The organism is Mucilaginibacter sp. P4_E8, assembly GCF_056401495.1.
Window position 1 is genome coordinate 1 of record NZ_JBFUJG010000013.1, and the last position, 57,671, is coordinate 57,671.

Genomic DNA, 57,671 nt, shown 5'->3' on the forward strand with positions numbered 1-57,671 from the left:
GATGGACCGGATGGACCGCGCAGCCGATCAATCAGGGGCCAACCAGCACCGTTTAAACCTGCCTAATGTGTATACACCTATTTGGTGGTACGCCGCTTACCCAAACCATTATGCGGGTGAAGGCGCTAAGGCCACCAACGAATTAGGCAAATTTACAGCAGAGCATGAGATTGAAACATTTGTAAAAGCCTTAAAAGCTATTAAAGCCGATACTTCAACCCTGCAATTGCAAAAAGAATTTTATGACAAGGTTGATAACCTGAATAAATAACATAAAGCCCGGCCTGAAGAGGCCGGGCTTTATGTTATTTCAGTATCACTTTGGTAGCGCCATAGCCAAATTTTTCTTTGCGGGCATCCATAAATGTTTGCACTTTGGGGTGTTTGCTCAATACCTTCTGCAACTCGTGGCGTAACGTTCCGTTGCCTGCACCATGAATAAATACCATATCAGGTAGCTGGTGTACAATACCGGCATCAAGCGTTTTATGAAAATGGGCCAATTGTATACTTAGTATTTCGCTGCTCTGCAAAAACTGATGATCATCACGCAGTTTTTCTATATGCAGGTCAACCTCACTTGTGGGTTTATCCAATACCGTTTTCTCTTCGGGCGATTTAAAAAAGCTTTCCTTTAGTTTTTGGGCATCTATCACCATTTCAGGTTCATCCAGGCGTATCATCCAGCCCGGCTCTTTTAGTAAGGGTATAGGCTTTTTAGCTGTCGAAAAATCTTTTGCCTTAAATTTTTCATTAATAATTAATGGAGCGGGTGGTTCTATATTTTGTTTGGTGTTGTAAATAACATTCAGAATAAACCTGGGCCACAATTGCAGATCGGCCAGTTGGGCCGAATAAATCTTCGCGGTTGACTTAGGGGCTATCACCTCTGCAAACTCGCCTTTAAATATCTGCTGTTTTTCGGTGGTCAACGCAGCAAGCAACTGGAACGATGTATTATTCACCAGATAAAAATGCACTACAGAATTGGCTTTGGCATCGGCAATTACGCCTATATAAATACCTTTTTTTTCAAACTCGCCTATTTGTATTGGTTTATCATCAGCAACAGCGGTTTTTGATCCGGCCGGTTCATAACCATGTACCGTAGTTACCTTACTGGCCAGTACAGGTATTTCAAACTCATCATCGCCGGTAACGCCTATCATTTGGTCGTCAATTATACGGGTCACAAAACCCTCCATCTTTTCATCAACAAACCGTACAAAGTCGCCTAATTTATATTTCATAGCTGTAGTATATCAATTTACAAAGTTAGCTTATATCCGCATATCAGAATGTAAATAAAGCCCCTGCTATTTATATTACATTTAATCAAACATTTAGGCTCTTTATTAGTTGAATTACCGCCATCAATTAACAGCTATTTACATTAAATATCATGGACAACATTACCCCTGCTACCTTAGACCAGCAATTATTAAAACAGGTATTTGTACATAACCTAAACCGCATATATTTTGGCAAATGCTACCTGAACAAGAATCTTGCCCACATTATGCAACTTGCATCATTTACAGCTTTGCAACAAGCCATACAAGAATTTTGGGACGATGTGAAGAAACAAATTGCAAGGATGGAAGAAGTATATAAGCTTATTGACGAAACTCCATCCGACAAAAATTGTAACCCCATCAAATCAATAGTTAAGGATGAGTTTTGCCTTGACGAAGAGCAGCCACTGCCTATATTAAGCGACATGGACGTGATCATGTACCTGCAACTGCTTGAACATATAAACATCACCTCGTGCCGAATGCTTATGATGGTTGCCAAACAGTTAAAATATGCTAATGCGCAGCAATTGCTTACGGAGTGTTTTGACGAATCAATTGATAATGATCAGCTTTTCATACTCATATCCAAAGAATATTTATCTGAAAATCAATAACTTATTTTAATTTTAGTTCAAAAAGAAAGCCATCCGCATTACGCGAATGGCTTAAATATTAGTTATTTAATACCCCTATTAAAATAACTTGAACAAAGTAAAAAAATATATCCCACAGAAGCAAAACATTTGATCCCAAATCAATTATTGTTACAAATTTGTTACGAAATCATAAATAATCACCCCCAATGCATTTATTTAATTGCATGCGTACAAGTGTTAAATTCATGATAATCGCTTATTAATTATCAATTCATTTACATTAATTTGCATTTGTATTAACTAAAAACATGATCAAAACTTTTATTTTAACTGCCTTCGCCTGCTTTGTGCTGGTACAAGCTCAAGCTCAAAACTTGTATATGCCGCGCGATATACAACATGCCTATAAAAACGAAACACGCTCGGCCGATGGTAATCCCGGTAAAAAGTACTGGCAAAACTATGGCCGGTATAACATTACCATAACTGCCCTGCCCCCCGGCCGCAACATTAAAGGTACCGAACAGATCACTTATATTAATAACAGTCCTGATACATTGAAGGGACTTAATATGAAGCTGATATTGAACATCCACAAACCCGGCGCGGCCAGATTTGCAAATGCACGGCCTGATTATTTAACCTCCGGTATACAAATTGATACTTTTTTGATAAACGGGAAGGCTAAAAAAGTTAACAACGATATCGCTTCAACCAACCAAATGATCGGTTTAACAAAACCCTTGTTGCCGCATGATTCTGTAAAGCTTGATATAACCTGGCATTTCCAGATCTCTTTAGAAAGCGGACGCGAGGGGATGATAGATTCAACCACCTTTTACCTGGCCTATTTTTACCCAAGGGTATCTGTTTACGATGATTATAATGGCTGGGACAAACTTCCGTTTTTGGACGCGCAAGAGTTTTACAACGACTTTAATGATTATACCCTACAGGTAAAAGCGCCTAAAAACTATGTTGTTTGGGCAACAGGTACACTGCAAAACCCCGATCAGGTGTTACAACCGGAGTATGCCAAACGCCTGCAAGCATCCATGACCAGCGACTCTACCATACACATTGCCACCGCTGCCGATTTGGCTAATAAAAATATAACCGCTCAAAATGATGTAAATACCTGGATCTGGAAAGCTAACGATATCAGCGATATGGCTGTTGGTATAAGCGATCATTATGTGTGGGATGCAGCAAGCACCGTTGTTGATGATGCTACTCACCGCAGGGCCAGTATGCAGGCCGCTTTTTTAGATAATTCTGAAGATTTTCATCATGCCGTGCAAAATGGCCGTAACTCCTTAAGCTGGCTTTCACACAACTGGCCTGGTATACCTTATCCTTTCCCTAAAATGACCTCGTTCCAGGGTTTTGCCGATATGGAATACCCTATGATGGTAAATGACAGCCATAATGATGATGTACACTTTTCGCAATTTGTACAGGATCATGAAATTGCACACACCTACTTCCCCTTTTACATGGGCATTAACGAAAGCCGGTATGCTTTTATGGACGAAGGTTGGGCAACCACCTTTGAGCTGCTGATAGGTACCGCCGAAGTTGGTAAGGAAAAAGCAGAATATCTTTATAAAGATTTTAGGGTTGAACGATGGATAAATGATGTGGCTACAGCCGAAGACCTGCCCGTTATTACTCCATCGAGTGAACTAAGGGGAGGGTATGGTAATAACTCCTATGGCAAACCATCATTAAGTTATCTTGCTTTAAAGGATATGCTGGGCGATGCGCTGTTTAAAAAAGCCCTGCACGGTTATATGGACCGCTGGCATGGCAAACACCCCATCCCCTGGGATTATTTTAATTCCATGAGCAATGTATCGGGCCGAAACCTGAACTGGTTCTTCAACAACTGGTTCTTCACCAATTATTATATTGACCTGGCGCTGCAAAATGTAAGCAAAGCTAAAGGTGGGTACACCGCAACCATCAAAAACATAGGTGGCTTTGCTGTTCCTTTTGATGTTAAACTAACTTATACCGACGGTACAAGCGAAAGCTTGCATCAAACACCCGGCGTATGGGAGAAAAACCAAAAACAAATAACAGTAAACATTAAAACTGGTAAAACCATACAATCGACTGTATTGGATGGCGGGATATTTATGGATGCCGATCTAAGCAACAATAAGTTTATAATTAAATAATAAAAAATTAGCTTTAAACAGGAAAGCCCGGTAATTACCGGGCTTTCCTGTTTAAAATATAGTACTAAAAATTATGCGCCCTGTACAGAATTGTTCCAGTCGTTCGCAGTGCCTTTCACTTTTGATTTAGCCTCATTTATAGCATCCTCACCTAAATCTTTTGCCCTATCGGCAGCATCTTTAGCTTTTGATTTTGCGGATTCAATAGCTTCGTCACCATGATCATACAGATCATTAACTGTACCGCTAAATTTTGCTTTTGCCTTATCAATAGCATTGCTGCCATATTCTTTTAAATCGCTGGCAGTTGATTGTGCCTTGTTTTTAGCAGTATCAACCAGGTCATTAATATAGTCGGCAATATCGTCTCTTAGTTCACCTCCCTTTTCGGGGGCCAATAATAAACCCAACGCGGCACCGGCCGCTGCGCCTACCAAAAGTGCTGCTATAATTTTCGCTTGATCTTTCATTTTTAGTTTTTTAATGTAGATGATTTAACCTATGGTTATAAGAACAACAACGATGCCAGTTTTGACTTTACCTATTTTACAGGCACAAAAAAAGGCATCCACTAAGTGGATGCCTGGTACGTTTAATGATTAATTTATAATTAAATAACCTTTACATTTACCGCGTTTAAACCTTTTCTTCCGTTTTCTACTTCAAATTCCACTTTATCATTTTCACGGATTTCATCGATCAGGCCTGTTGAATGAACAAAGATGTCTTGACCACCGCTTGTTGGTGTAATAAATCCAAAACCTTTTGTTTCATTGAAAAATTTTACTGTTCCTTCTTTTTGCATTATTTTATTTATTAAAGGCCGCAAGGTACATATTATTTTTCAAACCCAAACTCGCAAGGGCAAATTTACAGGCCAAATTTTTAGCAAGTATCTGAATTACAACACGTAAACAAATGACACAAATTTAATATGAGCGTAAAATTTAGTGATCCCTAAAAAGAATATATCGCGGTCATCAACTTTTAATTTTTTGAAACTGTATGTTTGCCAAAAAACGACTTATATACATGAAGGCCTTTATTTTCGACCTTAACGGAACCATGATCAATGATATGACCTATCATACCAAAGCATGGCAAACCCTTTTAAATGATCAGTTAGGCGGTAATTTTACCTGGAACGAGGTTAAACAACAGATGTATGGCAAAAACCCCGAAGTGCTGGTTAGGATGTTTGGCCCAAACCGTTTCACTTTAGAAGAGATGGACAAGCTATCGTACCAAAAAGAAGAAAAATATCAACAGGAATTTCTACCCTATCTGGCTCTTTTGCCTGGTTTGCTTGAATTTTTAGAGGCCGCTTATAAAAAAGGTATCCCTATGGCTATTGGCTCGGCGGCCATTCCGTTCAATATTGATTTTGTGTTGGATAACCTGAACATCAGGCACTATTTTAAGGCCATAGTAAGCGCGGATGATGTGGTATTAAGCAAACCCCACCCCGAAACATTTTTAAGGGCCGCGGCCCTGCTAAACACAACGCCTACCGATTGTTTGGTATTTGAGGATGTACCCAAAGGCGCCGAAGCAGCTGCCAACGCCGGGATGAAAGCCGTAGTGATAACCACCACACATGAGCCTTATGAATTTGAAAAACTACCCAACGTTTTGCACTTTGCTGCAGATTTTACTGATGGGTATTTTACTGGGTTGTTAGGATAAAAAACTTACTGTTTAAATTATCAGAAGATTAATGTATCATTGATAAAGTACTCCGGTATAATTCCGGGACTAATCCTTATCACCAATGAAACTTAATTTTTGCCTGGCTGCATTACTGTTTGTTTTTAGCCTTAGCTCATGCAGCGATCATATTTACGGCCCCGCTCTTCATCATAGCGATATTGCCTATCTTCCAAAGCCCATGTCATCAGATACCGTAAAGTCGGCTACCTATTTATCAGGCGCATTGGTAGTTGATAATAGTCCCAATTTAGGTGATGTACTTACGAGTGGGCAATTTAATTTGAGCAGGGCAAATACCTATAATCATTTTAACCTCGCTTACGGCGCTTTTGGAGTGCTGGGCAGTTATCAAAACTCGATATTAACTACCAACGACCCATACTACTTTAAGGATAAATTTTTTGGCGCCGTTGGCGGCAGACTATCCGGAAATTATTTTGTAAGTCATGGCCGTACAGATTTCCGCATTATTGGTTTCGAAGCGGCTTATAGCCATGAGTTTGGTGATTATATACGTTTTAGGAGAGAGGTAACCAATAAACCCACTTTTTATACCGACAACCGTACAGACCTGGTTACCCTTGGCCTCACCAGCGAAGTAATTTTTCACAGCCGCAATCCGCACAATCAGTTTGGTTTCCGTATTTTTTCGGGTGGTACGTTTGGCAAAAACAATATCTATACCAACAGCAGCAACCCTTATCAGATAATAAATGGCTTTAACACGCCTATCTTTTTCACTGCCGCGTATTTTATGCAGCTAAGCAGGTTTATTGCGGTTATTGAAACCGGCAGCTTCGTGCAATTAAGAGTTGGCTACCGGCTTTAATAGATACTATTCAGAATATACACTTCCTACCCTATCGCGCAGGTTATAGCCCGATGCCATTACCTCGCCATAGGCACCGGCCGTACGTACTGCTATCAGATCGCCACGAAATGATTCAGGTAGCTCAACATCCTTCTGGAAACAGTCTGTGCTTTCACAAATAGGGCCTACAACGTCATATTTTATTTTATCGGTTGCCGGTTGTGGGTTACCGGTTGCGGGAGTTTTTGGCTCCTGGCTCAAATTCTCAATCTGATGATAAGCCTGATAAAGCATTGGGCGTATCAGTTCGGTCATGCCGGCATCTAATATTAAAAAGTTCTTTTTCAAGCCATTCTTAACATACAACACTCTTGATATCAGCGATGCGCTTTGGGCCACCAGTGCACGACCAAGTTCAAAGTGCACCTCCTGCCCCGGTTTAACGTTCAGGAAGTTTTTAAATACCTGGAAATAATTTTCAAAATCGGCAATGTTACCGTCGGGATTATAGTAATCAACCCCTAAACCACCGCCTGTATTTAATACCTTAACCTGAAAGCCATGATCCTCAAACCAGTCCTGCATTTCGTTTATACGGGTGCAAAGACTTTTATATACTTCAAGGTCGGTAATTTGTGAGCCTATATGGAAATGGATGCCTAAAAACTGCAGGTTACTGCATTTACGTAAAGCAGCGGCTACATCGGGCAATTGCCAAATGTTTATGCCAAACTTGTTCTCGTCAAGTCCGGTGGTAATAAAATGATGTGTGTGTGCATCAACATTAGGATTAATGCGGATAGCTACATTTGCTTTTTTGTTTTTAGCCCCGGCCAGCTCATCAATAATATTCAACTCCTGAACCGACTCCACATTAAAGCAAAAAATATCGGCATCAAGGGCCAGGTTTATTTCCTTGTCTGATTTGCCTACACCTGCAAAAACAACTTTACCTTTATCAAAACCATGGTCAATGGCCGCTTTCACTTCGTTACCACTTACGCAATCGGCACCAAACCCAAATGATTGGATCATATCAATCACCCTGGGGTTAAAGTTGGCCTTCATGGCATAATGCACATGAAAACCATGCTTTGCCGAAGCATCACGACAGGTATCAAGCGTTTGGCGCAATACCTCCATGTCGTAATAATAGAATGGGGTCTCTAACTGTTGAAATTTATTTATATTAGCTTTACTAAACATAGTAATGATGAATAATCTGTCTATTATATTATGTGTATCCGTTTCTGTATTTGCGGGTATTTTATCGAGCTATAAATTATATCATGATAGAAAGCTTACCTTAAACCGCTTAATTTTAAATACCTCTATCTCTACTGCATTTGCCGCTCTTGGTATTTATTTTATATTAAGATAAAAACTCAGCCCCGCCGATCAATTAAAAAAATCCGAAATCGAAATTCCGAAATCCGAAATCTCTTAAAACAACCTGTTATGCAGGCTCCTTAAAATTTCTACCTTATCCTCGGTTTTTATCAGTAACGACAGGTTATGATCGCTGCCACCGTATGATATCATCCTTAACGGAATATGTTTTACGGCCTCCAGCACACGCGCTGCATAACCATGCTTCTCGGCACCAAAATCACCTACCACGCAAATAATGGTGTGGTTAACATCAAGGTCAACCGAGCCAAAAGCAGTAAGCTCATTGGTGATCTCGCCCAGGTAGGTGGTATCGTCAATGGTTAATGACACTGCAACCTCTGATGTGGTGATCATATCGATAGATGTTTTATAACGTTCAAACACCTCAAACACTTTGCGTAAAAAACCGTGGGCCAATAGCATACGGCTTGATTGTATCTTGATAGCCGTAATACCATCTTTTGCAGCTATTGATTTGATCTTGTCCTTCTCGCTGGTATTGGTGATCAGTGTACCTGCGGCCTGCGGATCCATGGTGTTTAACAGGCGCACCGGGATCTTATATTTTTGAGCCGGGAACACACTTTGTGGGTGCAGGATTTTTGCACCGAAATAGGCAAGCTCGGCAGCCTCATCAAATGATAGCTGGGCAATAGGCTGTGTGCCTTTAACAATGCGCGGGTCATTATTATGCATGCCGTCAATATCGGTCCATATTTGTACCTCTTCGCTACGGATACCTGCACCTATAAGTGATGCGGTATAATCACTGCCGCCTCGGCGCAGGTTATCAATTTCGCCAAAGGCGTTGCGGCAAATAAATCCCTGGGTAATAAACAAGTTTACTTCGGGGTGTTTATCCAGTAAAGGGGTAATTTTTTCGGTGATATGATCAACAATAGGCTCATTATCCTCATCAATCTTCATAAAATCAAGTGCCGGCAATAAAACCGATGGTACGCCAATTTCTTTCAGGTAAACGTGGTATAGTGTGGTCGACAGTAGCTCGCCCTGCGCCAGTATGATCTTTTCTTCGATAATGGAGAATTGGTCATTGGCCAGATTGCTGAGCACTGTAAAATGATAATCAATTACCTCTTTGCCATATTTTAAAAACTCAGCGTCAGTAAATAGCTCCTTTATAAACAGTTCGTACTTATCCTTCAGGATGTTGATCAATGTAATAGCCTTCTTCTTATCACCGGTAAGATAAGCTTGTCCAATTTCAACCAGGCTATTTGTAGTTCCTGATACTGCCGAAAGCACAATGATCTGCCTTTCGGAGGGATTAATAATGTCGAGCAGGTTTTTCATACGGGCGGGGCTACCCACTGATGTTCCGCCAAATTTTAAAACTTTCATTTTTAGTTGCTGTTTACCACAATAAAGTTGATAACTGTGTATCAATATTTGAGGCGCTAAAAATAAGATTTTAAAACGCTTATAGCTTAACAAGAGCAAAATTAAATTTGGAGTTGCCCATGCCCTATATTATAACCAAAAGCTGCCTATAAATTATGGATATATGACAACATTAAACCTACTGAAAAATTTGAGGCCTTGGTGTTTATTGGATCTCCAGCCAAAGTATTGTTCTCATTCGGGTTATCGAAATTAACATACTGCATGTACTTGCTGGTTGTACCATATGATAGTAACAACCCGGTACGGAAATTGAATTTCCGTTTCTTGATGTTGGCACCTATCTGGCAATGGTAAATATTGTAATAGGCTGTATTAGCGGCATAGCCGTCATCATCTTTATACAAACCATTATCGGCATAATTAAAGTCGGTATGTAACGATAAAAAGCCGGTTACGTCAGGCTGCAGCAAATAGCTTGCCCCTATCCCAAAATTGAACACTGATTTCCTTACATCCTTAAACTTAAGCGACGATGAAGCAAAAAGATCTACGGGCACATCTCCCTTTACAAAGTTTCCGTCATGAGGGGTTATCAGGTTATATTCATTCACTTTGTTAAAATACTCGGCAGCAAAATAAATTTGTCCGTTTTTAACGTCATAGGCATAGCCAAAACCTATGCTCAGGGGCATTTTGTAGATAGCTTTAAGCTTTTGCTGCCTGGAGTTAGCTAAAAAGTTAAGCGTATCGCCGGCAAATCTTATATTATTGAGCTCATTATCGCTCAATATGTTTGCGCTGCCCGCTAAGTGCAACAGGGGCGATGATATAGTGAGCCCAAGGTGGCTCCTGTCGGCATCATATGATAAACCCGCCTTAAACTTTATACCCGCATGAAAATAAGATGCCAGGTATGACTCCTCTGCATTGGCAATTGGTGGCAAACTTAAACCGCCACTGTTGATATTATACAATGCCCTTGAGCTGAAATCGGAATTGAAACTTTGTTTGCGCAGCTGCCCCTCGGCCGATATTCCCACTGCAAAATGATCAGATGCTTTAAAACCTCCGCTTATGATGCCCGAAGTTTCATTGATACTATTCAGTCTTTTGAATTGCCCAAGAAAAGATTCATTGCCAGGACTATACGAATCATCGAGCACATTAAACCGGGCATCCCGTTGCTGTGTAACCTGGTAGCTCATGACCGGGTTATGGGTGAGCGCATAGCCAACTGTAAAGGGATGTTTGCCTTTTAAAGATATAGTTGCGGATATCATTTGCGGAATAATGCTGGCATTTGTTGATTTAAGATCAAGCCCGGTACCGGCGCCATTCTTTATTTTGATATTGCCATACTGGTAAATTGACCCGCTGATAGATGCCGAGCTTTTATTACTGTAAGCCAGCAAAGCCGGGTTCAAAAACATGACCCCGCTGTCGCGGTTAAAAGCGATCACCGCCCCGGGGGTTAAGAAACCGGCAGGGTTATAACTCGACGACCAATAGTTTGCATCTTGTGCTTTTACGCCCTGCAGGAACAGCACAAGACATAAAAAAGTGATAAAGATTTTTGACATAGGCTTATTTTTTTACATAAAAATATTATAAATTCACAATAAAGAAAAAATATTGCTTGCATATTTTTTTAATACACAAGCATTTAGATAAATTATTGTTGATTTTAATTCCTTATCATGAAATTTTTAACTATCACCACAATAATTATTTGCTTTTTACTTATATCGAATATTAACCACCTGAGTGCCCAAAGCCTGAGCTTTAGCCAGCCCATTAACTTTTTGCCTGCGGCCCGTACAGACAAGGCTATTGATATTACCAATTTTAAAGGCAGCTATTTTGTTACCTGGAAAGATGCCGGCCCCACCGGGAATATTCATGTATGTTATTTGGGTAAACAGTACGATACCCGGTTTTCGCAAAATGAAGTAACAGTAGGCACAGAACAAAGTGCCTTTGCACCAGTTTTAAGAGTAGTTAATAACCGGATATATACTTTATGGCTGGGTACCGACGGTTCTTTAAAGTACGTCATTAACAACAGCGACACCACCTTTAATACGCAAACTATACATACGGTAAGCTTTGAAAATTCGCCCAAACTAAAATCTGGCATTACGGCAACGGTGGTTAATGGCCGCATGATGATAGCCTCACATGCCGATAATAAAAATGAGATGGTGGTAGCCATTATTGATGCTGATGATAACGGTATACTTAAACCCGCTGTTTTACAAACCATACCCGATAAAAAAAGCGATGAGTATCCTTTTATAGTTACCCTTTCCAATAACATTGCCCGCATCTGCTATAAAGATTATAACGATCAGGGCATTTACTATACCGATTATAACACCGATACCAAAACATGCACCGACCGGATAGCTGTTGGCAAATCAAAATCCAAAGTACCGCCGGCGGTATATCATGCGTTTAATACTACCCGCCTGTTTTACGTATGGAAAGGTAATAAGAAGGATAACCGCATTTATTATGCTACCGAAAACGAGCAAACTCAACCCCGTGATGAACATACTTTGCCCGACTATTTTAAAACACCCTACCCCGTATCTATATGTAATGTAGATACCAAAAAATTCATTATGGCCTTTATTGGCGAAGATCAGAAGCTTTACCTGAGTTATTTTGCCAATTACAACCCCGCCCGGTGGATGGAAGATACGCTGTTCCCAGCCAAAGGAAACCTTACACTGAAAGACATCGTGATCCCAGGTTCGCACGATGCGGGCATGTCGGCATTAAATGGTACCGGTGGTACGCAAAGCAGCTCCATTAACCCCTGCAACACCCTCACTCAAAAACAAAACATAGGCAGGCAACTCAATGCCGGTATCAGGATGTTTGATCTTCGGGTCGGTTCGTTTAAAAACAGCATTTACACCAAGCACAGCTCGTCCGACTGTATGGCCGATGCCGTGGGCGGCGGTTATGGTGAGCGTTTTAAGGATATACTTGATTCGGTTAAAACTTTCCTTGATCGTAATAAAAAAGAGTTCATCATTTTAACATTCAGCCATTTTTGCGCTACAGAAGCCCCTACCCATAAAGTGGCCGATTCCATTATAAGGGCGCTTGGCAAAGAGCATATTTACAACAATCAATCAAAAGATATTAGTCAAATTAAACTGAACGATCTGGCAGGCAAAGTGATTGTAACTTTTGAGGGCTATGCCAGCGCCGATAAACTTATCGACTCCAACTCCATGGCCGATAAGGGAAAAACCTTCCTTAACTTTCGCAGGGCTTATGCTGCCACCAACCAGATCAACAGGCTGCTGGCCCGGGAAGAACTGTTTTTTACATCGATGAAAAACGGCGTAAATAAAAACGACCTTATTCGTTTGGACTGGCAGCTTACTCAAAGCAGCGATGAAGCCGCCCTGATATGCAACGATTTTCAGGATGAAAAGGTAAACCCCGTAATTAACGGAATGATGCTGTTGACCAATGTGATCAAAAAAAACCAAAGCATAACAGACCTGGCCATATTCGGCAACAAGTACCTGCCTGCAAAAGTTAATGAGTGGATAAGTACAGGCACCATCAACAAAAACAATAAACCCAATATTTTATATATTGATGCAGCCGGCGCCTGGATAACCGATTATTGCATTGAACTAAACGGGATGCACATTTATAATTAAATACGCTTCTTTCAACAAGATTTTGTAGAGACACGTCACATATGTCTCTACACTAAATTTATTCAGTGTTGGAAAAATAAAAAGAAAGCCAGGGGCAGTGCGATTCCTTCCCCTGGGAAGGGGGAGGAAGGGGTTTATTGAGTATTACAGGTTTAATCGCGCGTAGAAACCCCTCCCTGCCATTGCACAATCCAGCACACCCCTCCCGTGGGGAGGGAATGTATACTGTTCTCCCTCCGCTTTTAATTCATAAAAACCGATCCTATGGGCACTACATCGGCATGTGAAAACGAGCGAAGAAAACCCGACTTATAATAATCAAGTTTTTCTTTACGGTTTTGTGCTTTAAGACTTTGGTATAAGCCCAGCAATGACCATCCGTTGCCTGGATTATGTACCAGATCTTCCTTGTAAACTTGCTCAGCTAAAGTGATATCACCATTTTTTAAAAGGTATGCGCCTAAAAATTGCCGGGCAGGAATGGGCCATTCGGCAGGCTCGGCATAAATCATATCATCTTCAACCTTTACCGCCTTTTTTAGGCACGCGATGCCGTCATCATATTTATTCCGATCTAATAAAATTGCACCATCCAATATATTTTCTGCTATGGTGGCGCCCTCAAAAGAGGTATTAAAGGGAATGCGCCTGATCTTTAAAACCGGGTCGTTAATTTTATCACGTAGCAACTGGAGCTGCCTGCTGGCAGAATCCCGTTTACCGGTATAAATAAAGGCCAATCCTTTTGCGAAACTATTCAGCACCTGCGCGTAGGTCCAACCGGGATCCGGCGCGTTATTATCCTTCAATATTTCATGCCATTTACCAAGGCGTACCATGGTAAGTACGGGCATCATGTACAAATATTGACTATAATTATCGTCCGAAGAAGGCGAAACACTATTCCTGCAACGTAAAGCAGCATCCATACCCTCTTCATACATTCCCCCACTTAAGGCACAATAAGTTTCAACAGCAAACAGGTGGGGTATAGACTTGGCAAGAGGAACATTTTTTGCAATTGAATAATATAAAAGAACACTTTTGTTAGCCTTGGTATTGGCATCAACACCTTGAAAATATAATCCGTTTCTTTGGTAAACATGGCTCGCCATATGAACCATGTGTCCTACGCCGGGAAAATTCCTTTTTAAACCTTCGGCATTCGCCAAAGCCACTTCTGGATTACGGGATGCCTCTGTTAAGTGAATATAATAATGCAAAGCACCAGGATGATCAGGATCTGTTTTCAAAACACCTTTACAGAGGTCAACCAGTTCCGGTGTCCATTCTTTTGCCAATTCATCAGTAGTCCAAAAATCCCATGCATGTATCAGCATCATGGCATCTATGTATAGTGTTTTAATATCCTGGTCTTTAGGGTATGCTGATATCAGCGCCTTCATTCCCTTCGCGTAACCCATATTATCATTTGTTGTTTGTTCATTTACCAAAGGATACCGGAGGTTCATTACCCTGATGAGCTCTTTTTCCTTTTCGGTTGCACGATTAGCAGTGGTATTCAATTGTTTTAAAACCGCGGGTAATCCTTTTGGCACAACGTACAGGTTAGCGGCATTATAGTAAGGGCCCATGCTTAATGCCTGCCCCCAGTAAGTCATAGGTGAAGAAGGATCAAATCGTGCGGCTTCTTTAAACGAAGCAAATGCCTCTTTCAAATGATAACTATAATACATAGTTAAGCCCTGGTCAAAATAAAATTGCGCGCTATCATTACGCGTTGAAATATGGTAACTATAATGCCCCCAACCGGGTAACCTGATGATGAATTTTCCATTTGCAGTGGTGATCCCATCATCAACAGCCGCAAACGAACTGCAAATAACAGCATTTGTTTTTTTGATCACATTTCCGCCTGGTAATTTTTTGGTTTGAAATGCAAACAAATATGTTCCGAGCAAAAGAACAGGAAGTGCCAAAAACAACGATACCTTTTTCATTTTTAGTTTTTTTTAACAGAAGTTATTGATAAACAGGCTACTGGTAATACTATAATTGGAGAAAAGGAAAAGAATAAGCTAATATAACATGCTGCGGTTAAAAAGCCAAAGCATATTTAAGATGATTTAGTGATTTGAAAACTGAATAGTAATGTTAAAGGAGTGGCAGGCTGCCCCCTTCAATTTAAAACCCCTAAAAAGGAGCCTTTGAAAAAAAGAGTAACATTTTGTAAGCTATTTCCTGATGATACGACTAATGATGCAAAAGGTAAATAATTAATCATCAAAATAAACTGCAAAATGAAACTATTAAAATTGGCCAAATGGCTCGATGAAAAAAATGTAGCCTTCATCGTATCAAGCTTCGGTATTGCTATAATTCTATTATGGATCGGGGCATTTAAATTTACACCTACCGAAAGCAATGACATCGCTGGATTGATAAAAAATAGTCCGCTCATGAGCTGGATGTACCATATTTTCAGTATTACAACAACATCGGCAATTATTGGCGTATTGGAGATTACTGCCGCGTTAGCTATACTGGCAGGTAATTTTTCGCCAAGGGTAGGTTTTTGGGGCAGTATATTGTGTGTGGTCATTTTCTTTGTAACAAGCACATTTTTCCTTACCACACCAGATACAGTTGCCAGGGTTGATGGCGTTTGGGCACCATCGGGAACCGGCTCATTTCTTATAAAAGATATAAGCATTCTGGGAGCATCGTTATTCCTGTTGAGCCATTTCGGCAAAAAAACTTTCGCAAACGGCAACTAAACTTATCTTTTCTTTTAGCTTAAATCGGGCGGATGAATTATCCGCCCGATTTGTATGAAGTAATGGCAGATTATTTTACGGGATCAATTTTTCTTAGATTGCGGCATGAAAAATATCCTCCTGCTTGTTGTATTATTACTTGATGTTACCCTAAAGGGTGAAGCGCAAGAACATCAGCAACTTGCCGCTCAAATCATCGCCGATAAAAGCCTGGATACGGTTTATGCAAAAGCTACCACTCTTTTAAGCAAGGGTTTTAACGCCGGCGATGGTTATCCGCAAGTATGGATCCGCGATTTTAACACATTTATTGAAACTTCATGCAAGGTTTACAGCCGTGACAGTATCCGCGAAAACCTGCTCAACTTTTTAAGACTGCAGCAATCTAACGGCGAGATAGTAGATGGCTATGTGTTAAAGGGTCATGTAACCTGGGGCGACCCCAATATGTACACCTCGCCCAATGACCCTGCTCACGTAGGTTTTAAAAACACGGTGGAAACAGATCAGGAAACTTCGCTGATACAGGCTATCGCCAAATACATCCGTATAACCGGCGACGAGTCAATCCTGCAGGAAACCATTGCGGGCAAAACCGCGCTAACCCGGCTTGAACTTTCTATTGCCTACCTGTTAAAGAACCGGTATTCTGCAAAATACCAGCTAATAACCGGCGCCACTACGCAGGATTGGGGCGATGTGCAAATAGAAGGCGGTGCAGTGGTTGATATTGATAAAAACACCCATTGGGCTGTTGACATATATGATAATGCTATGCTGGTGATAGCGCTGAATGATATGGCCGGTTTTTATAAAACAGGGAAATATCAACAAAAGTGGCAGCAGCTAAAAGCTACTACAGTTAACTCCATCCGAAAATATCTGTGGGATGCTAAAAAGCACAAGTTCATTCCGCATCTATATTTGGATAAATCACCTTTTCCACCAGATTTTAATGAAAACAAGATCTACTTTCATGGCGGAACAGCTATAGCCATTGAAGCCGGAATTTTGTCAATGGCCGAGATCAGGCTGGTTAATAACGACATGCTCCGCAATGTGAAGTTATCGGGTGCGCCCTCTATTGGCTTAACCCTTTACCCGCCCTACCCTGATGGCATCTATAAAAACTCTACTGCTTCCAAACCCTACATTTATCAAAATGGCGGTGATTGGGATTGGTTTGGCGGCCGCATGATTCAGCAACTGATCAGCTATGGTTTTATTAAGGAAGCCTATCAGGAACTGCAACCCATGATCAGCAGAACTATTAGAGACAATGGCTTTTATGAATGGTATAGTGTTGACGGAAAACCAAATGGCTCTGCCGCATTTAAAGGCTCAGCAGGTGTATTAGCAAAAGCCATAGAGCAATTAAAAACGTGGGCAAAGCAAAATCAATAGAGCTATTAATGCTCTTTATCCGCCCGTAGTAATTAATAATTTTAATTAATTGTATTTTTCACTTAAGCAAACATGATTCCTTTACGATTCATAATCATGGGGTGTTTGTTACCGAAGAGCTTTTAGCTGCAGAATCTTTATTAAAGAGCGCCACACCAATGCCAATCCCCAACCAGGGGCGATCCTGATGTTTCCATTGCCTGCCTAACTCTCCTGAAATATGGTCAATGCCAACGAATAATCCAACTTGAAAACTCGAGTATTGGTACACTAATCCGGCTCCAACAGAAACAGCCTTTGTACTTGTAATTTTTGAACTGTAAAATTTCGGATCTTTAATAGCAACGCTGTCCAAATTCACACTTGTGGCCCCAATTAGCCCTAACAAATTTATTGATTGAGGTTTAGTGCTTGGGATTGTATATTTTAAACCAAATGTTAATCCGAAGTTTAAATTCTCTTCATAGGCAGAATAAATGCTTCCGCCATTACCAAATCTTATTTTCAACGGCAATGTTAAAGCACCGTAGGTAAAGTCGACATCACCTGTATAGTAAATAACAGATTTTTCACTCAAATCTTTTGCAGAAATAGAGAATATTTTAAAGTTTGCCCATTTTTGAATAAATGCCGAATCTCTGGGATAGCGCGTTAAATTAGAACTTCTGACAGTATCAAAATTAAAATCTCTCAGACTATGGGGTCTACCTGCTTTAGAAGATACAGAACCACCGGTTGGGGAACCTTTGCTTCCATAGTAACCAAAAAGAATGCGATAATCATTATTCGAAATATCTATGACGGTAAATTTAGTCCCTGGCCTAACTCTATAGACTACAGCACTATCCTTATTATTATTATTTAAAGGAGTTGACTTAACAGTCAAATCAACGGTGGTAATATACCATTTATTTAATGCCTGTGTTTGAGCCATTAAACGGGTTGGAATTATAAATAAAATAACAATAGCCAACCGTAAAAATAAGGGGTAAATATTTTTCATAGTGATAGGTAATTAGTTTATGCTTTAATATATAATTGAATCTAAATATTATTATCATGCTTTTTTTATGGATATGAATTATGTATAATAATATGTAAATAAATGACATAAACATGTGATAATTAGCAAGATAACAAATAAACATCTATCAATACCAATAAGATTATTTACTTAGTTCAGGTCTAACAATGGAGTTCCTGAGGTGCCGGGAGCGGTGTATTTTAAAAGAGCTTAGGGAAATGTTAGTTATCCCGAATTTATTTCAGGAGCCTACATACGGAGTTAACAATTTACTATCGTACGGTTTTCAATGGGGAACCAGGATTTTTAGGATTAAAGGATTATTTTGATTATCCAACAAACATGTTGTAATTTTAGGTATTGTTTATTAATACTAAAATAAACACATGAAACCAGTTATCACCCGCATTTGGCACGGCACAACCAGGGTAGAACATGCCGACATTTATCTGGACTATCTTAAAAAAAGTGGCATCCCGGATTACAAGAATATTGATGGGAATTTATCAGTAGAGGTGTGGCGAAAAACGGAGGGCGATATTTGCCATTTCTGGACCGTTACCAAATGGAGCTCCTTCGATAGCATTAAAAATTTTGCCGGCAAACAATACGAAAAAGCCCGCTACTACCCCGATGACAAAGACTATTTACTGGACTTTGAAGAACATGTGGAGCATTATGAAACGTTTGAGTATTGATTTTGTCTGAACCGGATTAGGGATTTGTCTTTCCCTATATTTGAAAGCGCATTATTCTAAGACAATACCTACGCAGATATTACTTAATCGAACCATGGGTAACTTGCCATTAATTGAGATTGTTAAAAACACTTTGCAGCAGTACTCAGGGATAAGACTTGAGCTAAATGAATTCAATAAATATTTTGAAAACACAGAAGAAGATCACGAAAAAATACTGGATATAATTTATTTAAGCCTAACTGGTATGGCAAGATTGAAGGAATTTTCAAAAAATGGCCATAATTTCAAGTGGACATTGCAAGTAAAACATAAAAATCAGGAATGGCAAAACTATGGTACGTCGGTTGTTTTCAACATCAATTTCTGGACAAAATCTCAAATTAAGTATCTACAAAACGATCCTTTAATAATCGAGAAGATATTCATATAATATACTTCTTCTCCCCTACTGCCCATCCTCCGTCGTCTCCTTCAGTTCATCTTCTTTCTTCGCTTTGCCCATCTTTATTTTGGGGTTTTCCTGGGTGCCGGTAATGGTCATAGGGATGCCGAAGATGCCAAATGGTGGTAGCCCGAGCCTGAATTGCAGGTTTAGTTTTCCATCCAGGCTTACCTGGCCTTCAAACCTCGGTCTGAAACCAGCCATGCGCATTTTGGTACGTTCAATGGTCATGATGTTATTGGCAATGGTGCTCTTGATATCTACCTTGCTCACATCGCCTTTGGCCAGGCTGTCGTGCCCGGTTTGTTTACCCACCGCGCTGAACAGTTTAAAACCATATAATTTAACTTTCTTTACCGAAAGCACTCCCCCGCCTTTTATGGATGGATATATGGGTTTCATATCGCCGTTGAGTTTACCGTTCAGCTTATAATCTAACGATACAATACCCTGCACATGCGCGGCCGATGATGCCATATCATGAAACATTTTCACCTCCTTATAGGCCCGCTGTATATCAAACTCTTTGGCATTAATATGATAATCAAAATACGCTTTCTGCGGAGTAGTGCTGCCATAGGTAGCATCCATAACCACCGGCGCACCTATCAGGGTAAAGCCGGTTTGTTTAAGCAGGATCTGCCCGTTATTGATAGTCATTTGTCCTTTAGCATCACTGATATCCAGGCCCATGTATTTTACTTTTTTTACATCGGCTGTAAAATTAAGATCGAGGTTGGAGGGCACCAAAATTACACCATTTGACTTGGTTGGCTTGGCAGATGCAGGCGTACCGGCAAAGGCCATAAAATCATCGGCTATGATCAAACCACTATTCAGGTTAAATTCTCCTTTAAGCGGCGAATTTGGTTTAAGTGCATAATCTATTACGTTTGACAGCGCGCCATTCAGCACAATTACCGACTTGCCGTAATTGGCTGTGAACTGATCAAACTTCATCTTATCCTGATTAAAACTAAATACTCCGGTTTTGATCAGAAACGGTTTGGGGAACAGTTCTGATGTTAGGGTGATATTCTTCACTTTCATGGTGCCCGAGTTGGCCAGCTGGTCATAACGGCCCGCGGTAGCATCACTTTGTTTAMCTTTTAATGAAAAATTAGTACTGATAAAGCCTTTTACATCATAACCTTTCAGGGCAAACACTTTATAAATAGCACCAATATCCAGCCGGCCGCGCGAGGCAATACGATAATCCAGATCGTCAAAATTTCGAAGGTCGGCCTTAAGCAGAAAGGGTTGCCCTTCAAACTTAAACGATACCGGTTTGATGTTAACCTTGAGGCCTTTTAAGGAGCCTGTATTGTTACGGATATCAGCGCTCACCTGTATATTTTGCAGTGGATGCGGGTAATATTTGGTTTGGATATACCCATCTTTAAGCTCTACCTGCGCGTTGGTAACCGGGAAGATCCTGCGGGCGGGAATGTATCTGCCCTTGGTTTGCACATCGGCTGTCAAATCACCGCGAATATCCATGGCGCTATCGGCCGGTAAAAATTGTTTAAGGTCGGCCATGTGAAATTTAGCCTTAATGCCCGCGTCAATCAGCGCCCCGGCGGTATTACTTAGTTTAAAATAGCCTTTTAAATAGTTATTCAGGGCAATCACGTTCAGGTTGCTAACCTGCATGGTGGCATGGGCAATATCATGGTCAGGACAATCGGCGTTCAGGTCAAAGCTTATGCTCTTAATAGCCTCGGGCAGGCTGGCATATTTAAAATACCCATCCCTGAATGACGATCGGAGCATAAATTTCGGAATGCTGGTGATCACCGTGTCAACCTTAGGCCTTAAACCTCCGGTCCTTTTTACGCCTTTGGCGTACTTACCTTCGGCCAGCATATGTAAAGAATAGCGGCCTTTAAGGTCGACGGCTTTAACACCAAAAGCCCTGTTCCATTTTTGCAGATCTATCTCGGTGTTGATCTTGGCGAAGATCTGCGGCTCTTTGATCCCCTGTACCTTTATTACCGAACCAAAGTAGTCTTTACCTATGTTAAAATATATAGAATCGATATTCAGCTTCAAGCTATCCGGATTAAGGCCGGGCAGTTTAGCGTCCATATTGATGTACAGGTTTTTTACCGGTTCGGGTGTTTTTTTGTTAGCTACATACCCATCGCGCACCTTCATGCTGAAATTAAGATCTGGCATGATGTTTTTTGAGGCGATGTATTTGCCGGTAAGTGCTACCTGTATATTACCCGCCCCGTTTATTTCGGTATCATCCACATATTTAGCATACTCGGCAGGTAGCGCGGTAAAAATATCGCTCAGGTCGTTTTGGTCAGATGTGACACGGAAATCCATATCATAACCATCTTTCAGGAACTCAAACCGGCCCTTGAATTTAACCGGTAATTGATTAATAAGCAGATCGTTCTTTTGAAAAGCAAAAGCCAGTGATTTGGTATTGATGCTGGTCACCAGATCGGCATTTACCTTTTTATGGAGCACATAGGCTTTATTTCCGTAATAAAAATCGACCGAGGCAGCTTGCACGTGGCTGTACAGGTCAAAAATATCCTTACTCAGGTCGCCGCTGCCCTTGTAATTAAAATCGCGGGCGTTTATCAGCATGGGCATCGAGCGGTCGTTATAAACCAGACGGCTATTTTCAACCAATATCTGTTCAATACCTAATGACGCGCTGCTGGTATCCGCCGCGTTTGCTGGCTTAGTATCTTTTGATTGATATACATTGTAATTGGCTTTACCGCCGCTATCTACCTGAATATTGATCACAGCCTGGCTCAGGTAAATCTTGTTGATATTGATCTTACTTTTAAACACCGACGAAAGGTCAATAGCCAGCGAAACCTCTTTGGCCGCCACCAGCGTATCGTTTTGAAAAGGCACACTGCCATGCAGCGAAAAATCATTCAATGTAAGGGTAAGCGCAGGGAACCTTTTAAAGAAGGATAACCGGGTACTGGTAAAATTAAGCTTGCCATTAATGCTGCCGCCTGCCCATTGTTTTATCTTATTGGTAACCGTTTCAGGAAAAAGATACGGCAACAAAAACATCAATAACAATAAACTCACAATGGTAATAGCGCTTATTTTAAGCGTTTTAAACAATATTTTTTTAATCGGCATCGGCATACGAATAATTGCTGGTGAAGGCGGTATGAAGATAATGATAAAAGCTAAGTGTAGCAGATGAAATTATTATTATGCTTAGATAAAGGATTTCTTTTAACTAATAGGCGGTGCTGAACCCTTTGGACAGTGAGGGCTTTTTTGTTTTACGCTGCCTGTAAGTGTTCATATGTACACCCGTGAACGCTCATGAACACTAACTCATATCTGACAATCAATGATTTACATATTTAACCCTACTGACAAAACACTGTCACCACTTTCAATTTATTAAGGCACAAGTAGCTTTTACTCGCTTACCAGCCCGACATACTTGCGCCAAGCTGGGAGACTTAAGGAATTGTATAAAAGGATTGGGCTGAAGCCACTATTATTTACATCTTATATTACCGTTGGCTAAAGCCAACGGTAATGAAATGCATACTTTGCTACTCTGCCTGTTATATAAAGTAAGCGTCCACGCTTACTTAAATAATTATTAAAAAGGTAAGCATGGACGCTTGAATAGGTGGTCGCTTAATCAGGGAATCAAAATTATTTTACCTGTACTTTTTTTGCTTTCCATAAACTCATGGGCCAGTTTACCTTCAGATAGTTTAAAGGTTGTAGGCTCAGATAGCCTGATCTTTCCGGCAGTTATCCAGTTGAATAATACAGCGGATCTTTTTACCCTTTCTTCTTTTGAGGTAAGATAACTCCACAGATCGCCGCCGGTAATGGTTTTGGAGTGATCCATCAGCAATTCAAACGACGGCGGTTCAGGCACGCCGCCGGCTTTTCCGTACAGCACAACTGTACCTTTGATCTTTGTTACGGCAAGGCTATCATTTAAGGTGCTTCCAACACTGTCATAAACAACATCAACCCCGTTGCCACCGGTATAATTTAACACCTGGGTTTTCCAATCGTCCTGGTATAAAAAAACAACGTCGGCCCCTGTAGCAAGCGCATTTGACTTTTTTGCTTCTGACGAAGTAAGGCCGATCACTTTTGCACCCAGCAGCTTGCATATTTGTGTAAGCAACTGACCAACTCCGCCAGCAACCGCGTGGACCAGCACGGTTTCGCCAGGCTTTACTTCATGGCTGTCCGTAGCAAGGTAATGTGCGGTCATTCCTTGTAAAAGTATAGCGGCGGCTGTTTCAAAGCTTATTTCTGAAGGTAGCGGAATAGCATGTGTTACCGGAACGGCAACCTGCTCTGCATTAGCAAAAGGCACATCCCCAAAGCTCACCCTGTCGCCGGGTTTAAAATCCGGATGATTGTTACTATCAATCACCACACCGGCGCCTTCATAACCGGCAATATAAGGCGGCTTGCCCAACAAATGGTAATTCCCCTTTCGCCTCTCAGTATCAGAAAAATTCAGACCGATGGCTTTCATTTCTACCAGGATCTCATTGGCTTTTAATACCGGGCTGTCAACCTCTTTATATTGAAGAACTTCCGGATCTCCAAACACTGAAAATGTTAATGCTTTCATAGAGTAAGAGTATATGTGTAATGTAAATAGTATATCTGGATTAGGTAAAAGCAGTTTTATTTAAAAAGTAATGTTTACCCAGGCAGACAAAGCTGCATGAATAAACCAACAATTTTATAGTTAAGCTTAATTTTTACGCAACACTGATCAAAAACCTATTGAGCAGCTTAACAGATAAAATGCTTTGCCATTGTATCACTTTCACCTGTTGGTTACGTAAAGTAAATATCAGTTTATCTTAATAAATAATTCAGTATATGAAAAACGTTCAGCAAAATTTAAAAAGGCGGGCAGGCATAGTCGGGATGATATGTTTGCTGGCAGGGTTGCTTACATCCTGTTTAAAGGACAACGACAACCATTATGTAGAGCAACCTGCAGCACTCATTTCGGTTATCAACGCTTCGCCGGATGCCCAGCCAGTGAGTTTCTTTTTAGACCAGAACCAGGCAAACAACCTCCCCATCCGCTATGGGCATGGTTTGGATTATCTCCGCGCCTTTCCCGGTAAAAGAACCGCGACCTTTTATGTAGCAGGCTCACAACAAAAAATCAAATCGGATTCCATAACCCTGGAAGCCAAAAAATTCTATTCCATTTATTTGACAAACGTAGCCAGCACGCCCGATATCGTATTACTGGCCGATTCCATCATCCAGCCTGATGCCGGTAAAGCTACCATACGCCTGGTAAATGTTAGTCCGGATGCGGGCTCTGTTGATCTGGGGATAAAAAGCGGCGCCGTATTGGCAAGCGATAAGGCATACAAAGCAGCATCGGCTTTTGTACCGGTACAGGGCAATAGCACTTACACCCTGGAGATACGCCAAAAAGGCACATCAACTGTACTGGTAAGCCTGCCCGATGTTAACCTGCGCAGTGGTTCGGTATATACGGTATGGCTGCACGGGCTAACCACCGCTACCGATGCGAAAAAGCTCACTGCAGACATACAAACCAATGTTTTTTACTATTGACGACAAAAAGTTTTACATAACAAAAGCCTCAGCAATATAATTGCTGAGGCTTTTTAATTTTATGACTAAACTCCAGTTGTATCATACTGTGTAAAATTCTTACGACAATCCCTTTTCATTAAACGCTACAGGAATTCTTTAGTCATACGATCATAAATATTAAAGCCTAATGAAAAAACTACTTATCATTCCAATGGCGATAGCATTATTGTCGTCATGCAGCACGTATCAAATGAATACCCTCAGCAGTACAAACACCATCCATGATGAAAAAACAGGCACATTTAAACTTGAAAACGATTCTGTAAAAATTGTGTATTCATTTGCCGGCCAAAACGGACCTATTCATGTAAATATTTATAATAAACTTAATGAACCTGTTTATGTGGATTGGGAACGGTCTGCATTTATTAATGATGATAATAGCTACAGCTATGCTGATGAACCCATACAGGTTAACGGGGAAATTTCCGGAACTTCAATTGGGCGGGGTGTCAGTTATTCAAATGCGAGCATTGACGCACACGTAATATTACCCAAAAATGTAGCCTTTTTACCCCCGCATTCGCAGGTCACCAAAACCATGACCAAAATCAACAGCAGATCATTCCAATACATTGCCGATAGCCTTTTTACAAAAACCAAATTACCCTCGGGTTATGGAGGAGGGGCCGTAAATGTAAAAATAGCARAGTTTGAAAAGACGAATAGTCCCCTGATTTTTAGAAGCTATTTAACGTTATATACGCTCAATGGCAACACACCAAAATTTACCGCCTATCAAAATGATTTCTATGTTTCAAAAGTGATCAGGTCATCATTTGGTCCTGAAAATTTTGAAGGTTTTGGGGATAGCAGGGGCGATTATTTTTATATATCGGGATCAAATTAAAGGAGTAAATAGTTAGTCAAGGTAAAAAGTCATTTACCTGCCAAACAATAATTCCCTGTATTTTATGGATTTACTACACTTGATTAATAAGGGTGTTAAGAACCCTTTTTTTGAAAAAAGTGTAGCAATTCAGCTATCAAATATTCTCAATTCTGATATTGCGAATCACCTTTTAAGTGATTACTTTCGGTTTGTATGACTGAACCTTTATCACCAACCTTGAAACATAAAAAATGGTCTCTTAGGCTTATAATGTTCTTTGTCGTTATCACGATACTTGGCTTTCTGCCATGGGAATCTATATTCTCAATTCAAATAAGAGATAGTGTATTAGCCTGTCTTACAGATTCTTCGATGGGATTATTTGGCTTACTTGGGCTATTATGCACTTTGGCAGTTTTTATTAGACCTAATAAACGCGTCACCTTACTTGCAAAAATATTATCAGGTTGCCTTGCAATACCTTTATGTTTCTTGTGGGTTTTAAATTTAATGTTACCAACTTTTCAATGGTACGACACAAGTGTTTACCGTAATGGCGATGATTACCTGGTAGTGCAAGAACAGGAAACCTTTGCAACAACAAGTCTAACCTACCCTCGAGTGGTCCGGACAACATCACCTTATAGTATAATTAGAATAGTTGAAGAACAGCTTGATTTGAATGATTATGATAGTCGCTTTGAAGGCAATGTAATAACCTATAAAGGTAAAACGTGGAATAAGGAACCAAAGAAAGAGTAGTGAGATCCTGAAATACAGGGCAAGATTCAACACACAAAAGGAAACAAACAGATTTTATTAGTTAACAGATTAGATTACAAACCCGCATTTAAAGCTTTAAGCCACATACAGCAATAAAAAAGCCTTTCTGCTACACAGAAAGGCTTCGAATTTCGTGATCTCATCAGGATTCGAACCTGAGACCGACAGATTAGAAATCTGTTGCTCTATCCAGCTGAGCTATGAGACCATCGCGATTTTTTTCGCGGTGCAAATATGCAAAATTATGCTGAAATATCAATCAATTTTGTTACTTCATTGTATTTAAGATGTTGAATTAGTATTACTCGTATAATATTTATTTCCTGTGTTATAAATAGCCGCCATAATGCAGCAAGTGATTTATAATATATAAAAGATATTAAATGCGTAAAAACCACCATTAAATACCGTGAAAACACGTATTTAAGCGCATCAGGTAATTAATACTTTTGCCTAATCAGGTTTTATTAATATTATAAAAACAATTTTAAATATTGAACTCTTGTAAAAACATGACTGTTAGCAATATACATACTAAAGTTTTCTGTATAGATGATGATGACATCAATCACTATATTTCGCAAAAGTATATTAACAGCCTGTTGATAAATCCTAAGATCAAAACTTTTATCAATTGTGAAGATGCCATATTTGAGCTTCTTAATATCGACAACTTTGATGAATTACCGGATTACATTTTTTTAGATATCAACATGCCCGTTATGAATGGGTGGGATTTTCTGGATGTATTTGACCGCATGAGGATTGACCCATTTGGTAAAATTGAAATTTATATTGTAAGCTCATCAGTTTTTGCTGAGGATATTGATAAATCACGATCATACCCCACTGTTAAAGAGTTTATATCAAAGCCCCTCAGTCAGGAAAAACTTAAACATGTGTTTAAAATAAACTGACCTGGCAAATGCACATCGATTCTGGCTTATGGTTATTAACATGAATGGCTTGTTGTATTTTTATCTATAACCTGTATACCCCTATTTTCTATATTTGATCATCCAATAATTACCATGAGCACAACAAAAAACCTGTTCCCTTTAAACGGTGACCTTAACCGGCGCAAATTTATATACAACCTTACCAAAGTGGCAGGCGTTACAGCCCTTTTAACATCGCCGCTGGCAGGCAAAGCCGGTAGTTTTCTTGATGTTGAGAAAGATATAACCGTGGGCGAGATCATGGATATGTTTACGAAGCAAATATCGGGAGCTCCCTTTAGCAATACGGTTGATACCCTGAAAGCCGGCAGCCGTGATATTAAGGTTACTGGCATTGTTACCACCATGTTCGCCACTGTTGAAGTGATAAAAAAAACTATAGCACTGGGTGCCAATTTCATCATTGCCCATGAACCTACTTTTTACAATCACCAGGACGATACCTCCTGGCTGGCAAATGACGATGTTTACCGTTATAAAGCCGATCTGTTAAAACAACACAACATAGCCGTATGGCGCAACCACGATTATATACACAGCCTGGTCCCCGATGGTGTTAGGATGGGTTTATTAAAGCAGCTTAACTGGTCGGGCTATTACAACCCTTCGGCAAGTAATATACTCATGCTTCCGGCCACCTCTTTGGGCTCATTAATTGAATATGTAAAGCAAAAGCTGTTCATTAGCAAGGTAAGGTACATAGGCAACCTCAATCAAAGCTGTAAAAAAATATTGCTGATGCCCGGCGCTGCAGGCGGTACCCGGCAAATACAGGCTATGAGTAAAGAAAAACCGGATGTTTTAATATGCGGCGAGATACAGGAGTGGGAAACTGCAGAGTATGTACGCGACGCGCAGGCAAAAGGTCAAAACCTTTCGCTCATCGTGTTGGGGCATATTGCCAGTGAAGAACCAGGTTCAGAATTTATGGCAACCTGGTTAAAAGAAAAAGTTCCTGGCATTAAAATAACGCACATCCTCTCCAACAATTCCCTGTCATTTTTGTAGTTGTAAAATGTAAGGGTTATAAAGCGTAAATAAACATATTGTTGCTAAATAATTTAACATTACGTACAATTGCAAATTACAGTAACTTAATTGCCTGTATGTTATTTACATGTTAATCATACGGTTATTGTAATTTTTTAATTTTTAATAAAGTGCGTGTCAACACCAGTGTTTAATGCATTTAAAACGTTTTTTTGTACACAAAAAAGAGTATTATTGACCCGGAAACAGCATTTTTTATTTTTTAAAATAGAAAGTGTTTTTTTTACAATAAGTTAATCATACTTTTAACCCAATTTTTTTAATAAAACTTAATTATGATCATAATTGCTGACGGTGGCTCAACTAAAACAAATTGGTGTCTGGTTACCGATGAAGGTAAAAAAGTGTATTTTAACACTGAGGGTTATAACCCTTATTTTTCTGGTACGGAGTATATCATACAGTCATTAAATGAAAGTTTGCCAACCGACCTTAAAAAAGATGAAATAACCGAAGTAAATTATTACGGTGCAGGCTGTTCGACCCCCGAAATGCGTAAGATCGTAGAAGTAGCTATGCAGGCTGTTTTTACCAAATCAAAAGTAAACATTGGGCATGATCTGCTTGCCGCGGCCCGTGCCGTGTTAGGTAATAATGAAGGTTTTGCAGCTATTTTGGGTACAGGTACCAATACCTGTATTTACGATGGCAAAGAAGTGCTTCAAAACATTGACTCAGGAGCTTATATCCTGGGCGATGAAGGCAGTGGCTGTTATATTGGCAAAAAATTGCTGGTTGATTATTTACGTGGTTACATGCCCGAGCCTGTACGCAATTTGTTTTGGGAAACTTATAAACTTACTCCCGATGATATAAACGAGCAGGTTTACACCCAACCCCGTGCCAACCGCTTTTGCGCCAGCTTCAGCAAATTTGTTTATGATAACAACGTTCACATTGAATACTCACGCAACCTGGTACGCACTTCATTCGAAGATTTTTTCCGTAACCTGGTAACACACTACCCTGATTATCAGAAATACAGCTTTAATTGCATAGGCTCAGTTGGTTATAACTTCAGGAACGTTTTAGAAGAGGTTGTTACCGAAAACGGAATGGTAGTAGGTAACATTATCCGCTCGCCTATAGATAACCTGGTAAAATACCATTTAGATTTGGCACCAAGCTCTTTATAAGACTTTTAGGACTATGGAACCGTGGGACTTTAGGATAAAGATAAAGGACTATTAGATAAAAGATAAAAAAGCAAGGGCCGGAAATAATTTCCGGCCCTTGCTTTTTTATAAATTCTTCCTGTATCTTATTATACTATATTATTCCAATAATCCTCTATCCTAAAGTCCCACAGTCTCACAGTCCCAAAATCTCCTATCCAATAGTCATTTCGCCCTGAAATATTTTGCCATACTTCCGTTTATCAAACTTATACAGCTTGGCAGCACGATATGATACCCCTTTTTGCTTTTCGTCTAATTCTTTTAAAAACCCGTAACTCAGCATCTTTTTCCTGAAATTCCTTTTATCCAGCTTTTTATTTAAAACAGCCTCATAAAGCGACTGCAGTTGGGTTAGTGTGAATTTTTCGGGCAGCAACTCAAAAGCTATCGGCTGATAATGCAACCGCCTGCGAATCTTGTTAAAACCGGTATTAAATATCTCGCTGTGGTCARATGCCAGCTTAGGCAGTTCGCTAACCGGGTGCCAGAACGCTTTTTTGGCATACTGGGTAACCGGTCTTAGCTCTTTTTGCCCGTTTATGCGTATCAGCGCGTAATAGGCCACGGTAATAACCCGGCCCTGGGGGTGCCTGTTCACTTCGCCAAAAGTATGAAACTGCTGCATGTGCATATCGCGCAAACCCGTGAGTTCATACAATATACGTTCGGCAGCATCATCGATACTTTCGTCTTGTTCAACAATATAACCAGGCAGCGCCAGCCAATCTTTATACGGTTCTTCGTTGCGCTCGATCAGCAAAATTTTAAGCTCTCCGGCTTCAAAGCCAAAAATTACGCAGTCAATAGAGAATACGGAATCAAACTTGGGTAGCATTACTTCCAAAACTGTATGGGGATTTAAGTTTACTTGTTAAATATATGTCCTTAATTCTTAATCCAAAAAAAAATAAATAAAATTTAATGGTGTAATTTACACACAGTATCTTCGTAGCACAAATTTAAGTGATGTAAAGATGCGTAAAATTTCAAAACTTGCAGTTTTAACTTCGGGCGGCGACGCTCCCGGAATGAATCCCTGCATTAGGGCAGTTGTTAGAACCGCGTTATATAATGGCCTTGAGGTTGTTGGTGTGAGACAGGGTTATAAAGGGCTTATCGAAAACGATATGTACGATATGAACAACCGCTCGGTAAGTAACATACTTAATTTGGGAGGTACTATTTTAAAAACAGCGCGCTGTTTACCTTTTAAAGAAGATGAAGGCATGGCTACAGCCTACAAAAACTTAAAGGCACAGGGCGTTGATGCCCTGGTGGTTATTGGAGGTGATGGCACATTTACCGGTGCACTGCGTTTTTCAAAAAAATACCCCGACATTGCTGTTATGGGTGTACCGGGTACTATTGATAATGATCTGTGCGGATCAACCTATACACTGGGTTTTGATACAGCAACCAATACTGTTATTCAGGCTATTGATAAAATACGTGATACAGCCGATGCGCATGACCGCCTGTTTTTTATAGAGGTAATGGGCCGCGACTCAGGAGCTATTGCCCTGCGCGCGGGTATTTCATGCGGCGCCGAGGCCATATTATTGCCCGAAAGGGAGACCGCCATTGAGGATCTGATTAAAAATTTGAAACTCGGCCAATCCAACAAAAAGTCATCAAGCATAGTAATTGTTGCCGAGGGTGATAAAAATGGCGGTGTTTATGATGTGGCTAAGGCAGTACAAAAAGAAGTTAAAGACTACGACATTAAAGTAACTATATTAGGCCACTTACAAAGAGGGGGCAGCCCGTCAAGCTTCGACCGTATTTTGGGCAGCAGGCTTGGCTTTGCCGCCGTAAATGCGTTAATTGCAGGCGAAACACAAAAAATGGTAGGTTTGCAGGCCAACCATATTTTGCTTACCACCCTGGAGGATGCCCTTAATAACCACGAGTTTAAGCTGGAGGAAGACCTTTTGCAAATGATGGATGTACTATCAATATAATAAATGATTGCAGTTGTATATAGCGGATCGTATTTTGCACATTGGCGGCTGGCCGATAAGGGAAGAACTGTGGCTTCTTTTAAAACCAACGGCATCAACCCTTATTTTAACGACGAAAAGCATATCCTGCAACTACTCAATAAAAATATTAACCTGATACACCACGCCGAACAAATAAGACGCATTTATTTTTTTGGTGCGGGCGCCTCTTCTGATGAGCGTAAGAAAATTGTTCATAATGCACTGTCGGCATTTTTCAAATTCGGAAAGGTAACTGTTGATCATGATATTACCGCGGCGGCAATTGCCTGCTGCAAAAATTCACCTGGCATTATCAGCATTTGCGGCAGCGGCTCAAACGCGGCCTGGTATGATGGTAAAAAGGTGTGGCCTAATAACTATGGCCTTGGTTATATTTTGGCCGATGAAGGCTCAGGCAACTGGCTGGGCAGGCAGTTGATCAAAGGATTTATGAACGAAACTTTACCAACAAATATTAAAAAGAAGTTTGTTCATAAGTATGAGGCCGACCGCAAAACACTGCTTGAAAAAGTTTACCGGCAAAAACAACCGGCCTTGTTTTTAAGCTCCTTTACTGATTTTTACCTGGAAAACCGCGACGACAACTATCTTCAAAACGTCATAAAAAAAGGATTTAGCAAGCTAATTTCCACATATTTGTTACCTTTATCTAAGCAACACCCAGGGGCCTCCATTCATTTTGCAGGTACGGTTGCTGCCAACTTTCAGGAACATTTATATGAAGCTGCTGCTGAGGCTGATCTGCAAATAGCAAACATTATAAAAGAACCCATAAATAATTTATTAACCTACTATTCAAATAAAAATTAAAAATCATGAAAATAGGAATTAACGGTTTCGGCCGCATTGGCCGTCTGGCATTCAGAGCCGCAATTGAAAGACCCGACATTGAAGTTGTTGGTATTAATGACCTGGTTGAGCCTGATTATATGGCTTACATGTTGAAATACGATTCAACTCACGGACCATTCAAAGGCACTATTGCTGTTGAAGGCGGACATTTGGTTGTAAACGGTAAAACCATCCGTGTTACTGCTGAAAAGGACCCTGCTAACCTTAAATGGGGCGAAGTGGGTGCCGAAGTGATCATTGAATCAACAGGCTTGTTCTTAACTCAGGAATCTGCTCAAAAACATATTGATGCCGGCGCTAAAAAAGTTGTAATGAGCGCACCAGCTAAAGATGATACCCCTACTTTTGTAATGGGCGTTAACAATAAAAAATTAACTGCCGAGCATACCATTGTATCAAACGCTTCATGTACTACCAACTGCCTTGCTCCTATTGCTAAGGTATTGAACGATAGCTTTGGTATTGAAGAAGGCTTAATGAGCACTGTACACGCTGTTACAGCTACTCAAAAAACTGTTGATAGCCCATCAGCTAAAGACTGGAGAGGTGGCCGTGGCGCTTACCAAAACATCATCCCTTCATCAACTGGCGCTGCTAAAGCGGTTACTTTGGTTATCCCTGAGCTAAAAGGTAAATTAACCGGTATGTCATTCCGTGTTCCGGTTGCCGATGTATCTGTTGTTGATTTAACTGTACGCCTTAAAAAAGGTGCTACTTACGAAGAGATCAAAGCAGCTATGAAAACAGCATCAGAAGGCGACCTTAAAGGAATTTTAGGTTATACTGAAGATGATGTAGTATCTGAAGATTTTAAAGGTGATGCACGTACATCAATTTTTGATGCTAAAGCAGGTATCGCCCTGAATGATAACTTCGTAAAAGTGGTATCATGGTACGATAACGAGTGGGGTTATTCAAACAAACTTATCGACCTGGTTCAGGAATTAGGTAAAGTTTAATAAACTCATCAATCTTTAATTTATAACACAAAGCCCTGGTATTAACCGGGGCTTTGTGTTTAACCAAAATGTTATGCCGAATTTATTTCGGCATCTCACAGGACAAATAAACTTCAAGCTGCATACCTCGCATATGGGATGCCGAAATAAATTCGGTATGACTAATTGTTATTGAATTTCTCTATCCTTGCTCCCAAAAATCTACCAGGGCGTTACACCATCATCACTGATATATTTGCCTGTTGGCCCGTCTTTATCCAACATAGCATATTCTACAATTGGTGCTGCGCCATCCTCCACTTTTTTAGGCCCTTGGTTGTGGTTAAATTCAGTATTGGTATAGCCGGGATTTACCATGTTTACTTTAACCTGGTCTTTAAGCTCAAAAGCCAAAGCAACGGTGTAAGCATTCAAAGCCGTTTTTGACGGACCGTAAGCCGCGGATTTAAAATGATAATATTGCCAGTTAGGATCGTTATGCAGGGTAAGTGACCCCAGGTCTGAAGTAACGTTTACTATCCTTGGATTTTCGGCCTTTTTCAGCAGATCAATAAAGATCCTTACTGTACGGATAACGCCAAAAAAGTTTACTTCAAAAACATTATGCAACGTTTCATTATCGGTATTTGATGGCACCTGAGGGAATATACCGGGGATACCTGCATTGTTGATCAGTACATCTAATTTATCAATGCGTTTAGCCAGGTCATCATGCGCTTGCTGTACCGATTGTTCATTTACAACATCAATCAGCAGCAATTCCACATCGGCAAACCCTTCGGCTTTTAATTGCTCAACAGCCTTATCGCCATTACTTTTATCCCTGCTTCCTAAAAATATATGATAGCCCGCCTTTAAAAGCTGGCGGGCGGTTTCCAGGCCAATACCTTTATTGGCGCCGGTTATTAAAACTGTTTCTTTATTCATAAAGCAAAGCTATGGCAACACAATTTTAATACCGCTGCACATAGCAGGGCATTAACTGTACATTTCCCGGATTTGCAGCCTGTAGTTTATCGGCGTGGCATCGGTAAGGCGTTTAAAAAAGCGGTTAAAATAGGCAGCATCCTCAAAACCCAGTTCATCGGCAATTTGTTTTACAGACAGATCGGTATGTAAAAGACGCCGTTTTGCCTCAACAATAAGACGCTCATGAATATGGGTAATGGCCGTTTTACCGCTTTGTTGCTTAATAACCTCAGTAAGGTGGCCTGGCGTTATGTTTAACTGCCCRGCATAAGCGGCAACATCATGCTGGTTGCTGTAATGTTCGCCTATAAGCGATTGAAAGCTTTTGAGCAGGCAGTAATTCTGGGTAATGGTGGTTTCGCTGAATTGCTCGGTATAAAGCCGGCTCAGGTATATTACTAATACACGTAACCACGATGTAAGCATCTGGTTGCGCCAACTGCTATCCGTTTTAAATTCGGCCAGCATTTTGCGCATCACGTCTTCAACAAAATTCAAATCCTGCTTACTCAGCAACAGTTCATGCGCCCCGGCCGGGTTCTGGATTATAGGAAGTTGTTTTAATACGCGGTTCTCTTCCAGCTGCAAAAACTCATCGGTAAAGCAAGTTATAAGACCTTCCATTGGCCCTGCATATTCTTTAAGGTGCACTTGTTGAGGTACAGTAAAGTAAAAAGTATCAGGCTTAATGGTATAAGGCATAAAATCTATCCAATGCCGGTTGTTCCCCTTCTTCACCAATACAAACAGGTAATAATCTTTGCGATGGGGTATCAGAAAAGCCGGATCAAGCTTAAACTCCCCGCAATGATCCCCGGCCTCGCGCACCTCTATCATGCTACTGTCAATAGTACTATTTTGCAGCAGTGAGTAAGTTGGTATAGCTGATTTTTCGGGCGCAGTTAAAACGGGCATGTAGCAAAATAACGAAATTAATTATAAAGTGGTATAAGGTTAGCTCCCTTCTTGAGAAGGGGTGTGGCTGGCCCGTGCAGTGGCGGGGATGTGTTTAACAATTTTACAGCCCCCCTCCCCGGAGCGTAATAGCCTATCAAAAGACAGACGACCAGAATTAAACGCGGTATCGACTCACCCCGACATCGCTGCGTTTGTCACCCCTCTCTACGCTCCGCGCAAAGAGGGGATTTCAACATTTTTTCCTTTACCCTCTTTACGGCGAAGCCGGAGAGAGGGTGGTCCAGCGAAGCGTAGACCGGGTGAGTCAACTGTGGACGGTATTATTTCCCTTCAAAGTTTGATAGCTGTCTTTTCATGAGCCCTTCCACTCTCAAGAGGGGAATCGCGCTATCCTTCACTTTTCATCCCGTTGTTTGTGTCCTCACAAATATTCCCCACAACCAACCTACTCCGTCTTCAAACTCTTTACAGGGTTGGTTAAGGCAGCCTTTACGCTGAGATAGGATACTGTAGCAAACGCTATCACCAGGACTATCACAAATGGGATAATGAACAGCAGCGGGTGAATATCAACCCTAAAGGCATAAGTTTGCAGCCATTTGTTAATAGCATACCAACCCAGCGGTGCCGATACAATAAATGATACCAGTACCAGTGCCGCGAAATCCTTATACAACAGCCCTAAAATACTGTTTACCGTAGCTCCTAAAACTTTGCGGATGCCTATTTCTTTGGTGCGCTGAACAATAGTGTATGATACCAGGCCAAACAAGCCCAGGCAGGCCACAAAAATCGCGATGCCGGTAAATACACCAAATACCTGCCCAAAGCGCTGGTCGGCCTGGTATTGTTCATTAAAATGCTGATCTAAAAAGAAATAATCAAACTGATCGCCAGGGAAAAATGCCGCCCATGTTTTCTTGAGGTCTGCAATAGTTTGGGCAACATTTGTAGAACTTATTTTTACCGATACAGAGCCCCTTACATCTGGTATGCATCTGAAGATAAGCGCATCATATGAATCGCGTAGGGATTGCTGATGAAAATTATCAACTACGCCTACTATGGTATAAACCTGTCCCCAGAAATCAATTTTTTTACCCAAAGCTTCTTCCGGTTTATTAAAGCCGATCTGCTCAACAGCTTTCCGGTTAAAAACTACACTATGGGGTTCGTCACCAAAATCTTTAGAAAATATCCTGCCGGCTATCAGTTTCAGGTCATAAGCCTTAAGGTAATCATAATCGGTACCTATAATACGGTATTGTTTGCCCTGGCTTTGATCGGCAGTGGTTAGTTTTATGCCACCTGCGTTCCAACCTACCGGCTCACCAGGAATTGAGGTTGATACCGTAACACTTTTTATAGCAGGCTGTGCCAAACTTTCCTGTTTAAAAGCGCCCATGTTCCTTAAAAATGAATCGACTTTAACCAGCGGGGCCTTTATTACCAGTGTCTGGTCAATTTTTACACCCAGCTTTTGGTTTTGCATAAACTGCAACTGCCTGAATACAGTAAGCGAACCAATGAGTAAAAATATAGAAGCAGCAAACTGAAATACCACCATCCCTTTACGTAACATGACTCCTTTGGGCGATGCCAAAATCTTTCCCTTCATCACTTCAACCGGCCTGAATGCCGATAACACAATTGCCGGATAAAAACCACTGAAAAAAGATCCCAAAACAAATATCGCTGCTACAGCTATCCAAAAAGCCGGTTTGGCAAGCAAAGTAAATCCCATTTGTAAGCCCGATATATTGGCAAATACAGGTATACAGATCACGATGAGCAATATGGCCAGTACTATAGCCAGTGCGTTAAGCAGCATAGCCTCGAGCATGAATTGCACAACAAGCTGTGCCTTTGCCGAGCCGAGCGTTTTACGTACGCCTACTTCCTTGGCCCTGCCTATACCACGGGCCGTAGCCAGGTTAATATAATTGATCCAGGCAATGATGATCACAAATATGGCTATACCTAATAACAAATAAACCGACTTGCCATCGCCATTGGGCTGAAACTCAGACATACGATTGGAGTACAGATGGATGCTTTGCACGGATTGTAAGGTATAGATCGCACCTTCGCCGGCGCTTTTATAATTATCATATACCTTTTTTACAACGGGTATAAACTTGGCCTCTAAAACCCTGGGATCAACGCCTGGCTTGAGCAGCAAGTAGGTTCTACAACCATCAGATAACCAGGCGTTATCAAGGTTAAAATCTTTAGTAATTGGAACATCTTTTAGCAGCGTATTGTATGATTGTAAGAAATCAAATTTCATGTGGGTATTGTTGGGCATATTTTTCATTACCCCCGTAATTTTTAACGGTTTATTGTTATTGATGAATAATGATTGCCCAACTGCGTTCGTATTATGAAAAAGTTTTTGCGCCACTTCTTCAGATATCACCACAGTATTTGGTTCTTTTAAAGCGGTTTTAGGATCACCGCTGATAAGCGGGAACGAAAAAATATTAAAAAAAGAAGTACTGGCAAAGTAATCGTTTTTGATGACCATCTTTTGGTCTTTATAATTGGCCAAAACCTGGCCCGCATCTACAATTTTTACAAAATCTTCTATCTCCGGCAGGACAGCCTTAAAAGCGCCACCCGGAGCAAACGCCCCACCAGCCCAGCGGGTGCTCAATTTACCATTGTTAAACCTGTCCTGATTTATGCGATAGATGCGATCTTTTTTAGCGTGGAAATTATCGAAACTTAATTCAAAACTTACGTATTGTAAAATTAAGAGGCATGCAGCCATGCCAATTGCCAAACCAACAATATTAATAAATGAGAAGGCTTTGTTTTTAGAGAGGTTTCTAAAGGCTACAAGCAGGTAATTTTTCAGCATGATCAATTAAGTTTAGGCGGCAAATACAGCTAAAAGCATACCCCAGCTTTAAATTATTGAATTTCAACCATTTAAAATAAATCCTGTTTCAATAACTGTTCGGATTCGTTACAAGTATCGTTCACTAATGAACATGGAAAACCAAACCAAATATGCTTTATATCAACATATTAATGCTCAGCTACATCAATTCGTTATCCTTTTTTTCGTGGTAGGTTTTGTAAGCAAGGTAAAAAAACAACAGCGCCGGCAAGGTATTAAGCAGCACACCTTTGGGGCTCACATCCGGATAGGTTACTATTACCTGCACTATGAGTGATATGAGTATTACTGATCCGATAGTGATGTACAGGTAACGGAATTTAGGATTCATACTATTCAATTAACAATGTAACCATTGGCTAAACGGGTATGTTTAACCAATGGTTACATTGTTTTATGATAATTTTTGATCATCAGCGTTTCAGTTCATATTTCGCCGGTGTATCCATTGCTTTTTTAAATATGGTTGCACCCAGTGGCGGTATGGTAATACTGATGGAGTTATCCTTACCATGCCATTTTTGGGCTTCGGTATTTACATCTCCGGTATTGATCAGGCCGCTGCCCCAGAATTTTGTGGCATCAGAGTTAAATATCTCCTTCCATTTGCCGGCTGCAGGTACTCCTATGCGGTAATTATGGCGCGGTACCGGGGTCATGTTCAAAATGATCACCAGATCGTCTTTTTCATAATGCCCCTTACGACCATAAACCAGTATGGAATCATTGGCATTACCACCGTCAATCCATTCAAAGCCGGTAAAATCAAACCCTTTTTGGTACAGGGCTGGTTCATCGCGGTACAGGTGGTTCAATGCCTTAACAGTCTCGGACATACCCTGGTGATTAGCATATTCCAGCACATGCCATTGTAACGACTGGCCAAAGTTCCATTCATCACCCTGCCCAAACTCGGCGCCCATAAACAGCAGTTTGGTGCCGGGATGCGTAAACATGTAGCTATACATTAAACGCAGGTTGGCAAACTGCTGCCACTCATCGCCGGGCATTTTGCGCAGCATGGAGCCTTTGCCATATACCACTTCGTCATGCGAAAATGGCAGCATAAAGTTTTCGGTAAAGGCATATATGGTACTAAAAGTAATTTCGTTGTGGTGATATTTACGATGGATAGGATCCTCTTTAAAATAGCCTATGGTGTCGTGCATCCAACCCATCATCCATTTCATACCAAAACCCAAACCGCCCAAATAAACCGGGCGACTAACACCCGTAAATGAAGTTGATTCTTCGGCAATGGTTTGTGTGGATGGGAAGTGGCTGTAAACAGCTTCGTTAAACTCTTTCAGGAACGATACAGCCTCCAGGTTTTCGTTACCGCCATAAATGTTAGTTTCCCATTCGCCATGCTTGCGCGAATAATCGAGGTAAAGCATGGAAGCTACCGCGTCAACACGCAGGCCGTCGGCATGGTAGCGCTCAAGCCAGAACATCGCGTTACTGATCAGGAATGCCCTAACCTCGTTACGTCCGTAATTAAATATGTACGATTTCCAGTCAGGGTGAAAGCCTTTGCGGGCATCAGCATGTTCATACAAGTGTGTACCGTCAAATTTATACAGGGCATGAATATCTCCAGGGAAATGCGAAGGCACCCAATCCAGGATCACCCCAATACCGGCCTCGTGAAACTTTTCGATCAGGTACATTAACTCCTGCGGTGTACCATAACGCGAAGCCGCGGCAAAATATCCCGAGATCTGGTATCCCCAGCTTGGATAAAACGGGCTTTCCATAATCGGCATAAGCTCCACATGTGTAAAGCCCATTTCCTTCACGTAAGGCACCATCTTGTCGGCCAGCTGGGTATAGGTCAAAAATTCATCAGGGCTCTCCAAACTGCGGGCCCAGGAGCCCGGATGTACCTCATAAACACTGTAAGGCCTGTCGAGCCCGTTATGTTCATGACGCTTGGCCATCCAGTCGGCATCTTTCCATTCGTAAAAAGTATCCGCAACTATTGATGCTGTATGCGGGGGCACTTCCCAGCGCAGTGCAAAAGGATCGCTTTTTTCCAGGTCTTCGCCGGTTGATGCTTTAATGTAATATTTATAGGTTTCGCCATTGCCCACATTAGGGATAAAACCTTCCCAAATTCCTGAGGCATCCCAACGGCACAGTAAACCATGCGAAGCCCGGTTCCAGCCGTTAAAATTTCCAATTACTGAAATATGTTGCGCATTTGGCGCCCAAACTGCAAAATAGGTTCCAACAACACCATTAAACTCCACCACATGCGAACCGAATTTTTCATACAGCTTATAATGCTTGCCCGATTTAAATAAAGCGATATCAAAATCGGTAAAACGGCTGTAGGGTTCAACCGCTTTAAGCATCACATGCGTTTTTTGTGCTCCCTCCGTGGCCTTAACCGTTTTTGGTTTTGAGGCAGCAGTGGTATTTTCGGCTTTGGCTGGTTTTATTTTTGGACTAACCGTTTTTTTTACGGCAGCAGCTTTTTTAAGGGGTGCAACAGCTTTATCTGCCGCTTTTGCTTTTACAGCCGTTTTTTCTTTTACAGGTTTTGCTTCCGGTAATGAAGTTTCGGATTTCTTAGTTTGTTTGGCCATGATATGATAACCTGTTAAGGTGTTTTAGAATAACCCGGTTTACAGGAATGAGTTTGGTTTATATGATATCAAATATATCATAATTGTTTTTGTTTGCCGATAATTTCACGCTGGATTTTAACATTATATCGAAATGTTAGGATTAATGCCTCATCACATTGCTTAAACAAACACAGGTAAACAAAAAAGGCCCCGGTTTAGCGGGGCCTTTATCTATTTTATTATTTCGATATGCTTAAAATTCTTACTGAATTTAAACTCGACCGTGCCGTCGGGATTGATGATGAAATCCTTCACCACCTTGCCATCGGCAATTATTTTTGATGGTTTAAACGGTAAACCAATAATATTTAAGTGATAACCATCATAGCGGGGGGTATACAAACCTTCCATACTTTGGTTTATGGTTAACTCGCGCGAGCTACCATTTACCACAAACTTTTTCTCAAGGTAAATATCCTGCTCATAGGCAAAAGTTTCGCCGTAATCTTCAAACAGGAAGGAGTTAACTTCATAATCGGTGTAGTATATATTCAGTTTAACTTCTTCAATTTCCATCTGCCCAACATATTGCATTACCGGATACTCGGGTATCACAGCGCCGGCTTTAATAAATATCGGCATGGTTTCAAGCGGGGTAGCCACTGGTACTTCTTTTCCTCCGTCAACCACTTCGTAGGTCCAGTAATTAAACCATTTACCTTTGGGTAAGTATACATTCCGTTTAATTTGTCCGGGTTCCATCACCGGGCATATTAATATTTTATCACCATAAGTAAACTCGTCCTGGCGGAAGTGGTTTAACATCACATCCTGCTCATGCATTACTATTGGCCGTAAAATTGGGAAACCGTAACGGTGGTGCTCCCAAAAAGTAGAATACAAATAAGGTATTAAACGGTAACGCAGCTCAATAAATTTGCGATTGATAGCGGTAAATGGTTCACCAAAGCTCCACGGCTCGCGCTCTTTGGTATCACCAGCCGAGTGCGCGCGCATGAACGGCGAAAAAGTCCCCATCTGGATCCAGCGGGTAAACAGTTCGCCATCGGGCTCACCGCTAAAGCCACCTATATCTGTACCGCAAAACGATATACCCGATATGGATAAACGCTGGCACTGTATATTGCCTAATTTAAGATGCTCCCAGGAGGCCACGTTATCGCCCGTCCAAACTGACGAGAAACGCTGTACTCCGGAATAGCCTGCCCTGGTAATAGTAAAAGGGCGTTTATTTTTCATAATGGTACGCAAGCCCTCGTAGGTTGCCCGTACCATTTGCATTCCATATACGTTATGTGCCTTACGATGCGAACCACGGAAACCATCGTACTGGTGGCGCACATCATCAGGAAAAGTACCGGCTCCAAATACGGCAGGCTCGTTCATATCGTTCCAAACACCGGCTACGCCCATTTGCACCAGCTCATCAAATAAACCACCCCACCAGGTACGTACATCGGGGTTGGTAAAATCAGGAAACTGGCAACGGCCCGGCCAAACGTGCCCTTCCATAAAGTAATCATCACAACGACGACAGAAATAGCGGTTCTCTTTACCCTGTTTAAATACCTCGTAATTATCATCAACCCGTATGCCCGGATCAATGATCACTACTGTTTTAAAACCATCAGCAGCCAGTTCACTGATCATTTTTTGGGGATCAGGAAAATACTTGCGGTTCCAGGTAAAACAACGGTAGCCATCCATGTAATCAATATCCAGATAAATACCATCGCAGGGGATCTTATTTTCTCGGAAACCATTGGTGATCTTTTTCACTTTGGCTTCGGGGTAATAGCTCCAGCGGCACTGATGGTAACCCAGGGCCCATAGTGGCGGCATAGGATGCGTGCCTGTTAAAATGTGGTAGCTTTTTACCACATCCATCATGTGCGGACCGTGGATATAATAGTATTGCAGTTCGCCGCCATCGGCCCAAAAACTTGTTTTGGTTTTATCTTCGGCGCCAAAATCAAACTGCGCTTTAAAAGTATTATCAAAGAAGATACCGTGGGCAATACCTTCATTTACACTAATATAAAAAGGTATGCTGCGATAAAGCGGGTCCTGGTTCCAGGCAAACGAGTAAGCATCGGTATTCCAATTCTTTAACCGTTTACCACGAAGATTAAACTCGGTAGGTTTATCGCCAAGGCCAAAAAAGCTTTCGTCAGGGCTGCAGGTTTTAGTGCAAAAAACGTAGTAACCGCCAAACTTCACGTTCTCTTCCCAGTGCATAGGCACTGCATCGGTACTTGTTACGTGATTGCTGATATCAGAAAAAGAGATAAAGAAATCTTTTTTGCGGATATGACAGTTTATCGATTTAGTGGCTACACGAAATTCATCCTCATTCTCATACAAGGTAAATTCGGCGGCTTTATGTTCTAATTTTGGAACCGCGTACGAGAACTCTTCCAGAAAAACACCGTGAGGGGCCAGCCTTACTCTAATGATCTCGTCGGTTACAACAACTACTTCTACTTTTGCATCGCCATCAGTAAAATAGAATTTATTACCCAGCTGGTCGGCGTGATTTGGTACACCCAAATACTTTTTGATGATGGGCTTAATGCCATCGGCCGGGTTATTCAGGTGGTGAAACTCTTCTTCGTCTTCCAATAAATTCTCAGCTTCTACTAACTTACTGGTTATCAGCTCCTGATTTGGTACATTACTTTCCATTCAAATTAATTAGGGGTTCTGCAAATATACAATGTGTACTTACTACGCAATATACAACAATTGAATTAATTGAAAAATCATTAACTGTGCCACTAACGCTTATATGCACCGATTAATTATATTTTTTTTTAACAATTGTCAGATTCATCTCATTTCCAGCAACATCCCGCTGGTACCGGGCAATTCTATCTCCACCCCCACCTGTATATCATCTGTACTGAATTTAGTATCACTCAGCAGGTCGGTAAATTCTTTTTTGCCGTTTATGTGCAATTTTATCAACAGATCATCGGGCAGTTTTACGCGTATTTTGCGACTGTCGCGGTTAAAGTTTGTTATTACTAAGATATACTGGTTATTAGTATAGCGCATATAAATATACAGCAACTGGTCAAATCCGGGCTGGTGTTCATTAGCCATCATCAGCTCATAAAAACTGCCGTTTTTCAAAGCTTCGTTACTATGTACTGTGTTTAACAGCGTTTGGTAAAAACCTCGTAGTTTCTTTTGATGGTCAGCTAACCGGCCGCCATCAAATGCACCGTTATTGAGCCATTTCTGATGTTCGGGTACGCCGCAGTAGTCAAATATAGAGGTGCGGCCGTCATTACCACTAAAACCCTGGTTGCCGGGAGCAGCTTCGCCAACTTCCTGACCAAAGTAAATCATTACCGGGCCTATATTTAGCGTCGCGGTTACAATCATGCCCGGTACAGCCAGCCAGCCATCACCGGCAAAATCACCGGAAGCAATGCGTTGCTCATCATGATTTTCCATAAAACGCAGCATGTGCTGGTCAATACCCTGACAATGGTTGTTCCAAACATTGTTGATCTCCCAGGTACTTGAGCCATATTCGTTGCGGGTTAAGCGCCTAATGGCATCATACAGGCCCACTTTATCATACAGGTAATCAAAAGCGCCCTTGAATATATAGTCATAGTATTTATTTTTATCATAGGCTTCGCCGATGAATACTATACCGGGATACGCTGTTTTAAGCTTTGGTATTACCCAGGCCCAAAATTCAATGGGTACCATCTCTACCATATCGCAACGGAAGCCATCCACACCTTTCTGGCTCCAGTAACATAAAATATCATATACCTTATTCCACAGTGGTGGTATGGGATCAAAATGACCATTGCGGTTATCCATATAATCCACGCCGTAGTTTAGCTTCATGGTCTCGAACCAATCATTAATAGATGGTGTTGCGCTGAACACATCGTTACCAGTTGCTTTGGCCGGGTTTTCGTCAAACCGGCCATCTTTAAGCCTACTGGTAAATTCATCACCACCGGGATTATATCCGGCCGGAACAACAAAGGGCTGTCCGGGGATATAGTAAAAATCATTTTTGGGTTCAAAAGCTTTGCCCGTATCATCATCCTGACCAAAATCGCGTGCACCTTTTGGTTTTGTATCCGACGCGTAGGTACGTGCTACGTGATTAGGAACCAGATCCATCAATACTTTCAAACCGTTGTTATGAGTACGCTGTATCAGGGCCTCATATTCACCGATGCGGTTATGTACATCAACAGCCAGATCGGGGGCAATATCATAATAGTCTCTTATAGCATAGGGTGAGCCCGCCCTGCCCTTCACAATATCAGGATCATCATTCGTTATACCAAAGGCTGTATAATCTGTCATGGTGGCGTGTTCAATTACGCCGGTATACCAAATATGGGTAAAGCCCATGTTTTTAATTTCCTGCAGGGCCTTATCGGTAATATCGTTTAGCTTGCCAACGCCATTTTCTTCAATGGAACCATTGATTTTGTTGAGCGTTTTGGTATTGCCAAACAGCCGGGGCAGTAACTGGTATATGATGAGTTTATGATCTGTTTCCATTTAGTATCAAGTAGTTAGTATCAGGCATCAAGGCTTTTTTATTAAGAGTTCACTATTCGCATTCACTATCTGCTCCTTACCATAAACAATCACGCTGGTTTCTTTATCACTCAGGTTTTTAATTTGCACACCATCCCGGCTCACTTTTACATTAAGTACCGCTCCACGGAAACCAATATGAAACGAAAATGACGACCATTTTTCAGGAATAAAAGGATGGAACGATAGTTTTCCATCACGCACCCTCATCCCGCCAAAACCTTCTACTACCGACATCCAGGTACCAGCCATCGAGGTGATGTGACAACCGTCCTCGGTATCGTTATTGTAATCGTCGAGATCCAAACGCGCGGTGCGGAGGTAAAACTCATAGGCTCTTGCTTCATCACCCAGTTTGGCCGCTAAAATAGCATGTACACAGGGTGACAGAGATGATTCATGCACGGTACGCGGTTCATAAAAATCAAAATTCCTGCGGATGGTTTCTATATCAAACCGGTCCTCAAAAAAGTAAATGCCCTGTAACACGTCCGCCTGTTTAATATAGCAGGAGCGCAGTATCCTGTCCCAGCTCCATTTTTGGTTCAGCGGACGGTCGGCCGCGGGCAGATCTTTTACTAAGATCTGCTCTTTGTCCAAATATCCGTCCTGCTGCAAAAACACCTGTTGGTTTTGGTCATAGGGATAATACATTTTTTGGATAATGTGCTTAAACCTTGTAGTTTCGTTAGCCTCATCAAAGTTTATTTCGGCTACCAGGGCATCATATTTTACCCTGTCGGCAGCCTTTACCTTTTCGGCCACTTCTAAAGCATAACTCAAACACCAGGTTGCCAGCGTATTGGTGTACCAGTTGTTGTTGATATTGTTTTCGTATTCGTTTGGCCCGGTTACTCCCAGCATCACATACTGCTTCTTATCCTGCGACCAGGTGATTCGTTGCGACCAGAAACGGGCAATGGCTATCAGCACTTCCAGGCCATAATCAACAAGGTAAGTTTCGTCGGCAGTATAGCGCACGTAGTTAAAAATGGCATAAGCAATAGCCCCATTGCGATGGATCTCCTCAAAGGTGATCTCCCACTCATTATGGCATTCCGTGCCATCCATAGTTACCATAGGATACAGAGCCGCGCCATTTTTAAAGCCCAACAGGGCCGCGTTTTCAATGGCTTTACCTAATTGTTTGTAACGATAGAGCAGCAGGTTACGGGTAACTTTCTGATCGGCTGTGGCCAGGTAAAAAGGCACACAATAGGCCTCGGTATCCCAATAGGTGGAACCGCCATACTTTTCGCCGGTAAAGCCTTTAGGACCAATGTTCAGGCGGTCGTCCTCACCGGTATAAGTTTGATTAAGCTGAAAAATATTAAAGCGGATAGCCTGTTGTGCCGATACATCGCCTTCAATAATAATATCATTATGTTCCCACTTTTTGGCCCATGCGGCAGCTTGTTCGGCCAGCATGGTGTCAAATCCTTTGGTGCTGATGCGGCTTAAGGTTTTATCAAGTTGCCCGATCAATTCGTCAGACTTATGATTTTGCGACGAAAGGTTAGCTACATATTTTATAATGCTGATACTTTGCCCCTGTTGAGCCTGTATGCTAATTTTTGAGGCTATATATTTTTCTTTGGAGACAGGTTCGACTTGAGGCTGAATAGTTATACCATTTTGCAGGATACTAAACTTCATACCAGTTGCCACCTCAAAACCCGTTTTTTTGGTACGCATTATAATATAACCACTATCGGCTTGATTGGCTTTGCTTACCTCGTCCCAGAACTTTTCGTCATAATTGGAATCTTTGTTCACCACATCGCCATCAATAGCCGGAGTAAGTGTTATAGTGCCGTTAAAATTTATGGGGGTGATGGTATATTTAATAGAAGCGGCTTCATCATCAACCATGCTGCAAAAGCGAATGGCTTCTACTTCCACCTCTTTCCCGCCTGCTGTTTTGGCGTGGAAATTCCGTTTCAGATATCCCTCCTTCATATTCAATTCCCTGCGGAATCTGCTTACTTCGCATTTGGCCAGATCAAGCTGTTCGCCATCCAGATTAATATCGATGGTTGTCCAGTTGGCAGCATTGAGCACCTTCGCGAAATATTCGGGATAGCCGTTTTTCCACCAGCCTACACGGGTTTTATCGGGATAATACACCCCGGCTACATAATTACCCAGTAAAGATTGACCGCTGTAAGCTTCCTCAAAATTGGCGCGCTGCCCCATACGGCCATTACCCAAACTAAATACACTCTCAGATACCTGGTGATGTTGCGGATCAAAGCCTTCTTCAATGATGCTCCACTCATCGGGTTTTATATAGTTTTTCATTAGCCCCCCAACCCCCTAAAGGGGGAATGTTTTAAAGTTTATATTTTATTAAGTGCCCAATCCCCTGCTCCCCATTTAGGGGGCTGGGGCGCTTTATCTAACCCACTCACCACCATATCCGCTTCATGCAGTATATCCGGGTTACCTATGCCCACGGCTTTCATGCCGCCGGCTTTGGCTGCCTCAACGCCTGCTATAGCATCTTCAAATACTACGCAGTATTTTGGTTCAACACCCAGTTCCTGGGCGCCTTTTAAAAACACTTCAGGATCGGGCTTGGCCTTGCTTACCTTGTTGCCATCTATAATAACATCAAACAGGTGGGCTATATTCAATTTATTTAATATGGTCATGGAGTTTTTACTGGCCGAGCCTAATGCTGTTTTAATACCGGCGTCCCGGCAGCTTTCTACAAACTCCTGTGCGCCGGGTAAAATTTCGTCCGGGGTCATCTGGTTTATCATTTCCGTGTACCATGTATTTTTTTGAGCGGCCAGTTGCTCTTTTTCGGCTTCTGTTTTGATTACCCCTCCGCATTGCAGCACTATTTCCAATGAGCGCATCCGGCTAACGCCCTTTAGTTGCTCATTATCATGTTCGGTAAAATCAAAGCCAAGCTCATTGGCCAGGCGTTTCCAGGCCTTATAATGATAAATAGCCGTATCAACAATTACACCATCGAGGTCAAAAATACAGGCTTTTATATTGTTCATTTTATACTGTGTATGTGGACCCTAAAGTATTAAAAACTCATTACAATGCATTCAAAACAAACAATTATGACATATCTTGAAAATGGCTTACCTGCACAATCATATAATCAGCCATATAATCAGCAGCCAAACAAATATATTTGTTGATAAAATACCTGTTATGCCCTTTGCAGATACTCCCGAATTATACCGGTTTATTTTAACCCACGTGCTGAAAAGGATAAACCTCACTGCCGATGAGCAAGCCCGTTTTTGCTCCCTGCTTAGCGTACGCAAAATACTGCCGCGTCAATACCTGGTTCAGCAGGGTGATGTTTGCAAATATGAAAGTTTTGTTTGCGAGGGTTTCCTGCGTTCTTTTTATGTTGACGACAAAGGGAACGATCATACCCTGCACTTTGCCATGGAAGACTGGTGGATAAGTGATGCAACAAGTTTCATAAAACAGGTTCCGGCCACTCGTAATATTGTAGCCCTGGAGCCCTCCACCCTGCTGCAAATTGACAAGGCCGGTTTAGACGTATTGTATGCGGAAGTTCCCGCATTTGAACGGTTCTGGCGTATCCTGAATGAAAACGCCTGCATGGCGCAGGATCAGCGCATACTGAACGCCATATCCATGACCGGGGCCGAGCGCTATGAGGCCCTGATTAAAAAGTACCCGACACTTGAACAGCGTATGCCTCAAAAATATATAGCCTCCTTTTTAGGTATTACACCGGTGTTCCTGAGCCAGATCAGAAAAGGGAATGCTAAGCCCGATATTAAATAAGTTTAAGCACTTTTATTAAAATAGTTATACGCTGCACGGCTGCCTTGTTCCGCAATTTTGAATTCAAAAAAAAAGAATTCATGGAAACACACGAAAGCAGCTTATTTGACAAAACCATATTACACGGGCACAGGCTTAGCAACCGCCTGGTTGTAGCACCACTTACCCGGCGAAGCGCTACCCTGCAAGGCGTACCCACGCCCGAAATGACCGATTACTACACCGCTTTTGCAGCCGGGGGATTTGGCCTTATTATAACAGAAGGTACTTATACCGATGATGCGCATAGCCAAACCAGTTATAACCAGCCTGGCATCACCAATGAGCAACAACAATCTGCCTGGCGAAACGTGGTTGACAGCGTTCATCAATTTAATACGTTAGTTATTTGTCAGCTGATGCATGGCGGCGCACTTGGTCAAATCAGTGAAGAGAACATAGCGCCATCGGCAGTAAAGCCGGTTGGTTTAAAACATACAGAACCCGGAGAACCGGCCGGCGGCTTTCCGCTGCCCAAAGCAATGACCGCTGATGACCTGAAGAATGTAAAAGAGGGCTATGTACGATCAGCATTGCTGGCTTACGAAGCTGGGTTTGATGGTATAGAGCTTCATGCCGCCAACGGTTATTTGTTTGATCAGTTCATTACTCCCCATACCAATGTACGGACTGATGAATACGGTGGCAATACCCCTAACCGATTGCGCTTTTTGAGGGAAGTTTACACTGCGATAAGGGCCGCATTACCTGCTGAATTTATAATAGGCATCCGCCTTTCAGAAAGTAAAGTGAATGACCTTACTTACCGCTGGCCGAAAGGTTCTGCAATGGCTACCGAAATATTTACGGTGTTAAAAGATCTTGGCGCCAGTTATTTTCATATCGCTGCCGAAGGCGGTAACTGGGCGCGCGAATGTTTATATGCCGACGGGCAATCATCAAACGGAATAGCCAAAAAACTAACCGGTGTACCTATTATTGCAAATGGAGGGCTGCACAACACACTTACAGCTGCATCATTAATTTCAAGCAACCAGGCCGATCTCATCTCTATAGGTAAAGCGGCTATAGCTAATCCAAACTGGGCAAATTTGATTGCTGCCGGGCAACCAACCATTCCGTTCTTCAGTGAGCTGATAAAACCCAGCTTAACTTTGCAACATACTAACGCAGTTTTAAAGCAATGTGAATCAGCATAATGTAATTTATCATACAGAGTTATACTCCCTGTGGAGTATGTTAACAAAAAAACGCATGCTTTATTTGGATTAATTATAAATAATAACAACCTTTGTGGAGTTATATGATTACCACCACCGAAATAAATCAATGGACGGATGTTTTTAGTACATCAACAGGAACCATTTACCAAAGCGACGCTGAACGTTGCTGGTATGTTGATTTTGCCGGCAAGGTTGCCAAATTTGATTACCGTTGCCTGCTAAAACTCCGTAAATCTGTTTATCATATTGATATTGAACACGCGCTGCTAAACACTACTAAAGATCCTGATGTAGAGATCATATTTATTTGCGCCTGCGATCACTGCTATGTACTGTCGTTATTACAAATTATTGCCCTCAAAGAGCTACTGGAAGGCACCTTTGTAATGCTTGAACTGAACCATATTTTGCACGATCGCCTTTGCAGCATTCCCGTATAGCTATTTAGATTAAATTCATATTGTGTTTAAATTGGATTAATGTAAACTTATTGCATTATTATTGTGTATAATATTGATTATAAGTTCATTTACTCATTCAATTCATACTGCTATGAAAGACCTGATCCGTGTAAAAAGTCTGATTTCTAACGAAATAGAAACGCTTTTAAACCAGCAAGTTAAAAAAGAAGCACACTCATCATCTGTATATTTGTCAATGGCATCATGGTGTAACCGTAATGGTTATGATTTTTCGTCTGACTATTTTTTTAAACAGGCCGAAGAAGAAAGACACCACCAGCTAAAATTTTATAAATATATATTGGATATGGGCGGTAATTCCGTGTCTCCTGAAATTACAGGCATTAAACATGAATATAACTCTTTCCGCGAAGTGTTTGAAGAGGCATTGGACCAGGAGATCAGCGTTACACAATCCATCAAAAACATTTATGCCCGTTGCATGAAAGAACAGGATTTTGTGACCATGGAATTTTTAAACTGGTTCCTGAAAGAGCAACGCGAAGAAGAATACAAAGCGCGTCGTGCACTTGAACTGTTTGATGTTATTGGTGAAGAAGGTACCGGCAGATGGCAGATAGATAAACACGTTGGCGATATAAAATATAATGGCGAGGCATAAGAAGCCCCCTCTAAATCTCCCCCTAAAGTGTGAGACTTTTGATAAACAAAATAAAAAAGATCCTTCGCGAAGCGTGAAGGATCTTTTTTATTTTTTATGAAGTAAGATTAAACTGATTTTTTGAGGACCGTCTTGAGGAAGCGCTTTAAATCAGATCCAGCAGCTTCAGCACATCCTTAGCATGATATTCCTTTAGCCAGGTATTGCCCGGTTGTATACTGCATACAGGAGCAAACTTGCACCGGTCCGTACATTCTGTCTCTATAATTTCAATTTCCTCTGATCCGTGATGATGTTTGGCATATGATTTAGCAAGCTTGTACATATCCTTACCACCTCTTTTTCCGCATTTGCTGCCGGTGCATACATACAGTACTTTATCCGGTATAGTAAATTTACTCATGAGGATATTAATTTATTGTTAATGTTAGCTTAACAAAGTTAAGGCAATAAAACCTCATTTGTACAATCTACAAGTCATTCAAAACTTTTCAAGTATTTTTCCAGGGGTTCCATACCCATTTGTTTACGCAGTTTGTTCACCTCCTTTGGATATTTTAATGGAAAAGGTGTTGCCTTATGAGTTTTCAGATCAGTACGAACCTGCGTGCCATAAATTTGTTTTTGATGTTTGCTCACGAGTACCCGGTCAGTAAGTAAAGCATAATTTCCCTTGCTGGCATTATTCTTATCCACTTCCTTTTTTAATAAAACCAGCACTTGTTCCTGAAAAGGAACATCATCATCACAATGTTGTACGATGGCCCAAAAATCATTACTCGACTCGCCTACCAGGTTATAACCGGGATACCCATATTTTTTAATGATCGCTTTAGCCTTGACTTCATTTATACTATCCGTTTCTGCCCACTTACTTTGAATAGTTTCGTCACTATAAGCTGATTTCTCTTTTCGCTGTACTTTAATAAATTCCTTCCGCCAAAATTGATCATCCTTAAACATCGAATCAATCTGTTTAATTAAGGCAGCATTTTGTTTGCCTGATTGGGCATAGGACACAATAGTAAAATACCCCAAAAGGAGTATGGTATTGAGGAATGTTTTTATTATTAATGTTTTCATAAAGTATTTTTAAAACTAAATATATAGTTAATAAATCCTTCTTTCCTAAAAAATAAATAAAATACCATTTGCGTAACTCAAAAGTTACATATATATTTACGTAACCCAAAAGTTACACGTTGTGAAAAGAGACCTTGTTATTAAATGGTATTTCCCCCATCCGCCCGAAAAGGTGTGGGAGTGCCTTACCAACCCCGAACTGGTGAACCAGTGGCTTATGAAAAATGATTTTAAGCCTGTTGTTGGCCATAAATTCCAGTTTCATAGCAGGCCGATGCCCAAAATGGGCTGGGATGGTATTGTTTATTGCGAAGTGTTGGAGGTTGTGCCTGGCAAAAAGTTGGTATACACCTGGAAAGGCGGTCCAAGACCCGGCGTTATTGGCCTTGACACCCTGCTCACATGGACGTTAAGTGCTGAAGGTGAAGGTACCCGAATAGTATTGGAACATAGCGGCTTTAAAGGTTTCAAAAATATGATAGCCAGTATGTTTATGGAAAGTGGATGGAAAAAAGGCATCCCCCGCAGGATGGGCAAAGTATTAAACGAAATGCAATGAGAACAAACACAGATCCCTTTCAGGCCCTTGCCGACCCAGGCCGGCGGGCTATACTAATGCTGCTCTCACAGGATAAGCAGTCAATAAATACCATTGCAGGTAATTTTGACATTAGCCGCCCAGCGGTTTCAAAACATGTTAAAGTGCTCTATGAGGCAGGCCTTATCCTGATAAAAGACAGCGGCCGCGAGCGTTACTGCGAACTGAATCCAACCGGCTTTGACGAGGTTAAAAAATGGCTGGAATTTTTTGATCAGTTCTGGAAAAACAAGCTGCAAAACCTGGAGAATCTTTTAAACCAACAACATAAAACCAAATAACATGAAAGCAATTGAAATTATCTCTATCCCGGTTACCGATCAAACTAAAGCAAAAGAATTTTATCAAAAACTGGGTTTCGAGATTGTAGCCGAAGCTCCCTTTGGTCCAAACCAACAGTGGATACAACTGGCTTTTCCCGGCTCGGCAGTTTCCATAACCCTTGTAAACTGGTTTCCCGAAATGACCGCCGGCAGCATCAGTGGCCTTGTCATAAAAACCGATGACCTTGATGCCGATATTAAAGATCTGACTGAAAAAGGAATAACATTGGGCAAAGTAGATAATACGCCCTGGGGTAAGTTCCTTGCTGTTAAAGATCCTGATGGCAATACGGTGAGCTTACATGCTGATTGAGAATTGTCTGAACCACGATTTATCAGATTTTTTGGATTTGATTTGAAATCGTGAAAATCACCTTAATCTATTTAATCGTGGTTCAGACAAAAAAAATCTGCACATTTGAAAAATGTACAAAAAGCATTCTGCCTTACTCCTCATTATCCTTTTTACCTTATGGGGATGTAGCCCCAGACCTGATAACCTTTATAAAGTAGTAAAAATAAAAGATGGTGATACTTTGGGCCTGCTCACCAATGATAACCAGCAGATTACCGTTCGCCTGGCCGAGGTTGATTGCCCCGAAAAAACACAGGCTTTTGGGCAGGCCGCTAAAAAATTCACTTCTGATCTGTGCTTTGGTAAGGACGTTAAGCTGGATGGCAATACAAAAGACCGCTATGGCCGCACCGTGGCCCTTGTTATTTTAACCGATGGTACCAACGTAAATTATCAGCTGGTAAAAAGCGGTTATGCCTGGCAATATAAGGCTTACTCAAAAAGTGTGGAATTAGCCAATCTGGAGCAGCAGGCCCGGGAAAATAAACTGGGTCTTTGGCAGGACGCCAACCCTACCCCACCCTGGGAATTTCGCCGGGGAAAGAAACCCGTGAGCCAGGAAAATAAGCCTGTTAAAAAACATTACAGGAAGCGCAAACCAAAACTTGAGTATACCTTTTAAAATACTAACTTTATAGCAATAACACTACCTATGAAGTTTATAAAAGCCTTCCTATCCATAGCCTTTACGCTCGCCCTGATCTGGACGCTGCAAACAAAAATTGGCCCGGTGCCGCCAATAGGCCGGTTTTTAAGTCCGGCCGATGGTTTTTGGCAAAATGCAGAAAGCAAAAACATCTTAACAAGTACCCATTTAATACTCCCGGGTCTTACCGGCAAGGTTACTATTAAATATGACGAGAACCGTATCCCGCATATTTTTGCCGAAAACGAGCATGACCTGTATTATGCACAAGGGTATATTACCGCTACTGACCGTCTTTGGCAAATGGATATACAAACCCGCCAGGCCGCAGGCAGGCTGGCCGAGGTACTTGGCCCTCAATTACTGGAGGTTGACCGTTACCACCGCCGTATGGGTATGGTTTTTGGTGCCGAAAAAACTTTAAAGGCCATGATGCAGGAGCCGGCCGTACGTAAAATGATTTTGGCTTATACCGATGGCATTAACGCTTACATTCACCGCTTGCATTCACGGCAATACCCTATTGAGTTTAAAATGCTTGATTATGCTCCCGAAGACTGGCAACCTATTAACTGTGCGTTTTTGCTCAAGCTGATGAGCGAAACACTGGCCGGCAGTTCAAACGAGTTTGCCATGAGCAACATTTTAAAACAGTTTGGCGCAAAAACCACCAATGATCTGTTCCCTGATTACCCTTTTCGTGAAGATCCCATTATACCCGTGGGTACCAAGTGGGATTTTAAACCGCTACCCATCCCCAAACCATCTGTAAGCTTTTTGGCACAGATGAATGACAGCGCTAAACGCGTGGTAAAAGCCGAGGGCATCGGCAGTAATAACTGGGCGGTATCGGGTAGTAAAACAGCCAATGGTTATCCCATCCTGGCTAATGACCCTCACTTAAATCTTACATTTCCTTCTATATGGTACCAGGTGCAGCTTTCGGCGCCCTCTGTAAATGTTTATGGAGTATCGTTACCGGGTTCGCCCTGCGTAATATTAGGCTTTAACAATAACATAAGCTGGGGCATTACCAATGTAGATGCCGATATACTGGATTGGTACCAGGTTAAATTTAAAGACAATAAAAAAACCGAATACTGGTACAATAACCAATGGAACGAAACCAGCCGGCGAGTTGAAGTGATCAATATTCGCGGACAAAAGCCTTTGTATGATACCGTTATTTACACGCACCATGGCCCTGTGGTTTATGAAGATAAAGCCAAAAAAGGCGATGGTCCTGACTTTGTACCGGTTGGCGACGCCTTAAGATGGATAGCCCATGATGCATCGGACGAATTGATGACCATGTACATTTTAAACAGGGGCAAAAACTATGCTGATTACCGCAAGGCCCTGACCTATTTTAATGCCCCGGCATCAAACTTTGTGTTTGCCAGTAAGGATAATGATATTGCGATTACTCCAAATGGAAAATATCCGCTCAAGTTTAAAGACCAGGGTAAATTTATCCTTGATGGAGCCGACCCCGAAAACGACTGGCATGGCTGGGTGCCGTTTGATCAAAACCCTACGGTTAAAAACCCGCCACGAGGCTTTGTGAGCTCAGCCAATCAATCATCAACTGATCCTACTTATCCGTATTACATCAACTGGTCATTTGCACCTTACGAGCGAGGCAAACGCATTAACGACAGGCTTGCCGCCATGCAAAAAGCTACGGTTGATAGTATGCGCATACTGCAAACCGATACTTACAGCATACGTGCTCAGGATATTTTACCCTCTATGTTAAAATATATGGATGCCTCAAAAATGGATCAAACCCAGTTAGCGGCTTTAAATATGGTAAAAAACTGGAACAAGGATTATGCAATTAACTCAACTGGTGCTACAGTATTTAATGCCTGGTGGCTTAAAGTTTATAATATGATTTGGGGTGATGATTTTGCAGCGAAAGATCTGCAGGAAAATTATCCATCGATGGATAGAACCGAACAGCTTATAATTCAAGACCCTAACTCCAAATGGTTTGATGATACCCGCACTCAGGCAAAAGAAACCTGTGCCGATATTATTAATAAAGCATTTAAAGCTTCGGTTAATGAGTTAAGCCACCACTATGGCAAGCCGGGCAAAAGCTGGCAGTGGGGATCAGTTAAAAAATTGGAGATTATGCACCTTACCCGGCAGGAGGCTTTTAGTTCCGGTAATTTTCCTACGGGCGGTACAGGTTCAACAATTAACGCGCTTAATAACGGTCACGGCCCGTCATGGCGTATGGTGGTACAAATGGGGCCAACCGTAAAAGGCTATGGTATTTTACCCGGCGGCGAATCAGGCAATCCGGGCAGCTTTTTTTACGACGATATGCTGAAAACCTGGCAGCAGGGTAAATTGAAGGAACTATTGTTCCTGCAATCGGCCGATGAAATGCCCGATCGTATAAAAAGCACTTTAAACATTGGCAGTAAATAGTAAAGTATCAAGTAGTTAGTATAAAGTATCGAGACACTTATAGTTTTTCATAATTTTCAAAGGTCATGATACTTGATACTAACTACTTGATACTAAAAAAATAAATTATAAGATTATGTTATTCCTCATTATACTCATATTATCATTTGCCAGCGGTTTCTTTTTGCCCTGGTGGGTAGTGGCTATTGCTGCTTTTTCTGCAGCTTTTTTCACAGGTAAAACTCCAGGGCAGGCATTCTGGTCGGGCTTCCTGGCTGTATTTATTGTATGGATAGTACTGGCCCTGTTTAAAAGTATCCCTAATGATCATATATTGGCAATAAAAGTAGCTCACCTATTTCACTTACCCGGCTGGGGTTACCTGCTGGTGATCACCGGGATAATTGGCGGTTTGGTAAGTGGCTTTGCAGCACTTTCGGGCTTATTGTTAAAAAGGGCATTCGAAAAATAAACCCACAAAAAATGCCTGGCAAATATGCCGGGCATTTCATATTGCAAATAATGCTACGATCTTAAAATGCGTCTATAGCATCCTTTAACACCTTAACACCGTCGGTGTTATTTTTGT

Annotated in this window: 52 protein-coding genes and 1 tRNA gene (1 of these 53 running past the window's edge); 29 read left to right on the plus strand and 24 right to left on the minus strand. The window is 41.4% G+C overall.

The window, feature by feature from the left end; genetic code table 11:
- On the plus strand, window positions 1-271 hold a 271-nt coding region (locus tag AC1DRQ_RS07930; protein WP_477423448.1), incomplete at its 5' end, for a hypothetical protein.
- A gap of 34 nt (window positions 272-305) precedes the next feature.
- Here AC1DRQ_RS07930 and AC1DRQ_RS07935 read toward each other — a convergent pair.
- Window positions 306-1,250, minus strand: a complete 945-nt coding sequence (locus AC1DRQ_RS07935) for a Smr/MutS family protein (protein ID WP_477423449.1) — start codon at window positions 1,248-1,250, stop codon at window positions 306-308.
- Between the two features lie 152 nt (window positions 1,251-1,402).
- On the opposite strand from AC1DRQ_RS07935, the gene AC1DRQ_RS07940 reads away from it, so the two are divergent.
- A complete protein-coding gene (locus tag AC1DRQ_RS07940) occupies window positions 1,403-1,912 on the plus strand; it encodes a DUF892 family protein (RefSeq protein WP_477423450.1) in 510 nt (169 codons plus the stop codon).
- A gap of 290 nt (window positions 1,913-2,202) precedes the next feature.
- Window positions 2,203-4,077, plus strand: a complete 1,875-nt coding sequence (locus AC1DRQ_RS07945; RefSeq protein WP_477423452.1) for a M1 family metallopeptidase — start codon at window positions 2,203-2,205, stop codon at window positions 4,075-4,077.
- A 71-nt stretch (window positions 4,078-4,148) separates the two neighbouring features.
- On the opposite strand, the gene AC1DRQ_RS07950 is transcribed toward AC1DRQ_RS07945, so the two are convergent.
- Together AC1DRQ_RS07950 and AC1DRQ_RS07955 are read right to left on the minus strand one after the other, a co-directional pair.
- Window positions 4,149-4,547 carry a YtxH domain-containing protein gene (locus AC1DRQ_RS07950; protein ID WP_429395028.1) on the minus strand — a complete coding sequence of 133 codons (399 nt, stop codon included), beginning with the start codon at window positions 4,545-4,547 and terminating at the stop codon, window positions 4,149-4,151.
- Between the two features lie 140 nt (window positions 4,548-4,687).
- Window positions 4,688-4,882: a cold-shock protein gene (locus tag AC1DRQ_RS07955; protein ID WP_090644815.1), complete on the minus strand. Its 195-nt coding sequence runs from the start codon at window positions 4,880-4,882 to the stop codon at window positions 4,688-4,690.
- A 227-nt stretch (window positions 4,883-5,109) separates the two neighbouring features.
- Here AC1DRQ_RS07955 and AC1DRQ_RS07960 point away from each other — a divergent pair, with 227 nt between their 5' ends.
- Together AC1DRQ_RS07960 and AC1DRQ_RS07965 are read left to right on the plus strand one after the other, a co-directional pair.
- On the plus strand, window positions 5,110-5,763 hold the full coding sequence (locus tag AC1DRQ_RS07960) for an HAD family hydrolase (protein ID WP_477423454.1): 654 nt from the start codon (window positions 5,110-5,112) through the stop codon (window positions 5,761-5,763).
- Between the two features lie 85 nt (window positions 5,764-5,848).
- Window positions 5,849-6,616 carry a hypothetical protein gene (locus AC1DRQ_RS07965; RefSeq protein WP_429395023.1) on the plus strand — a complete coding sequence of 256 codons (768 nt, stop codon included), beginning with the start codon at window positions 5,849-5,851 and terminating at the stop codon, window positions 6,614-6,616.
- 6 nt (window positions 6,617-6,622) lie between these two features.
- Here AC1DRQ_RS07965 and lysA read toward each other — a convergent pair whose 3' ends face one another.
- From lysA to AC1DRQ_RS07980, 3 genes are all read right to left on the minus strand, one after another.
- Complete coding sequence (gene lysA / locus AC1DRQ_RS07970) at window positions 6,623-7,804, minus strand: diaminopimelate decarboxylase (protein WP_477423456.1); 1,182 nt, start codon at window positions 7,802-7,804, stop codon at window positions 6,623-6,625.
- Window positions 7,805-8,041: 237 nt separating this feature from the next.
- The gene (locus AC1DRQ_RS07975) at window positions 8,042-9,352 is read right to left on the minus strand and encodes an aspartate kinase (RefSeq protein WP_429395017.1); all 1,311 of its coding nucleotides are present in this window, start codon (window positions 9,350-9,352) and stop codon (window positions 8,042-8,044) included.
- A 146-nt stretch (window positions 9,353-9,498) separates the two neighbouring features.
- The gene (locus tag AC1DRQ_RS07980; protein ID WP_477423457.1) at window positions 9,499-10,935 is read right to left on the minus strand and encodes a hypothetical protein; all 1,437 of its coding nucleotides are present in this window, start codon (window positions 10,933-10,935) and stop codon (window positions 9,499-9,501) included.
- A 117-nt stretch (window positions 10,936-11,052) separates the two neighbouring features.
- On the opposite strand from AC1DRQ_RS07980, the gene AC1DRQ_RS07985 reads away from it, so the two are divergent.
- On the plus strand, window positions 11,053-13,041 hold the full coding sequence (locus AC1DRQ_RS07985; RefSeq protein ID WP_477423459.1) for a phosphatidylinositol-specific phospholipase C domain-containing protein: 1,989 nt from the start codon (window positions 11,053-11,055) through the stop codon (window positions 13,039-13,041).
- A 242-nt stretch (window positions 13,042-13,283) separates the two neighbouring features.
- Here the strand turns inward: AC1DRQ_RS07985 and AC1DRQ_RS07990 are convergent, their stop codons facing one another.
- Window positions 13,284-15,002 carry a tetratricopeptide repeat protein gene (locus AC1DRQ_RS07990; RefSeq protein WP_477423460.1) on the minus strand — a complete coding sequence of 573 codons (1,719 nt, stop codon included), beginning with the start codon at window positions 15,000-15,002 and terminating at the stop codon, window positions 13,284-13,286.
- Window positions 15,003-15,302: 300 nt separating this feature from the next.
- Between AC1DRQ_RS07990 and AC1DRQ_RS07995 the strand changes: the two genes are divergently transcribed.
- Complete coding sequence (locus AC1DRQ_RS07995) at window positions 15,303-15,779, plus strand: DUF417 family protein (protein ID WP_477423462.1); 477 nt, start codon at window positions 15,303-15,305, stop codon at window positions 15,777-15,779.
- A gap of 105 nt (window positions 15,780-15,884) precedes the next feature.
- Complete coding sequence (locus AC1DRQ_RS08000; RefSeq protein WP_477423464.1) at window positions 15,885-17,183, plus strand: glucosidase family protein; 1,299 nt, start codon at window positions 15,885-15,887, stop codon at window positions 17,181-17,183.
- 94 nt (window positions 17,184-17,277) lie between these two features.
- Here AC1DRQ_RS08000 and AC1DRQ_RS08005 read toward each other — a convergent pair whose 3' ends face one another.
- Window positions 17,278-18,186 (minus strand): hypothetical protein, encoded by a 909-nt coding sequence (locus AC1DRQ_RS08005; protein ID WP_477423466.1) that lies wholly within the window; start codon window positions 18,184-18,186, stop codon window positions 17,278-17,280.
- A gap of 407 nt (window positions 18,187-18,593) precedes the next feature.
- Here AC1DRQ_RS08005 and AC1DRQ_RS08010 point away from each other — a divergent pair, with 407 nt between their 5' ends.
- Both AC1DRQ_RS08010 and AC1DRQ_RS08015 read left to right on the plus strand, forming a co-directional pair.
- Complete coding sequence (locus AC1DRQ_RS08010; protein ID WP_477423467.1) at window positions 18,594-18,905, plus strand: hypothetical protein; 312 nt, start codon at window positions 18,594-18,596, stop codon at window positions 18,903-18,905.
- Between the two features lie 94 nt (window positions 18,906-18,999).
- The gene (locus tag AC1DRQ_RS08015) at window positions 19,000-19,338 is read left to right on the plus strand and encodes a hypothetical protein (RefSeq protein ID WP_477423469.1); all 339 of its coding nucleotides are present in this window, start codon (window positions 19,000-19,002) and stop codon (window positions 19,336-19,338) included.
- Between the two features lie 15 nt (window positions 19,339-19,353).
- On the opposite strand, the gene AC1DRQ_RS08020 is transcribed toward AC1DRQ_RS08015, so the two are convergent.
- Window positions 19,354-22,473: an AsmA family protein gene (locus AC1DRQ_RS08020; RefSeq protein WP_477423471.1), complete on the minus strand. Its 3,120-nt coding sequence runs from the start codon at window positions 22,471-22,473 to the stop codon at window positions 19,354-19,356.
- 523 nt (window positions 22,474-22,996) lie between these two features.
- Window positions 22,997-23,959, minus strand: coding sequence for a quinone oxidoreductase family protein (locus AC1DRQ_RS08025; protein ID WP_477423473.1), 963 nt, complete (start codon window positions 23,957-23,959; stop codon window positions 22,997-22,999).
- Window positions 23,960-24,216: 257 nt separating this feature from the next.
- On the opposite strand from AC1DRQ_RS08025, the gene AC1DRQ_RS08030 reads away from it, so the two are divergent.
- The 3 genes from AC1DRQ_RS08030 (at window position 24,217) to AC1DRQ_RS08040 (ending at window position 26,572) form a co-directional block, all read left to right on the plus strand.
- Window positions 24,217-24,936, plus strand: a complete 720-nt coding sequence (locus AC1DRQ_RS08030) for a DUF4397 domain-containing protein (RefSeq protein ID WP_477423475.1) — start codon at window positions 24,217-24,219, stop codon at window positions 24,934-24,936.
- A 169-nt stretch (window positions 24,937-25,105) separates the two neighbouring features.
- The gene (locus AC1DRQ_RS08035; RefSeq protein WP_477423476.1) at window positions 25,106-25,828 is read left to right on the plus strand and encodes a hypothetical protein; all 723 of its coding nucleotides are present in this window, start codon (window positions 25,106-25,108) and stop codon (window positions 25,826-25,828) included.
- 195 nt (window positions 25,829-26,023) lie between these two features.
- Complete coding sequence (locus tag AC1DRQ_RS08040) at window positions 26,024-26,572, plus strand: hypothetical protein (protein WP_477423477.1); 549 nt, start codon at window positions 26,024-26,026, stop codon at window positions 26,570-26,572.
- A 155-nt stretch (window positions 26,573-26,727) separates the two neighbouring features.
- Here AC1DRQ_RS08040 and AC1DRQ_RS08045 read toward each other — a convergent pair.
- A tRNA-Arg gene (locus AC1DRQ_RS08045) sits at window positions 26,728-26,801 on the minus strand.
- 304 nt (window positions 26,802-27,105) lie between these two features.
- On the opposite strand from AC1DRQ_RS08045, the gene AC1DRQ_RS08050 reads away from it, so the two are divergent.
- The 3 genes from AC1DRQ_RS08050 to AC1DRQ_RS08060 all read left to right on the plus strand — a co-directional run bounded on the left by AC1DRQ_RS08050 (window position 27,106) and on the right by AC1DRQ_RS08060 (window position 29,738).
- Entirely contained in the window at window positions 27,106-27,510 is a 405-nt protein-coding gene (locus tag AC1DRQ_RS08050; RefSeq protein WP_477423479.1) for a response regulator, read from the plus strand.
- Between the two features lie 114 nt (window positions 27,511-27,624).
- Entirely contained in the window at window positions 27,625-28,560 is a 936-nt protein-coding gene (locus AC1DRQ_RS08055; RefSeq protein ID WP_477423481.1) for a Nif3-like dinuclear metal center hexameric protein, read from the plus strand.
- Window positions 28,561-28,877: 317 nt separating this feature from the next.
- Complete coding sequence (locus AC1DRQ_RS08060) at window positions 28,878-29,738, plus strand: N-acetylglucosamine kinase (RefSeq protein WP_477423483.1); 861 nt, start codon at window positions 28,878-28,880, stop codon at window positions 29,736-29,738.
- 193 nt (window positions 29,739-29,931) lie between these two features.
- On the opposite strand, the gene AC1DRQ_RS08065 is transcribed toward AC1DRQ_RS08060, so the two are convergent.
- A complete protein-coding gene (locus tag AC1DRQ_RS08065; protein ID WP_477423485.1) occupies window positions 29,932-30,624 on the minus strand; it encodes an NUDIX hydrolase in 693 nt (230 codons plus the stop codon).
- Between the two features lie 130 nt (window positions 30,625-30,754).
- Between AC1DRQ_RS08065 and pfkA the strand changes: the two genes are divergently transcribed.
- The 3 genes from pfkA to gap are packed head-to-tail and all read left to right on the plus strand — an operon-like array spanning window position 30,755 to window position 33,594.
- Entirely contained in the window at window positions 30,755-31,741 is a 987-nt protein-coding gene (gene pfkA / locus AC1DRQ_RS08070; protein WP_429394972.1) for a 6-phosphofructokinase, read from the plus strand.
- A 3-nt stretch (window positions 31,742-31,744) separates the two neighbouring features.
- Window positions 31,745-32,593 (plus strand): hypothetical protein, encoded by an 849-nt coding sequence (locus AC1DRQ_RS08075; RefSeq protein ID WP_429394969.1) that lies wholly within the window; start codon window positions 31,745-31,747, stop codon window positions 32,591-32,593.
- Between the two features lie 5 nt (window positions 32,594-32,598).
- Window positions 32,599-33,594 (plus strand): type I glyceraldehyde-3-phosphate dehydrogenase, encoded by a 996-nt coding sequence (gap, locus tag AC1DRQ_RS08080; protein ID WP_477423488.1) that lies wholly within the window; start codon window positions 32,599-32,601, stop codon window positions 33,592-33,594.
- 201 nt (window positions 33,595-33,795) lie between these two features.
- Here the strand turns inward: gap and AC1DRQ_RS08085 are convergent, their stop codons facing one another.
- The 9 genes from AC1DRQ_RS08085 to pgmB all read right to left on the minus strand — a co-directional run bounded on the left by AC1DRQ_RS08085 (window position 33,796) and on the right by pgmB (window position 48,578).
- Complete coding sequence (locus tag AC1DRQ_RS08085; protein WP_477423490.1) at window positions 33,796-34,521, minus strand: SDR family NAD(P)-dependent oxidoreductase; 726 nt, start codon at window positions 34,519-34,521, stop codon at window positions 33,796-33,798.
- Between the two features lie 51 nt (window positions 34,522-34,572).
- Window positions 34,573-35,478: a helix-turn-helix domain-containing protein gene (locus tag AC1DRQ_RS08090; RefSeq protein WP_429394961.1), complete on the minus strand. Its 906-nt coding sequence runs from the start codon at window positions 35,476-35,478 to the stop codon at window positions 34,573-34,575.
- Window positions 35,479-35,926: 448 nt separating this feature from the next.
- The gene (locus tag AC1DRQ_RS08095) at window positions 35,927-38,344 is read right to left on the minus strand and encodes an ABC transporter permease (protein WP_477423493.1); all 2,418 of its coding nucleotides are present in this window, start codon (window positions 38,342-38,344) and stop codon (window positions 35,927-35,929) included.
- 181 nt (window positions 38,345-38,525) lie between these two features.
- Window positions 38,526-38,717, minus strand: coding sequence for a hypothetical protein (locus AC1DRQ_RS08100; RefSeq protein WP_429394955.1), 192 nt, complete (start codon window positions 38,715-38,717; stop codon window positions 38,526-38,528).
- An 82-nt stretch (window positions 38,718-38,799) separates the two neighbouring features.
- A complete protein-coding gene (glgB, locus tag AC1DRQ_RS08105; RefSeq protein ID WP_477423587.1) occupies window positions 38,800-40,743 on the minus strand; it encodes a 1,4-alpha-glucan branching protein GlgB in 1,944 nt (647 codons plus the stop codon).
- A gap of 447 nt (window positions 40,744-41,190) precedes the next feature.
- Window positions 41,191-43,665 carry a glycoside hydrolase family 31 protein gene (locus AC1DRQ_RS08110; protein WP_477423495.1) on the minus strand — a complete coding sequence of 825 codons (2,475 nt, stop codon included), beginning with the start codon at window positions 43,663-43,665 and terminating at the stop codon, window positions 41,191-41,193.
- 144 nt (window positions 43,666-43,809) lie between these two features.
- Window positions 43,810-45,525 (minus strand): alpha-amylase family glycosyl hydrolase, encoded by a 1,716-nt coding sequence (locus tag AC1DRQ_RS08115; protein WP_477423498.1) that lies wholly within the window; start codon window positions 45,523-45,525, stop codon window positions 43,810-43,812.
- A gap of 27 nt (window positions 45,526-45,552) precedes the next feature.
- Entirely contained in the window at window positions 45,553-47,865 is a 2,313-nt protein-coding gene (locus tag AC1DRQ_RS08120; RefSeq protein WP_477423500.1) for a glycoside hydrolase family 65 protein, read from the minus strand.
- Window positions 47,866-47,903: 38 nt separating this feature from the next.
- Window positions 47,904-48,578 carry a beta-phosphoglucomutase gene (gene pgmB / locus AC1DRQ_RS08125; protein WP_477423502.1) on the minus strand — a complete coding sequence of 225 codons (675 nt, stop codon included), beginning with the start codon at window positions 48,576-48,578 and terminating at the stop codon, window positions 47,904-47,906.
- A gap of 160 nt (window positions 48,579-48,738) precedes the next feature.
- On the opposite strand from pgmB, the gene AC1DRQ_RS08130 reads away from it, so the two are divergent.
- From AC1DRQ_RS08130 to AC1DRQ_RS08145, 4 genes are all read left to right on the plus strand, one after another.
- Entirely contained in the window at window positions 48,739-49,350 is a 612-nt protein-coding gene (locus tag AC1DRQ_RS08130; protein WP_477423504.1) for a Crp/Fnr family transcriptional regulator, read from the plus strand.
- A gap of 80 nt (window positions 49,351-49,430) precedes the next feature.
- On the plus strand, window positions 49,431-50,549 hold the full coding sequence (locus AC1DRQ_RS08135) for an oxidoreductase (protein WP_477423506.1): 1,119 nt from the start codon (window positions 49,431-49,433) through the stop codon (window positions 50,547-50,549).
- Window positions 50,550-50,641: 92 nt separating this feature from the next.
- Entirely contained in the window at window positions 50,642-51,013 is a 372-nt protein-coding gene (locus tag AC1DRQ_RS08140; RefSeq protein WP_477423508.1) for a hypothetical protein, read from the plus strand.
- Window positions 51,014-51,125: 112 nt separating this feature from the next.
- Window positions 51,126-51,656 carry a ferritin gene (locus AC1DRQ_RS08145; protein WP_429394935.1) on the plus strand — a complete coding sequence of 177 codons (531 nt, stop codon included), beginning with the start codon at window positions 51,126-51,128 and terminating at the stop codon, window positions 51,654-51,656.
- Between the two features lie 145 nt (window positions 51,657-51,801).
- Here AC1DRQ_RS08145 and AC1DRQ_RS08150 read toward each other — a convergent pair whose 3' ends face one another.
- Window positions 51,802-52,059, minus strand: coding sequence for a (2Fe-2S) ferredoxin domain-containing protein (locus tag AC1DRQ_RS08150; RefSeq protein WP_429394932.1), 258 nt, complete (start codon window positions 52,057-52,059; stop codon window positions 51,802-51,804).
- Window positions 52,060-52,133: 74 nt separating this feature from the next.
- Window positions 52,134-52,739 (minus strand): DUF6624 domain-containing protein, encoded by a 606-nt coding sequence (locus tag AC1DRQ_RS08155; protein ID WP_477423511.1) that lies wholly within the window; start codon window positions 52,737-52,739, stop codon window positions 52,134-52,136.
- Between the two features lie 121 nt (window positions 52,740-52,860).
- On the opposite strand from AC1DRQ_RS08155, the gene AC1DRQ_RS08160 reads away from it, so the two are divergent.
- The 6 genes from AC1DRQ_RS08160 (at window position 52,861) to AC1DRQ_RS08185 (ending at window position 57,554) form a co-directional block, all read left to right on the plus strand.
- Window positions 52,861-53,298, plus strand: coding sequence for an SRPBCC family protein (locus AC1DRQ_RS08160; RefSeq protein WP_477423513.1), 438 nt, complete (start codon window positions 52,861-52,863; stop codon window positions 53,296-53,298).
- Window positions 53,295-53,618 (plus strand): ArsR/SmtB family transcription factor, encoded by a 324-nt coding sequence (locus AC1DRQ_RS08165; protein WP_477423514.1) that lies wholly within the window; start codon window positions 53,295-53,297, stop codon window positions 53,616-53,618. Before AC1DRQ_RS08160 ends, AC1DRQ_RS08165 begins: the two co-directional genes overlap by 4 nt.
- A gap of 1 nt (window position 53,619) precedes the next feature.
- Window positions 53,620-53,973 (plus strand): glyoxalase superfamily protein, encoded by a 354-nt coding sequence (locus tag AC1DRQ_RS08170; RefSeq protein ID WP_477423516.1) that lies wholly within the window; start codon window positions 53,620-53,622, stop codon window positions 53,971-53,973.
- A 112-nt stretch (window positions 53,974-54,085) separates the two neighbouring features.
- The gene (locus AC1DRQ_RS08175) at window positions 54,086-54,637 is read left to right on the plus strand and encodes a thermonuclease family protein (RefSeq protein WP_477423518.1); all 552 of its coding nucleotides are present in this window, start codon (window positions 54,086-54,088) and stop codon (window positions 54,635-54,637) included.
- Between the two features lie 30 nt (window positions 54,638-54,667).
- Window positions 54,668-57,103 (plus strand): penicillin acylase family protein, encoded by a 2,436-nt coding sequence (locus tag AC1DRQ_RS08180; RefSeq protein ID WP_477423520.1) that lies wholly within the window; start codon window positions 54,668-54,670, stop codon window positions 57,101-57,103.
- Window positions 57,104-57,218: 115 nt separating this feature from the next.
- Window positions 57,219-57,554, plus strand: a complete 336-nt coding sequence (locus AC1DRQ_RS08185) for a hypothetical protein (protein WP_429394916.1) — start codon at window positions 57,219-57,221, stop codon at window positions 57,552-57,554.
- A 61-nt stretch (window positions 57,555-57,615) separates the two neighbouring features.
- Here AC1DRQ_RS08185 and AC1DRQ_RS08190 read toward each other — a convergent pair whose 3' ends face one another.
- Window positions 57,616-57,671, minus strand: the final stretch of a protein-coding gene (locus AC1DRQ_RS08190; RefSeq protein ID WP_477423522.1) for a lipid-binding SYLF domain-containing protein. It continues 616 nt past the right edge of the window; 56 of the gene's 672 nt are visible here — the last part of the coding sequence; the start codon falls outside the window, past its right edge — the gene reads right to left on this strand; the stop codon is at window positions 57,616-57,618.

Excerpts from the sequence above, each read along its gene's own strand:
- AC1DRQ_RS07935 (WP_477423449.1), bottom strand. The coding sequence starts at position 1,250 with ATGAAATATAAATTAGGCGACTTTGTACGGTTTGTTGATGAAAAGATG.
- AC1DRQ_RS07940 (WP_477423450.1), top strand. The coding sequence starts at position 1,403 with ATGGACAACATTACCCCTGCTACCTTAGACCAGCAATTATTAAAACAG.
- AC1DRQ_RS07945 (WP_477423452.1), top strand. The coding sequence starts at position 2,203 with ATGATCAAAACTTTTATTTTAACTGCCTTCGCCTGCTTTGTGCTGGTA.
- AC1DRQ_RS07950 (WP_429395028.1), bottom strand. The coding sequence starts at position 4,547 with ATGAAAGATCAAGCGAAAATTATAGCAGCACTTTTGGTAGGCGCAGCG.
- AC1DRQ_RS07955 (WP_090644815.1), bottom strand. The coding sequence starts at position 4,882 with ATGCAAAAAGAAGGAACAGTAAAATTTTTCAATGAAACAAAAGGTTTT.
- AC1DRQ_RS07960 (WP_477423454.1), top strand. The coding sequence starts at position 5,110 with ATGAAGGCCTTTATTTTCGACCTTAACGGAACCATGATCAATGATATG.
- AC1DRQ_RS07965 (WP_429395023.1), top strand. The coding sequence starts at position 5,849 with ATGAAACTTAATTTTTGCCTGGCTGCATTACTGTTTGTTTTTAGCCTT.
- lysA (WP_477423456.1), bottom strand. The coding sequence starts at position 7,804 with ATGTTTAGTAAAGCTAATATAAATAAATTTCAACAGTTAGAGACCCCA.
- AC1DRQ_RS07975 (WP_429395017.1), bottom strand. The coding sequence starts at position 9,352 with ATGAAAGTTTTAAAATTTGGCGGAACATCAGTGGGTAGCCCCGCCCGT.
- AC1DRQ_RS07980 (WP_477423457.1), bottom strand. The coding sequence starts at position 10,935 with ATGTCAAAAATCTTTATCACTTTTTTATGTCTTGTGCTGTTCCTGCAG.
- AC1DRQ_RS07985 (WP_477423459.1), top strand. The coding sequence starts at position 11,053 with ATGAAATTTTTAACTATCACCACAATAATTATTTGCTTTTTACTTATA.
- AC1DRQ_RS07990 (WP_477423460.1), bottom strand. The coding sequence starts at position 15,002 with ATGAAAAAGGTATCGTTGTTTTTGGCACTTCCTGTTCTTTTGCTCGGA.
- AC1DRQ_RS07995 (WP_477423462.1), top strand. The coding sequence starts at position 15,303 with ATGAAACTATTAAAATTGGCCAAATGGCTCGATGAAAAAAATGTAGCC.
- AC1DRQ_RS08000 (WP_477423464.1), top strand. The coding sequence starts at position 15,885 with ATGAAAAATATCCTCCTGCTTGTTGTATTATTACTTGATGTTACCCTA.
- AC1DRQ_RS08005 (WP_477423466.1), bottom strand. The coding sequence starts at position 18,186 with ATGAAAAATATTTACCCCTTATTTTTACGGTTGGCTATTGTTATTTTA.
- AC1DRQ_RS08010 (WP_477423467.1), top strand. The coding sequence starts at position 18,594 with ATGAAACCAGTTATCACCCGCATTTGGCACGGCACAACCAGGGTAGAA.
- AC1DRQ_RS08015 (WP_477423469.1), top strand. The coding sequence starts at position 19,000 with ATGGGTAACTTGCCATTAATTGAGATTGTTAAAAACACTTTGCAGCAG.
- AC1DRQ_RS08025 (WP_477423473.1), bottom strand. The coding sequence starts at position 23,959 with ATGAAAGCATTAACATTTTCAGTGTTTGGAGATCCGGAAGTTCTTCAA.
- AC1DRQ_RS08030 (WP_477423475.1), top strand. The coding sequence starts at position 24,217 with ATGAAAAACGTTCAGCAAAATTTAAAAAGGCGGGCAGGCATAGTCGGG.
- AC1DRQ_RS08040 (WP_477423477.1), top strand. The coding sequence starts at position 26,024 with ATGACTGAACCTTTATCACCAACCTTGAAACATAAAAAATGGTCTCTT.
- AC1DRQ_RS08050 (WP_477423479.1), top strand. The coding sequence starts at position 27,106 with ATGACTGTTAGCAATATACATACTAAAGTTTTCTGTATAGATGATGAT.
- AC1DRQ_RS08055 (WP_477423481.1), top strand. The coding sequence starts at position 27,625 with ATGAGCACAACAAAAAACCTGTTCCCTTTAAACGGTGACCTTAACCGG.
- AC1DRQ_RS08060 (WP_477423483.1), top strand. The coding sequence starts at position 28,878 with ATGATCATAATTGCTGACGGTGGCTCAACTAAAACAAATTGGTGTCTG.
- pfkA (WP_429394972.1), top strand. The coding sequence starts at position 30,755 with ATGCGTAAAATTTCAAAACTTGCAGTTTTAACTTCGGGCGGCGACGCT.
- AC1DRQ_RS08075 (WP_429394969.1), top strand. The coding sequence starts at position 31,745 with ATGATTGCAGTTGTATATAGCGGATCGTATTTTGCACATTGGCGGCTG.
- gap (WP_477423488.1), top strand. The coding sequence starts at position 32,599 with ATGAAAATAGGAATTAACGGTTTCGGCCGCATTGGCCGTCTGGCATTC.
- AC1DRQ_RS08085 (WP_477423490.1), bottom strand. The coding sequence starts at position 34,521 with ATGAATAAAGAAACAGTTTTAATAACCGGCGCCAATAAAGGTATTGGC.
- AC1DRQ_RS08095 (WP_477423493.1), bottom strand. The coding sequence starts at position 38,344 with ATGCTGAAAAATTACCTGCTTGTAGCCTTTAGAAACCTCTCTAAAAAC.
- AC1DRQ_RS08100 (WP_429394955.1), bottom strand. The coding sequence starts at position 38,717 with ATGAATCCTAAATTCCGTTACCTGTACATCACTATCGGATCAGTAATA.
- glgB (WP_477423587.1), bottom strand. The coding sequence starts at position 40,743 with ATGCTTAAAGCGGTTGAACCCTACAGCCGTTTTACCGATTTTGATATC.
- AC1DRQ_RS08110 (WP_477423495.1), bottom strand. The coding sequence starts at position 43,665 with ATGGAAAGTAATGTACCAAATCAGGAGCTGATAACCAGTAAGTTAGTA.
- AC1DRQ_RS08115 (WP_477423498.1), bottom strand. The coding sequence starts at position 45,525 with ATGGAAACAGATCATAAACTCATCATATACCAGTTACTGCCCCGGCTG.
- AC1DRQ_RS08120 (WP_477423500.1), bottom strand. The coding sequence starts at position 47,865 with ATGAAAAACTATATAAAACCCGATGAGTGGAGCATCATTGAAGAAGGC.
- pgmB (WP_477423502.1), bottom strand. The coding sequence starts at position 48,578 with ATGAACAATATAAAAGCCTGTATTTTTGACCTCGATGGTGTAATTGTT.
- AC1DRQ_RS08130 (WP_477423504.1), top strand. The coding sequence starts at position 48,739 with ATGCCCTTTGCAGATACTCCCGAATTATACCGGTTTATTTTAACCCAC.
- AC1DRQ_RS08135 (WP_477423506.1), top strand. The coding sequence starts at position 49,431 with ATGGAAACACACGAAAGCAGCTTATTTGACAAAACCATATTACACGGG.
- AC1DRQ_RS08145 (WP_429394935.1), top strand. The coding sequence starts at position 51,126 with ATGAAAGACCTGATCCGTGTAAAAAGTCTGATTTCTAACGAAATAGAA.
- AC1DRQ_RS08150 (WP_429394932.1), bottom strand. The coding sequence starts at position 52,059 with ATGAGTAAATTTACTATACCGGATAAAGTACTGTATGTATGCACCGGC.
- AC1DRQ_RS08155 (WP_477423511.1), bottom strand. The coding sequence starts at position 52,739 with ATGAAAACATTAATAATAAAAACATTCCTCAATACCATACTCCTTTTG.
- AC1DRQ_RS08165 (WP_477423514.1), top strand. The coding sequence starts at position 53,295 with ATGAGAACAAACACAGATCCCTTTCAGGCCCTTGCCGACCCAGGCCGG.
- AC1DRQ_RS08170 (WP_477423516.1), top strand. The coding sequence starts at position 53,620 with ATGAAAGCAATTGAAATTATCTCTATCCCGGTTACCGATCAAACTAAA.
- AC1DRQ_RS08175 (WP_477423518.1), top strand. The coding sequence starts at position 54,086 with ATGTACAAAAAGCATTCTGCCTTACTCCTCATTATCCTTTTTACCTTA.
- AC1DRQ_RS08180 (WP_477423520.1), top strand. The coding sequence starts at position 54,668 with ATGAAGTTTATAAAAGCCTTCCTATCCATAGCCTTTACGCTCGCCCTG.
- AC1DRQ_RS08185 (WP_429394916.1), top strand. The coding sequence starts at position 57,219 with ATGTTATTCCTCATTATACTCATATTATCATTTGCCAGCGGTTTCTTT.